The organism is Paraburkholderia sp. BR10954 (assembly GCF_040965775.1).
In the GTDB taxonomy this organism is placed as follows: Bacteria; Pseudomonadota; Gammaproteobacteria; order Burkholderiales; family Burkholderiaceae; genus Paraburkholderia; species Paraburkholderia youngii.
Genome location: NZ_JBFRCK010000008.1, coordinates 56,782 through 113,060, shown reverse-complemented (window position 1 = coordinate 113,060; position 56,279 = coordinate 56,782). Strand labels below are relative to the sequence as shown.

At 63.8% G+C, this 56,279-nt stretch carries 53 protein-coding genes and 1 pseudogene (1 of these 54 running past the window's edge); 18 read left to right on the top strand and 36 right to left on the bottom strand.

Annotated elements, in window-relative coordinates; genetic code table 11:
• Positions 1-134 precede the first annotated feature (134 nt).
• Entirely contained in the window at positions 135-536 is a 402-nt protein-coding gene (locus AB4Y34_RS14530) for a hypothetical protein (RefSeq protein ID WP_368716402.1), read from the bottom strand.
• A gap of 288 nt (positions 537-824) precedes the next feature.
• Between AB4Y34_RS14530 and AB4Y34_RS14525 the strand changes: the two genes are divergently transcribed.
• The 3 genes from AB4Y34_RS14525 (at position 825) to AB4Y34_RS14515 (ending at position 3,027) form a co-directional block, all read left to right on the top strand.
• On the top strand, positions 825-1,166 hold the full coding sequence (locus AB4Y34_RS14525; RefSeq protein ID WP_176381911.1) for a DUF4148 domain-containing protein: 342 nt from the start codon (positions 825-827) through the stop codon (positions 1,164-1,166).
• A 151-nt stretch (positions 1,167-1,317) separates the two neighbouring features.
• On the top strand, positions 1,318-1,716 hold the full coding sequence (locus AB4Y34_RS14520; RefSeq protein ID WP_176110790.1) for an RcnB family protein: 399 nt from the start codon (positions 1,318-1,320) through the stop codon (positions 1,714-1,716).
• A 63-nt stretch (positions 1,717-1,779) separates the two neighbouring features.
• Complete coding sequence (locus AB4Y34_RS14515) at positions 1,780-3,027, top strand: GNAT family N-acetyltransferase (RefSeq protein WP_368716401.1); 1,248 nt, start codon at positions 1,780-1,782, stop codon at positions 3,025-3,027.
• A 301-nt stretch (positions 3,028-3,328) separates the two neighbouring features.
• Here the strand turns inward: AB4Y34_RS14515 and AB4Y34_RS14510 are convergent, their stop codons facing one another.
• From AB4Y34_RS14510 to AB4Y34_RS14475, 8 genes are all read right to left on the bottom strand, one after another.
• Complete coding sequence (locus AB4Y34_RS14510; RefSeq protein ID WP_368716400.1) at positions 3,329-3,604, bottom strand: proprotein convertase P-domain-containing protein; 276 nt, start codon at positions 3,602-3,604, stop codon at positions 3,329-3,331.
• Between the two features lie 348 nt (positions 3,605-3,952).
• A complete protein-coding gene (gene hutC / locus AB4Y34_RS14505) occupies positions 3,953-4,690 on the bottom strand; it encodes a histidine utilization repressor (RefSeq protein ID WP_255208921.1) in 738 nt (245 codons plus the stop codon).
• 74 nt (positions 4,691-4,764) lie between these two features.
• On the bottom strand, positions 4,765-6,375 hold the full coding sequence (gene hutH / locus AB4Y34_RS14500) for a histidine ammonia-lyase (protein WP_368716399.1): 1,611 nt from the start codon (positions 6,373-6,375) through the stop codon (positions 4,765-4,767).
• A gap of 19 nt (positions 6,376-6,394) precedes the next feature.
• Positions 6,395-7,186, bottom strand: a complete 792-nt coding sequence (locus tag AB4Y34_RS14495; RefSeq protein WP_018437499.1) for an ABC transporter ATP-binding protein — start codon at positions 7,184-7,186, stop codon at positions 6,395-6,397.
• Between the two features lie 25 nt (positions 7,187-7,211).
• Complete coding sequence (locus AB4Y34_RS14490) at positions 7,212-7,958, bottom strand: ABC transporter permease (protein ID WP_368716398.1); 747 nt, start codon at positions 7,956-7,958, stop codon at positions 7,212-7,214.
• A gap of 17 nt (positions 7,959-7,975) precedes the next feature.
• Positions 7,976-8,698, bottom strand: a complete 723-nt coding sequence (locus AB4Y34_RS14485) for an ABC transporter permease (protein ID WP_176381898.1) — start codon at positions 8,696-8,698, stop codon at positions 7,976-7,978.
• 85 nt (positions 8,699-8,783) lie between these two features.
• Complete coding sequence (locus AB4Y34_RS14480) at positions 8,784-9,644, bottom strand: transporter substrate-binding domain-containing protein (RefSeq protein WP_368716397.1); 861 nt, start codon at positions 9,642-9,644, stop codon at positions 8,784-8,786.
• Positions 9,645-10,619: 975 nt separating this feature from the next.
• A complete protein-coding gene (locus tag AB4Y34_RS14475; RefSeq protein ID WP_368716396.1) occupies positions 10,620-10,943 on the bottom strand; it encodes a hypothetical protein in 324 nt (107 codons plus the stop codon).
• Positions 10,944-11,037: 94 nt separating this feature from the next.
• Between AB4Y34_RS14475 and AB4Y34_RS14470 the strand changes: the two genes are divergently transcribed.
• Positions 11,038-11,730, top strand: coding sequence for a Crp/Fnr family transcriptional regulator (locus AB4Y34_RS14470; RefSeq protein ID WP_368716395.1), 693 nt, complete (start codon positions 11,038-11,040; stop codon positions 11,728-11,730).
• A 143-nt stretch (positions 11,731-11,873) separates the two neighbouring features.
• A pseudogene (locus AB4Y34_RS14465) lies at positions 11,874-12,026 on the top strand (OsmC family peroxiredoxin); the annotation flags it as partial.
• Between the two features lie 107 nt (positions 12,027-12,133).
• Here the strand turns inward: AB4Y34_RS14465 and AB4Y34_RS14460 are convergent.
• The 7 genes from AB4Y34_RS14460 to hcaE all read right to left on the bottom strand — a co-directional run bounded on the left by AB4Y34_RS14460 (position 12,134) and on the right by hcaE (position 18,365).
• Positions 12,134-13,201, bottom strand: coding sequence for a purine nucleoside permease (locus AB4Y34_RS14460; protein WP_368716394.1), 1,068 nt, complete (start codon positions 13,199-13,201; stop codon positions 12,134-12,136).
• A gap of 165 nt (positions 13,202-13,366) precedes the next feature.
• Positions 13,367-13,642: a transposase gene (locus tag AB4Y34_RS14455; RefSeq protein WP_176381888.1), complete on the bottom strand. Its 276-nt coding sequence runs from the start codon at positions 13,640-13,642 to the stop codon at positions 13,367-13,369.
• Positions 13,643-14,057: 415 nt separating this feature from the next.
• Complete coding sequence (hcaD, locus tag AB4Y34_RS14450) at positions 14,058-15,284, bottom strand: 3-phenylpropionate/cinnamic acid dioxygenase ferredoxin--NAD(+) reductase subunit (RefSeq protein WP_368716393.1); 1,227 nt, start codon at positions 15,282-15,284, stop codon at positions 14,058-14,060.
• A 17-nt stretch (positions 15,285-15,301) separates the two neighbouring features.
• A complete protein-coding gene (gene hcaB, locus AB4Y34_RS14445; protein WP_368716392.1) occupies positions 15,302-16,138 on the bottom strand; it encodes a 3-phenylpropionate-dihydrodiol/cinnamic acid-dihydrodiol dehydrogenase in 837 nt (278 codons plus the stop codon).
• Entirely contained in the window at positions 16,135-16,455 is a 321-nt protein-coding gene (hcaC, locus tag AB4Y34_RS14440) for a 3-phenylpropionate/cinnamic acid dioxygenase ferredoxin subunit (protein WP_176110767.1), read from the bottom strand. The genes hcaB and hcaC overlap by 4 nt, the downstream gene beginning before the upstream one ends.
• Before the next feature lie 10 nt (positions 16,456-16,465).
• The gene (gene hcaF / locus AB4Y34_RS14435) at positions 16,466-17,008 is read right to left on the bottom strand and encodes a 3-phenylpropionate/cinnamic acid dioxygenase subunit beta (protein ID WP_368716391.1); all 543 of its coding nucleotides are present in this window, start codon (positions 17,006-17,008) and stop codon (positions 16,466-16,468) included.
• Positions 17,001-18,365, bottom strand: a complete 1,365-nt coding sequence (hcaE, locus tag AB4Y34_RS14430) for a 3-phenylpropionate/cinnamic acid dioxygenase subunit alpha (protein ID WP_368716390.1) — start codon at positions 18,363-18,365, stop codon at positions 17,001-17,003. The genes hcaF and hcaE overlap by 8 nt, the downstream gene beginning before the upstream one ends.
• Positions 18,366-18,489: 124 nt before the next feature.
• On the opposite strand from hcaE, the gene hcaR reads away from it, so the two are divergent.
• Positions 18,490-19,401: a DNA-binding transcriptional regulator HcaR gene (hcaR, locus tag AB4Y34_RS14425; RefSeq protein WP_368716389.1), complete on the top strand. Its 912-nt coding sequence runs from the start codon at positions 18,490-18,492 to the stop codon at positions 19,399-19,401.
• Between the two features lie 123 nt (positions 19,402-19,524).
• Here hcaR and AB4Y34_RS14420 read toward each other — a convergent pair whose 3' ends face one another.
• The 6 genes from AB4Y34_RS14420 to AB4Y34_RS14395 form a co-directional block, all read right to left on the bottom strand.
• On the bottom strand, positions 19,525-20,145 hold the full coding sequence (locus tag AB4Y34_RS14420; RefSeq protein WP_176381873.1) for a glycine zipper 2TM domain-containing protein: 621 nt from the start codon (positions 20,143-20,145) through the stop codon (positions 19,525-19,527).
• A 495-nt stretch (positions 20,146-20,640) separates the two neighbouring features.
• Complete coding sequence (locus tag AB4Y34_RS14415; protein ID WP_368716388.1) at positions 20,641-21,021, bottom strand: helix-turn-helix transcriptional regulator; 381 nt, start codon at positions 21,019-21,021, stop codon at positions 20,641-20,643.
• A gap of 94 nt (positions 21,022-21,115) precedes the next feature.
• Positions 21,116-23,074: an ABC transporter ATP-binding protein gene (locus AB4Y34_RS14410; protein WP_368716387.1), complete on the bottom strand. Its 1,959-nt coding sequence runs from the start codon at positions 23,072-23,074 to the stop codon at positions 21,116-21,118.
• Complete coding sequence (locus tag AB4Y34_RS14405; RefSeq protein ID WP_368716386.1) at positions 23,074-24,066, bottom strand: ABC transporter permease; 993 nt, start codon at positions 24,064-24,066, stop codon at positions 23,074-23,076. The genes AB4Y34_RS14410 and AB4Y34_RS14405 overlap by 1 nt, the downstream gene beginning before the upstream one ends.
• Positions 24,063-25,016: an ABC transporter permease gene (locus tag AB4Y34_RS14400; protein WP_176110762.1), complete on the bottom strand. Its 954-nt coding sequence runs from the start codon at positions 25,014-25,016 to the stop codon at positions 24,063-24,065. The genes AB4Y34_RS14405 and AB4Y34_RS14400 overlap by 4 nt, the downstream gene beginning before the upstream one ends.
• A 74-nt stretch (positions 25,017-25,090) precedes the next feature.
• Complete coding sequence (locus AB4Y34_RS14395) at positions 25,091-26,671, bottom strand: ABC transporter substrate-binding protein (RefSeq protein ID WP_176381862.1); 1,581 nt, start codon at positions 26,669-26,671, stop codon at positions 25,091-25,093.
• A 492-nt stretch (positions 26,672-27,163) separates the two neighbouring features.
• On the opposite strand from AB4Y34_RS14395, the gene AB4Y34_RS14390 reads away from it, so the two are divergent.
• The 3 genes from AB4Y34_RS14390 to AB4Y34_RS14380 all read left to right on the top strand — a co-directional run bounded on the left by AB4Y34_RS14390 (position 27,164) and on the right by AB4Y34_RS14380 (position 30,243).
• Positions 27,164-28,054 carry a GNAT family N-acetyltransferase gene (locus AB4Y34_RS14390; RefSeq protein ID WP_368716385.1) on the top strand — a complete coding sequence of 297 codons (891 nt, stop codon included), beginning with the start codon at positions 27,164-27,166 and terminating at the stop codon, positions 28,052-28,054.
• A 196-nt stretch (positions 28,055-28,250) separates the two neighbouring features.
• A complete protein-coding gene (locus AB4Y34_RS14385) occupies positions 28,251-29,651 on the top strand; it encodes an aspartate aminotransferase family protein (RefSeq protein ID WP_368716384.1) in 1,401 nt (466 codons plus the stop codon).
• An 88-nt stretch (positions 29,652-29,739) separates the two neighbouring features.
• Entirely contained in the window at positions 29,740-30,243 is a 504-nt protein-coding gene (locus tag AB4Y34_RS14380; protein ID WP_176110758.1) for an Lrp/AsnC family transcriptional regulator, read from the top strand.
• Between the two features lie 34 nt (positions 30,244-30,277).
• Here the strand turns inward: AB4Y34_RS14380 and AB4Y34_RS14375 are convergent, their stop codons facing one another.
• The 11 genes from AB4Y34_RS14375 to AB4Y34_RS14325 all read right to left on the bottom strand — a co-directional run bounded on the left by AB4Y34_RS14375 (position 30,278) and on the right by AB4Y34_RS14325 (position 40,673).
• Positions 30,278-30,682 (bottom strand): helix-turn-helix domain-containing protein, encoded by a 405-nt coding sequence (locus tag AB4Y34_RS14375; protein WP_368716383.1) that lies wholly within the window; start codon positions 30,680-30,682, stop codon positions 30,278-30,280.
• Between the two features lie 11 nt (positions 30,683-30,693).
• Positions 30,694-31,866, bottom strand: coding sequence for an NAD(P)/FAD-dependent oxidoreductase (locus tag AB4Y34_RS14370; RefSeq protein WP_368716382.1), 1,173 nt, complete (start codon positions 31,864-31,866; stop codon positions 30,694-30,696).
• On the bottom strand, positions 31,863-33,239 hold the full coding sequence (locus AB4Y34_RS14365; protein ID WP_368716381.1) for an FAD-dependent oxidoreductase: 1,377 nt from the start codon (positions 33,237-33,239) through the stop codon (positions 31,863-31,865). The genes AB4Y34_RS14370 and AB4Y34_RS14365 overlap by 4 nt, the downstream gene beginning before the upstream one ends.
• The gene (locus AB4Y34_RS14360) at positions 33,218-33,529 is read right to left on the bottom strand and encodes a (2Fe-2S)-binding protein (RefSeq protein WP_176381850.1); all 312 of its coding nucleotides are present in this window, start codon (positions 33,527-33,529) and stop codon (positions 33,218-33,220) included. The genes AB4Y34_RS14365 and AB4Y34_RS14360 overlap by 22 nt, the downstream gene beginning before the upstream one ends.
• Positions 33,526-34,302, bottom strand: a complete 777-nt coding sequence (locus AB4Y34_RS14355; RefSeq protein ID WP_018435684.1) for an amino acid ABC transporter ATP-binding protein — start codon at positions 34,300-34,302, stop codon at positions 33,526-33,528. The genes AB4Y34_RS14360 and AB4Y34_RS14355 overlap by 4 nt, the downstream gene beginning before the upstream one ends.
• 18 nt (positions 34,303-34,320) lie before the next feature.
• A complete protein-coding gene (locus AB4Y34_RS14350; RefSeq protein ID WP_129958560.1) occupies positions 34,321-34,977 on the bottom strand; it encodes an amino acid ABC transporter permease in 657 nt (218 codons plus the stop codon).
• A gap of 114 nt (positions 34,978-35,091) precedes the next feature.
• Positions 35,092-35,895, bottom strand: a complete 804-nt coding sequence (locus tag AB4Y34_RS14345; RefSeq protein ID WP_176381848.1) for an ABC transporter substrate-binding protein — start codon at positions 35,893-35,895, stop codon at positions 35,092-35,094.
• 77 nt (positions 35,896-35,972) lie between these two features.
• A complete protein-coding gene (locus tag AB4Y34_RS14340) occupies positions 35,973-37,250 on the bottom strand; it encodes an NAD(P)/FAD-dependent oxidoreductase (RefSeq protein ID WP_368716380.1) in 1,278 nt (425 codons plus the stop codon).
• 79 nt (positions 37,251-37,329) lie between these two features.
• A complete protein-coding gene (locus AB4Y34_RS14335) occupies positions 37,330-37,998 on the bottom strand; it encodes a haloacid dehalogenase type II (protein WP_176381843.1) in 669 nt (222 codons plus the stop codon).
• A 106-nt stretch (positions 37,999-38,104) separates the two neighbouring features.
• Positions 38,105-39,598, bottom strand: coding sequence for an aldehyde dehydrogenase (locus AB4Y34_RS14330; RefSeq protein WP_368716379.1), 1,494 nt, complete (start codon positions 39,596-39,598; stop codon positions 38,105-38,107).
• Between the two features lie 460 nt (positions 39,599-40,058).
• Positions 40,059-40,673 carry a cupin domain-containing protein gene (locus AB4Y34_RS14325; protein WP_176381839.1) on the bottom strand — a complete coding sequence of 205 codons (615 nt, stop codon included), beginning with the start codon at positions 40,671-40,673 and terminating at the stop codon, positions 40,059-40,061.
• A gap of 290 nt (positions 40,674-40,963) precedes the next feature.
• Here AB4Y34_RS14325 and AB4Y34_RS14320 point away from each other — a divergent pair, with 290 nt between their 5' ends.
• From AB4Y34_RS14320 to AB4Y34_RS14280, 9 genes are all read left to right on the top strand, one after another.
• Positions 40,964-41,845, top strand: a complete 882-nt coding sequence (locus AB4Y34_RS14320) for a GNAT family N-acetyltransferase (RefSeq protein WP_368367287.1) — start codon at positions 40,964-40,966, stop codon at positions 41,843-41,845.
• 6 nt (positions 41,846-41,851) lie between these two features.
• Positions 41,852-42,775 carry a 2-hydroxyacid dehydrogenase gene (locus AB4Y34_RS14315; RefSeq protein ID WP_368716378.1) on the top strand — a complete coding sequence of 308 codons (924 nt, stop codon included), beginning with the start codon at positions 41,852-41,854 and terminating at the stop codon, positions 42,773-42,775.
• 94 nt (positions 42,776-42,869) lie between these two features.
• The gene (locus tag AB4Y34_RS14310) at positions 42,870-43,964 is read left to right on the top strand and encodes a tartrate dehydrogenase (protein WP_368716377.1); all 1,095 of its coding nucleotides are present in this window, start codon (positions 42,870-42,872) and stop codon (positions 43,962-43,964) included.
• Between the two features lie 89 nt (positions 43,965-44,053).
• Positions 44,054-45,532 (top strand): NAD-dependent succinate-semialdehyde dehydrogenase, encoded by a 1,479-nt coding sequence (locus AB4Y34_RS14305; RefSeq protein ID WP_368716376.1) that lies wholly within the window; start codon positions 44,054-44,056, stop codon positions 45,530-45,532.
• Between the two features lie 2 nt (positions 45,533-45,534).
• Complete coding sequence (locus AB4Y34_RS14300) at positions 45,535-46,527, top strand: M14 family metallopeptidase (RefSeq protein WP_368716375.1); 993 nt, start codon at positions 45,535-45,537, stop codon at positions 46,525-46,527.
• Positions 46,524-46,868: a cupin domain-containing protein gene (locus AB4Y34_RS14295; RefSeq protein WP_018435672.1), complete on the top strand. Its 345-nt coding sequence runs from the start codon at positions 46,524-46,526 to the stop codon at positions 46,866-46,868. Before AB4Y34_RS14300 ends, AB4Y34_RS14295 begins: the two co-directional genes overlap by 4 nt.
• Before the next feature lie 55 nt (positions 46,869-46,923).
• Positions 46,924-48,252 (top strand): NAD(P)/FAD-dependent oxidoreductase, encoded by a 1,329-nt coding sequence (locus AB4Y34_RS14290; RefSeq protein ID WP_368716374.1) that lies wholly within the window; start codon positions 46,924-46,926, stop codon positions 48,250-48,252.
• A gap of 68 nt (positions 48,253-48,320) precedes the next feature.
• Positions 48,321-50,360 (top strand): hydantoinase/oxoprolinase family protein, encoded by a 2,040-nt coding sequence (locus tag AB4Y34_RS14285; protein ID WP_368716373.1) that lies wholly within the window; start codon positions 48,321-48,323, stop codon positions 50,358-50,360.
• Positions 50,361-50,389: 29 nt separating this feature from the next.
• Positions 50,390-52,399, top strand: coding sequence for a hydantoinase B/oxoprolinase family protein (locus AB4Y34_RS14280; protein WP_176381825.1), 2,010 nt, complete (start codon positions 50,390-50,392; stop codon positions 52,397-52,399).
• Between the two features lie 58 nt (positions 52,400-52,457).
• Here AB4Y34_RS14280 and AB4Y34_RS14275 read toward each other — a convergent pair whose 3' ends face one another.
• From AB4Y34_RS14275 to AB4Y34_RS14265, 3 genes are all read right to left on the bottom strand, one after another.
• Positions 52,458-53,075 carry a LysE family translocator gene (locus AB4Y34_RS14275; protein WP_368716372.1) on the bottom strand — a complete coding sequence of 206 codons (618 nt, stop codon included), beginning with the start codon at positions 53,073-53,075 and terminating at the stop codon, positions 52,458-52,460.
• 440 nt (positions 53,076-53,515) lie between these two features.
• Complete coding sequence (locus tag AB4Y34_RS14270) at positions 53,516-55,141, bottom strand: methyl-accepting chemotaxis protein (protein WP_368716371.1); 1,626 nt, start codon at positions 55,139-55,141, stop codon at positions 53,516-53,518.
• Positions 55,142-55,246: 105 nt separating this feature from the next.
• On the bottom strand, positions 55,247-56,279 hold the 3' portion of the coding sequence (locus AB4Y34_RS14265) for a porin (RefSeq protein ID WP_368716370.1). The gene runs 95 nt beyond the window's last position; only the last 1,033 of its 1,128 coding nucleotides appear in the window; its start codon lies beyond the right edge, outside the window — the gene reads right to left on this strand; its stop codon occupies positions 55,247-55,249.

Genomic DNA, 56,279 nt, shown 5'->3' with positions numbered 1-56,279 from the left:
AGACGGGTGCCAATCGTAACGACGTCAGCCAACTCGCTCCACCATACGTTGACCTTGCCGACGAAGCCTCGATGAATGCTATAGGTCGCGCTCGAGAGGATCGTCTCGTCATGTCCGCTGGCTAGTACAACGGCTCAGTGTGACTCAGCCGGACATCCAGCAAGTCGAGTCGCGCCTGTACTGCGTGTTCGGCAACGGCGCAAGGAGATATCGGAGCCCTTATCCGCCCAGGACCGCCAGATCATGATCCCTCCTGTCGCGAGACCATAGATGCCAATGGCCGCACCGATCACGACAACGACGAAAATGATCCAGTCCGACGTGATGAATACTGGCTTGCCCTGATCGCGGTCAGCCCAGACGTAGAGCGCGGTCGCAAGCGCATACGGGACGGCTGAAAGCAAGATGAATTTCAGACCGCCGGCAAAGAGCAAGAACACTGAATGGATCACGGCAACGCCTGCGATGACGAGATCGCGCCCACGCTCCTGCGGGGACACCTCATAGTCTCTCAGTTTGGAAGACTGTGAATCCATAAGCCGCCACGAACTGATCCGCAGTTCCAAGGTCGTGCGAAGGCTAGTGGCTTCGCGAGCGCGCACTACGACAGCCCCTCCTCGTCCCTGCCCGCATGTGGATTGCCATCTAATTTATCCTATATATCTGCTGTTGTGCCGTAATAGCCTATGTTTATTACGCTGAATGCAATAGTTTCTTGCAAAGTAGGTGTTTACCCTCGTTTACTATTTCCTTACACTTCTCTTGACGGTTGAAAACAGGCAGAAGCTTGTAACGTCCAACCAACAACCAAGGAGGTAGTAACCATGAAGCCCCTCGTTAAACTCGCCGCCTTTGTCGCTGCCATCGCCTTCGCTGCTCCGATTACGGTTTTCGCCGCAGCGAACGCGGCAGCAAACCATCCACTAACCCGCGCTGAAGTCCGTGAGCAACTGGTCGAAATAGAAGCAGCGGGCTACAACCCAGCCCGTGCGAACCCGCGCGAATATCCAGCGGACATCCAGGCTGCTGAAGCCAAGCTTGCTGCGCAACACGGGGACACGTCCGGAGTGGGTGGCGTCATAAGCGGTTCGTCCGCAGCGGGCGGCCATGCCTACACGAGCGAAGCAGCCCGCACCGGCCCGGGTTCCGTCTACTTCGGTCACTAACCGGCTGACTGTCGGACGGCTCTTCGTCCGACCGTCCATGGAAGTGCGCAGAGAGCCTGCGCACTGACCATCTCCGCTGAACGGCGAGGGAAACATCATCGCCGTCAAACGCCACTGTTTCATATCGATCAATTCTCCTCTCGAGGCAGCCATGAAATCAAAATTGCTCGCGCAACTCATGATTGCAGCCCTACTCGGTGCGTCGATCCCCGCTTTCGCCCAGCCTCACGACAATCAGCATCACAGTGACTGGTCGGCGCACGGTCCCAAACAACACGACATGCGTCCGCCGCCCGTTCACGGTCATGGCCCCATGCCGCAGGAGGCCTATCGCGGGCGGCCGGGCGGCCCGATGCCGCACGCCGACTGGCGTCAGGGCGATCGACTTCCGTCCGAATACCGCAATCACAACTACGTCGTCGACGACTGGCGCGGCCACGGCCTCCGACCGCCGCCGCACGGTTATCACTGGGTCGGGGTGAACGGGGATTACGTGCTCGCCGCTATCGCGACTGGCATCATTGCGGACGTCCTGTTCTCCAGCCACTAACACCGGCGGCAACAATGTCGACGAGGCTTCGCCTAAGATAAGAAAGCAGGATGTGCAGTCGTTTTGAGTTTGCCGCTGGTCCTCGGCCCGTTCGCGATGAAACTACTTCCACCACGACTGAACACCCGCCTGCAACTACGCAAGAAACTGCGTCGCGCTAGCGGGTTTCAAATCGCCATTGCTCATCGCCTCCGCCAGCTCAATGTGGAGGATTGGCGCTCGGTAACTGCTGGGCAGAGCTTTTATTTTTCCCCGGAATACCTGCAAATGATTGAAGCGGCAGGTCCAGCCAATCTACAGCCGCGCTACGCCTTGATCTCGGATGACGACGGACCGCGCGCCACTGTCTGCATGCAAATCGTCCAGGTGAGCCTCGACCACCTAGGCGAACAACGCAACCACAAACTCAAGGTTCCATTCAAAGAGCGCGTGCTTATCTGTGGCAACCTGCTCAGCTACGGGCAGCACGGTGTTTGTTTCGCGCCCGGCAGCACCCCTGCGGACCTATGGCCCGCCGTGGCGGAGGCACTGTATCGTACCCGTCGAAGCGAAAAGCTGGATGGCCAGACCAACGTGATTTTGGTCAAGGACATTCTGGAGGCCGACAAGATGCCCAGTGCCTGCCTCGGGGAACTCAGCTATTCCGCCGTCGAAACCGAGCCGAACATGGTGCTGACGCTACCTGAAGGTGTTCATACCCACGATGACTATCTTGCGAGTCTCGCTTCCAAGTATCGCAATGCCGTCAAGTCCCAGATCTACAAGCCATTCGAGGCGGCTGGATTCCGGATCGAGCGTCTTGACCAGGTGACGCCGTTTTCTGCACGTTTGCAAGATCTCTATCTGCAGACTCACACTAATGCCAAATTGCGCCCGTTTATGTTGGAACAGGAATACTGGTCGGCGTTAGCGCTAGCTGCCGCTGCATCCATCGCGTTCCACGTCGCAGTCAAGGGAAGCCAAATTTACGGCTTCGTTGTTACGCTCAAGGATGCTGAGACGGCGGTCGTCTGGCACATCGGCTTCGATCGCGAAACAGCCGCGAATGGTGTGCCGCTATATCTGCGCCTGCTGCATGCGTCACTGACGCAGGCAATTGATTTCCGTTGCCGACGTGTCTCTTTCGGCAGGACAGCGCTCGCACCTAAAGCGCGCATTGGCTGCCGGCCGGAGCCGATGCAGATTTGGGTACGCCACCGCCAGCCTCTGCTAAACCAGGCCATCGGCCCTTTGCTGCGATTGATCCAACACGAAGATGCGCCGGAATGTTCTCCTTTCAAAAAAACAACGAACCACTCTGAAGGGTTTTAATAGTCGTATTCCAGACATCGACTCCCGCCTCTTAGCGAGATCGGTGCGCATTTCGAGGGTCTCGGTTTCGTGAGGGTTTGGTCGAGTCCTGGTCAAGCGGCGCCGCATTTGGCACAGGCCACACGCTGGTACTGCCGATCACGGGCGCGTTGCGACTCCGCAGCTGCGCCTGCGCTGCGGAGGCCCCGACACCCTGTCTGAGTGCTGTACCTTGCGCATGCGCGAGCATTGCGCATAGCAGGATCGCAACCGCCAACATCCCGAATCGAAACGCGCTCACACTCTGCGAAGCTCCAGTCCGTCAATGACCGAGCACATTGAGAGCCACCGCTGCCACTCCCATTGGTGCACCACCGCGAGTATCGACATCGACGAAGCGCAAGATCCATGTGCCCGATGCACTCCCGCCATTGAAAGCATTTGACGCGAGAAGCCAGTTGGTAACAGCTGCGCCGGTGTTCTCGAAGCCGTTGTAGGCGTTCTGCAGCACGCTACGGGTGCCACTTGGCGAGATCACTTCGACCGCGAGATCGCTGAGGTTCGCCGACACCAGCCTGCAACGGGCAGAAAGAGGCAATGGCGCTCATGTTTGCAGAGCAACGAGTTTTGCACCAGGATGAGTCCGTTCTATGAACGACTTATTCATGGCGACTGTGTGGGAAACTGGAAGACGTGGCCGCGCATCAGCTACTGCTTGAACCGGGTCTCTCACCGGCAGGGCTCACCTTTTCGAGGGTACATTCGCCGCGATGTGAGACCGCGACGCCATTGTCTCTGGCAAGTCGTCACTGGTCTTGCCCACGACGATTGACCAGTCGCGCTCGCCGACCAGCTACGCTAGCCAGTGGTCCCTCAACGCGAATGGCGCTCGTGTACTTCCCCTTCCGGATCAACAAGCACTTGGGGGTCCACGAGCCCACTCGCTTCATACATGTCCAGCCAAATGAAAGCGTGACGCGGGATGCCATAGCCTGACCGCTGTCGCGACCGCCTCACCGACCCATGTGCGCCGCCACACCATGAGGCAGGGCTCACCAATGTCCATCTCTAGTTGCCGGCGGATCTGCGCGTCGGGCTTGTGCGCATAGATGCGGAATTCCGCGCGCTGGATCGGTGCCAGCCGCACCATGTAACGATTGGGCGTTTCCAACGAGAAATCCCGCTCCAGATAGTGCGGGAACACCTTTGGATTGACGTAGCGGTCTTCATACTGGATCGGCTCCCCCTCCTCCAGATGCACGATGGTGGAGTGGAACACCGGACCGCTGGCGAGATCGAGTTCGCTGATCGCCGTCTGCAGGTTGCTCGTCTCGAGCCTGATCACGCGCGCGGCGTGTCGATGGCCTCGCGAGGCAATCTCATCGGCGATATTGCGGATTTCGAGCACTGTGGACTCATACTCGCGCGGCGCCACAAAGGTGCCCAAGCCCTGCACGCGCGTCAGGACGCGCTCGGTGGTCAATTCGCGCAAGGCGCGGGAGACCGTCATGCGAGCCACCCCGAATTCCTTGACGAGCATGGTCTCCGAAGGAATCGCGTCCCCCGGCTTCCACATGCCGTTCGCGATGCGCTCTATCACGTAGCGCTTGATCTGCTCATATGCGGGCGCAAGCTTGCGCTGCGTCCGTCCTGTTTCTTCCACTGCCTGCACGGTAGAGTTCATGCGCGTCATTTTCCCAACACGATCTATTTCTTGCTGGCGCTGTGCAACACCTCGCTCGCGTCCACTCGAGTGCCTCAACTGCCCACTGCGCCAGGCATGGCGTCGTTGGCGGGCTGCGCGGTATTGCGCGCCGCGGGCTCCATCGCCGCGGCCGTCCACAGGACAGGCGCCGACCTCGCGGGCAACGGGTCGGGCACCGGCGGCGGATCGCGATCGGCGATCATGCGGAAGGCCAGCGTCATATCGTCGGCAAGCGGGCGGTCATCGCGATAGGTCGGCACAATGGCGCGAATTTGTGCGTGCAGCCCCTCGGTGTATGGCGCGCGCTCGGCCTTGACCGGCTGCAGGTCGTACGCCTGCACCGCCGCGAGCAGCTCGATGCCGAGGATGCGGCTGCTGTTTTCGAGCACCGCGAGCGCCTTGAGCGCAGCCGGCGTCGCGTGGCAGAGATGATCCTCCTGCAGCCCCGAGGTCACGCCACCATCGAGGCTTGCCGGCGCGGCCTCGCGCCGGTTCTGGGCAACCAGCGAGGCTGCCGTGTACTGCGCAATCATGAAGCCCGAGCGCGTGCCGCTTGCTTGCGCCAGGAAGGCGGGCAAGCCGCTCACCAGTGGATTCACGAGCCGGTCGAGACGGCGTTCGGCCATCGCGGCGACCTGAGCCAGCGCGGCGGCGAGACTGTCCATGGCGAGCGCGATCGAAGCGCCCACTGCATGCGCCTGCGAATACACCTGAGGCTCTTGCGGTGTACCCGCGACGATCGGATTGTCGGTCGTCGAGGCCAGCTCGCGATTCACCACTTCCGCCGTGGCGGCCAGTACGTCGCGCGCCGCGCCGTGAACGTGCGGAATCGTGCGCATGCTGAGCGGATCCTGCGTGCGACGTCCGATCGACGCCCCCAACAAGCCGCTACCGGCAAGCGCCGCCCGCATGCGCGCGCCCACCTGGGCAAGCCCGGGCGATACGCGAAACGCCAGCGATCCCGCGTCGAAGGCAGCCATCTGTCCGCCAAGATTTTCGAAGCTCATCGCGGACACCACATCGGCCCAGTCTAGCAGCCGCTGCGCGCGCCGGAGTGCAAGTGCCGCGAGGCCGGTCACGCAGGGCGTGCCGTTCACGAGGCTCAAACCCTCTTTCGCTGCGAGCGACAGTGGTTCGAGCCCGAGCCGCCGCAGCGCCTCGGCGCCGCTCATGCGTTCGCCGCGCCACTTCACGTGCCCCGCACCCACGCAGACCAGCGCGATGTGCGCCATGTGGCTCAGGTAGCCGACGGAGCCAAAGGCGGGCACCTCGGGCAGGCAGTCCGCTTCGAGCAGCGCGAGCAGACGCTCGACGACTTCAATACGCACACCCGAGTGTCCATGCGCGTAGTTGTTGATGGCGGCCGCCATGATCGCGCGCGTCTCCTCGGCGCCGAGCGGCGCACCAACGCCCACCGCGTGGCTCATCAGGATGTTGTGCGACAGATCGTGCTGCTCGGCTGGCGACACCACCACATCGCACAGCGCGCCCACGCCCGTATTCACGCCATAAGCGCGAATACCGCGCGCAACGATCTGATCGATGAGTTCGCGAGCGGCACGGATCCGTGCACGCGCGTACGCGGAAAGCTCGAGCGTGGCGCCCGCTGCGACTGCGCAAACGCCGCGCCAGTCGAGAGGTTGCTCGGAACGGGTAACTGACATAACGCGGCCTGCCGGTGGATTATTGGGTGTTGCGGTCTTCATGGCTCGACACGAACTGGCGGAAACGCTGCGATTTCAGATCGCCGAAGACCTCCTCGGGCGTGCCGTCCGAGTCCACCTGGCCCTGATGCAGAAACATCACGCGATTGGAGACGTGCCTGGCGAATCCCATTTCGTGTGTCACCACGAGCATCGTGCGACCTTCGTCGGCCAGCGCGCGCATCACGCGCAGCACTTCGCCGACCAGTTCCGGGTCGAGCGCCGAGGTGGGCTCGTCGAACAGCATTACCTTCGGATGCATGGCGAGCGCCCGTGCGATCGCCACGCGCTGCTGCTGGCCGCCCGAGAGGTGGGCCGGGTAGTGGCCGCGCTTGTCCGCGAGCCCCACCTTGGCGAGCAGCGCCTCGGCCTCCTCGACGGCCTCCGCGCGGCTGCGCTTTTGCACCCGCATCGGACCTTCGATCAGGTTCTCGATCACGGTCATGTGAGACCACAGGTTGAAGTTCTGGAACACCATACCGAGCTGCGAACGCACGCGGTCCACCTGGCGGCGGTCGTCCGGGTGCAGCTTGCCGTCGCGGCGGCGCTTCATTTTGAGCTCCTCGCCGCCGAGCGCAACCGAGCCATCGTCCGGAATCTCGAGCAGGTTCAGGCAGCGCAGGAAGGTGCTCTTGCCCGAGCCGCTCGCGCCGAGAATGGAAATCACGTCGCCTTCGTGGGCGTCGAGCGAAATGCCCTTGAGGACATGATGGTCACCGAAGGACTTGTGGATGTTTCTCACGGAAAGGGCGACCGGTGCAGCTGCATTCATAAGTTTCTCCGGATGGGGCGGCCGCTCACGAGGCTGCGCGATGGGTTTCGAGTTTCGCTGCGGGGCGGCGGACGACCGACGGCGCGGGGCGCAGATGGTGCGAGAGGCGGCGTTCGAGGAGTCCGAGGATCCGCACAACGACGAAATTCAGGAGCAGGTAAATCAGCGCGGCGCAGGTGAAGACCTCGGTCGTGCGGTAAGTCTGCTGGATGATCTGCTGCGCGACGCCGGTCACTTCCCACACGGTGACGAGGCTCGCCAGCGCCGTCGACTTCACGAGCAATACGGCCTCGGTCGAATAGGCGGGCAGGCACTGGCGCAGCGCGATCGGCCCGATCACCCGGCGCAGCAGCGCGAAGCCCGACAGACCGATCGCATAGCCCGCCTCGATCTGCCCCCCCGGCACGGCCATCAGCCCGCCGCGGATGATTTCGGCGGTGTAGCCCGCCGTGCACAGTGCCAGTGACAGCACGGCGCAGATGTATGGCTCGCGCAGCACCGGCCACAGGAAACTCTCGCGGATCACACCGAACTGGCCGAGTCCGTAGTACACGAGAAACATCTGGATCAGCAGCGGCGAGCCGCGAAACACCAGAATGTAGGCACGCGCGAAACGGTTGGGCAACCAGTGCGGCGACACGCGCATCGTCACGATCACGAGCGAGAGAAGGCCGCCCAGCACCAGCGACGCGAAGAACAGGCCCAGCGTGATCGGGACAGCCGCGATCAACTGGCGCATCGTGTCGAGAAGGAAGCCGAAATCGATATGCATGATGGGGCGCCGTCGTGTCAGTTACGTGCGAAATTGCGCTTGAAGGACCGTGCGACGATCGCTTCCGCGCGGCCGAAAACGCGGTTCGACATGCCCGTCATCACGAGATAGAGAGCCCCGCCCACCACGAAGAAGAGGAAGTACTGGTGTGTGGAACCGGCGGCCACCTGGCTTGCGCGCAGCAGTTCGGCCAGTCCGGTGACGGAAATCAGTGCGGAATCCTTGAGGCTCAGTTGCCAGACGTTTCCGATGCCAGGGAGTGCGAATCGCAGTACCTGGGGAATCAGGATGCGGCGCGCCATGGTGAGCGTAGGCATGCCCATCGCCCGCGCCGCTTCCAGTTCGCCGCGCGAGACGGCCAATACCGCGGCGCGATACACCTCGGCCTGGTAAGCGCCGGAAATCATGCCTACCGCGAACGCACCGATTGCAAAAGGCGGCACGCCGATGAAGCCGTCCGCGCCGAACCACTGGCCGATCGACGAAACCAGCGTCGAGCCGCCGAAGTAGAACAGATAGATGACGAGCAACTCAGGCACGCCGCGAAAGACGGTGGTGTAGCAGTCACCGATCACGCGCGCCGTGCGATAGCGCGAGAGCTTCGCGGCGGCGATGAGCGCGCCGAATACGGCACCGATCGCCAGCGCAGCGAGCGTCAGGACAACAGTCATGAGCGCACCGAGCAACAGCACGCCGGCCCAGCCATCGGGACCAAATCCAAGCATTTCGAACAGAGACATTTTCCTACCCCACGCAAGCATGCGAACGGGGCCGCGCGCCCTCAACCAGGTGCTGCGCGGCGCGCGGCCAGTCTGTAGGCCCCGCTCAGGGCGTCACGTCGGTCTTGAACCACTTCTGCGAGAGCTTTTTTACCGTGCCGTCGGCGAGCGCGGCAGCAATCGCCGTGTCGAACTTCGCCTTGAGGTCGGCGTCCTGCTTGCGGAAAGCGAGCCCTTCGCCCGGCCCCCAGATCGGGCCGCCGATCTTCGGGCCGACCGTCACCGTGGAGGACGCTTCCTTCTTGTCGGCATTGGCGGCGTAGTAGGTCACGTCGTCAAACGAGGCGTCGATGCGGCCGTTGGCCAGATCGAGATCGCGCTCCGGCGAAGTCTTGTACACGCGGATCGACGCGACATCCTTGAAGTTCTCGTTGATGAAGCGTGTATAGACCGTGCCTGACTGGATGCCGATCGTCTTGCCCTTGAACGCGGTGCGCAGCGCGTCCACAGCGGGGACTTGGGAGCGCGCGTCATTATCGAGCTTCAGCGGGGGGGCGCTGGCGGCCGTCTTCGGCACGATCTTCGTGTCGGTCACAGCGAAGGTCGCGGGCGTCGCCGCATAGGGCTTCGAGAATGCAATGATCTTCTCGCGTTCGGGCGTGATCGAGATCGCGTCCATCAGCACATCGAACTTGCCGGCCTGAAGGCCCGGAATCATGCCGTCCCAGTCCTGCGCCACGAGATTGCACTGCAGCTGCGCGCGAGCGCACAGGTTCGCGACCAGCTCAGGCTCGAAACCGCCCAGCTTGCCGCCCGGTAGCGTCAGGTTCCAGGGCGCGTAGCCCCCTTCGAGCGCGATCGTCACCGTCTTCCATTCCTTTGCTTGCGCGGCACCGCCGCAGAGCACGGCGGCACCGACTGCAGCGCCGATCAATCCCTTCGCCAACCTGCTGTACTTCGCGTGCATCTCGACTCTCCTGTGATTGCGGAAACTCTGGAATGAGCGTGCGACTCCCTTCGCATCGCATCTTGTCTAGACAGGATGCTGAAAAAAAATGTCGATGCAAGCTGAATTCCAAAAAAGCCAGTCTTACCTGGGGTATGCCCCCAGTCGGCGATCAGGCGCACCGATCGCGCTGACAGATGGATCCGCAGAGCCATTGATGACCTCAGTGCGCCATGGCACGGGTCGTGGGTTAGAAATGGTGGCGCATCGGTGAACCCTGAAGTTGGCGCTTCCGGAACATCTTTGCTTCCGCGACACCTCTGCTTCCTGGAATGCGGGACGCGCCAAGTTTGGTAATGGACGAGGAATGGTTCGCCGTCACGTTGCATAGACAACATCGTTTGTTCAGTGGCCGCCACTTCGACCGCGAGGACACCGTCCTATGCGTTCGCTCGTGCGTGCACCAGCGGCTTCACACTGACACGTGGACCAACAGTTCTTTCCAAGGACCCAAACCGCGCTAAGGCGCCGGTTCGGTATGGGCGAAACAAGCGGGCAAGCAGACCATTCTTCGGTTAATCCTCGCCATTTCAAGTGACCGTGAAAAATTTGGCTCGCTTCATGTCGTATTAACCATCCCACGCCATGCATATACCTCCTGTCCGCCGCTTCTGCGGCTACCGCACCGCCATGGTCGCGCTCTCCTTTTCGCTTCGCGCAGGGCTTGCGCACGCTGACATTGAGGCCGCCGACCACGCGCTCTCTGAAAACCGAACCGCTGATGCAGCCGCGGAATCGCGGAGTCTCGCCATTGCGGGAAGTCCACGCGCACAAGTGGATCTCGGCACCATGATGATGTATGGACATGGCATGCCGGCGGGTCAGAATTCAGTCGGCGTTGACACGAAGGTCCAGCCCTGTGCGCGATGACGGCTATGCGACTTCGCTTACACGTTCCTACTGAGCCGCCGGCGCGTCGCTGGCGTCAGGCCTGATCTACCAGCGCGTGTCAATTGCCGCTATCGCCGCGTCGTGCTGACTACTCACCGCCAGCCCGTTGATTTCCAGGGCTACGGAGCGGTAAAGCGCCTCGATTCCCGGAAGTTCAGCCGCGAGTCTGCGTGCCTTGTCGCTCATGTCGGAAGCGCCCGCTACCGTGGCATTGAACTTTTCCAGGCTAACCTCGACTCCGCGATCGTCGTCGACGACGGCGGAGCGCCCGTGGAAGCAAAGTTTGTTGCACAAAAACGACGGGATTTTTTTCTGAGAATTCGAGTACAACGTTTGCGCACCAGTTTTTCCCCGAAACTTTTCATTCAATTTCGTCCAATCGAAAAAAGGATTTAACAATGCTTAAACGTCGCACCTAAAATGCCTCTTTCTGCAAGAGATTTACTGGTACTGCAAGGCAGCGATGGAAAGACTCAGGGAACAAACGCTATTCAAAACATCTGATGAGCAAGTACTCAGCCTTGCAAGGCAGGTGGCGCGCATTAGCGAATTCAAAGCGGGTGATTATGTATGTTTTCAGGGCGATACTGATTCGCCTTTAGTTATGCTGTTAGCCGGCCACCTGCGAGTGACTGCATTATCGGAAGACGGACATGAGATCCCCATTGGTACGGCCAGTGCCGGCGAAATGGTCGGCGCTGTGTCGGCCATCAATGACATGCCGTTGCCTGGCAATATTGTCGCCACCCGTGACAGCAGCGTCGCTCTGATCAGTCGTTCCGACGCGCGTCGGATTTTTCGCGAGCCAGGGGTTGCGAGCGCATTGAATGGATGTCTGGCTCAATTGGTTCGGGACCTGGCGAAGCGCCAAACGGACCAAGGTGTTCTGGGCGCTACCGCGAGGGTGTCCGCCTGGATTGTTTCGACACTCATCGGCGCAGCTAGCAGTGAGCAGCAGACAATTGAACTTCCGAGTCACGCATCGCTTGGAGCAATGGCAAATGTGAGCCGCGAGACAGTCTCCCGAGTTCTTGCGTCACTTACGCGACGCGGCGTGCTCGCAAAACGGGGCCGTCATCAGATATCAATTCTGGACTACGCTGCCTTGCGCGCAATTGCCAAAGGATCAGCAATCGCTTCTCGCTCTGTTATCTGAACGGACACAGTGGCGTGTAGAGACAAACGTACACCCGACGTTTTCAGATGACATGGTTTTATTAGCGGCAATTAAGCGCCACGTGATTAAAGCTCGGAATCCGTCTGTCCACCTTGATATGCGAGTTCCGGGATGGCCGACGCAATGCGGACCACGACGGCACCCAGAACATCCGCCACGACGTTGCCGTCGACGGACCGCTTGAAGAGGCGCAACGCGCCCGCCTTGCCGATATCTGCGAAAAGACGCCGGTCACGCTGTTCATCAGGCGCGGCACGCGCATCGACACGACGCTGCGGTTGCGTTGTCGTGGCCACCGTCTCTACTCGGCCGCCCACGACAACCACAGACAGAACCGCTGTGCTGACCGACACGCGCTGTGCTTCACCAAGCCGCCAACCCGCTACCGCCGCGGTACGCCGTCGCGCCACTCGCTCCAATGCGAGACGATGTCCTGCACGAGCGAATTGCCCGTCAGGAACAGATTGTTGATCGCGATCGTGAAGCCGCCCTGTGACGCGTAGTTGAGCAGATTGTCCGCGCTCGACTGGCCCGCGTAAGGCCGGTCGAAGTCCGAGCCGGCGCGCAGCACCGCTACACGGTCCAGGTCAACACGATGCGCGGTCGCCGCGCGCGTCAACGCCTCGAAAGTGGCGTTGTCTTCCTGCTGCGTCGTGCAATAGGTGCCCTTGCCGTCGGTCAGGATTTTCGTCCATTGCCGCGCGCGCTCGCCGAGATCGGTGCCCGACCACCAGGTGTCGCCCGCCAGCGTGTCGCATTGGATCACTGTTGGCGGACGGTTCGCGGGCGCATAGGTGTATTTGGCGCGGGCAGCCTGCGCCTGTGCGTCATCGGTGAGCGTCACGTTGCGCGACAGCGCGAATGCCGCGTTCGAAAGCGCCGGATTGAGCTGGAACACTTCGCTGCGATAGTCGAGCGGCGGCTTCTGCGTCGGGCCCGTCGTGTTGATGCCGAGATAGCCGGTGTTCCAGCCCGGCGGAATTTCGCGCCCGTCGATCTCCCATTGAATCCCAAAGTCGACGAGCCAGTTGGCCCATGCAGCGGAACCGACGGTGCCCTGCAGCGGATCGATACCCGCGATGCCTGCCACCATGAAGTACGTATGACGCAAGTCGAAACGAGGCGAGAACGTCAGCGCCATGATCGACGCGGCGGCATTCGCGTGCCCCATGCCCGTCGTCATCACGCACACCTCCCGGCGATTGCAGTGCACTGCGGGATAGTCAGGAGGCAGGCCCGCGACGGGGATGTCCTGCCACGGTCCCAGATGATCGAGCCACACCTGGCCTTCCGGACCGAACATCGAAATGATCATCACCTTGACCGGACGGCCATGCGATGCGCCGTCGTCCTGCGCGAAGCCGTCGTCGGCATGCGCGATGGCCGGTGAAGCTGCTGCGCCTGCCAGCAGCAACGATGAAATTGCAGCACCAAAAGCACGATTTCGCATAAGAGGTCCCACCCGATATGTAAGAACTGCGGTTCCAGAACGTGGATCGCGTGCCGTATTGTCGACCGATGTCGTGGTTTCTTGTAGGCGTGCAGCGTGGGACCTCGGCGTGAGCCGTTCAGGCGACTATGAGTATAAGCAGAGAAAGATATGAATTGGCAAGCGTTAGCGGAAATCGATGTGCAGTCCGAGGAGGGCTTCCACCTGTCTCAAGGTCCCATCGCGTCGCCATTGCAGGCACTTTATGTAGCAGGTCCGTGCAGGTGGCATGTCCGGCGGCAAATAGGTCCATGCCTTTTGGTGTGTCGAGACCCATAGTATCGCGTTCAATATATCGCGCGGATGCCTGGGTGTCTTTCCATACCGCCTTGCTTCGTCGAACCGGAAAAGATTGGCGATACGGGCCCAGTCCGCGTCGCTCAGTGGTATGGATGCGGACATATCATTCAATCGTCTTCTTTGCTGCGGGCTCCCACTCCGGCCCGTCAAATATTGATCGCATCATCGCATCCTTTTTCCGAATCGGGTGCGACGCACCAGTCCCTCTGCCACGGCGTGGTCATGCCAACGGCCGATGCAACCACGGAGTTTCCGCCATTGCCTCCGCAACTCGGTCGAAAACATCGTAGGCGACCGTAAATCCGACTTCCATCGGTGCTGGCCGATTATGCCGTCGGAAATGGCTGGCCTGCTTGTCAGGATTTCCTTCGGAGTTAAACGACGTGCTTGCGCCTGTTGGCCGCTTTTTCGTCGAGCAATTCCCATCGGACCTTCATCATCACCGATCGCTGCCTTTTCGATCACACTGTTCGTCTTGAGCCTTTGCGCGTAGCAGACCTACTTCGACAGATCCCCTTCAAACAACTTCTTTGGCGATCTCGCGCATCGTCCGCCCTGGATCGAGGAGTACCTCGCGCGCCAGCTTCGCGCGACGCTCCACCAACTGCCGCACGCTGCGCATTTCACGGCCGAAGTTCACGGTGATCGCGCCAACCAGCGCGCCCGCTTCGTCAAGCCCGAACAACATGCAAGGTGGCTCGTTGAGTTGCCCGCGCACGATCCAGTCCGGCGCGGACATGTCGCCGACGAACTGCACGTTCAGGCCGCACTGGTCGGTCCAGAACCACGGCGCGGTTTGCGCGTCGGGCGCGAGGCCGAGCATGGCGCGCGCTGCCGCAATGCCCTGCTTTTGCGCGTTGTCCCAGGTTTCGTGGCGTCGATAAGTCCCGCTGCTCGCGTCGTGCCGGCTCGCGACATCGCCCGCGGCGTAGATATGCACGTCAGAAGTACGGCACGCCGCATCGATCACGATGCCGTTATCGATCGCGAGCCCAGCGGACCGCGCCAGTGCAATGTCGGGTTGCGCGCCGACACCGTAGATCACTGCGTCGCCGGCAATTCGCGTGCCGTCCTGAAGGTTCAGAACGATCTCGCCGTTTGCGCGCGTGGCGTTCGCGAGCGTCGCGCCAAAGTGGAACGTCACCCCTCGCCGGCGATGAACCTCGCACAGGAACTGACTGAGCGGCACAGGCGCGCATCTCCCCATGGCCAATGGCGCAGCTTCGATCACCGTGACTTGCGCGCGGAGATCGACCGCACTCGACGCGAGTTCGAGCCCGATCACGCCCGCGCCGACCAGCAGAACGCGCCTGCCGGGGCGCAATTCGCTCGCGAGCTTGCGCGCGTCGTCGAGTGTGCGCAGCGTATGCACGTTCTCGCCTAAAGCATCGAGTAGCGGCAACCGGCGCGCCTGCGCACCGGTCGCGAGCAGCAGCTTGTCATATGCGATCGATGTGCCGTTCGCCAGTGTCAGCTTGCGCGTTTGCCGATCGAGCGCGCTGACAGCCACGCCGATCTGCAATTCGATATCGTGCTGGGCGTAGAAATCATCCGCATGCACGGCACAGCGCGTTTGCTCGGGACGCAACAGCACATCTTTCGAAAGCGGCGGACGCTCGTAAGGCGGATGCGCTTCGTCACCCACCAGCAAGACACGCCCCTCGAAACCTTGCCGGCGTAGTTCGGCGGCTGCATTTGCGCCAGCCTGCCCTGCGCCGACGATCACATAAACGGGACGATTCATGAATCCCTTCTCGCGAATCAAAGATGAAGACCACCCGCGACGTGACGAATGCCGCGAATGCCGAGACCGGCATCAGCATTAATCATCACGCCGCTCAGTACGCGGTTGTTCGCGCGCGAAGCCAGCATCACGTAAGGGCCGGTGAAATCGGCGGGCTCGGGGAAGAACTGCAGCGGCAGGATGCTAGCGATCGCCTCGGGAGAGCGCGAATCCATGATGCGTTTGTCCTCCTGGCCGAGTGCGGTCGGACCGCGCAAATCGCTCGCCATCCCGCACGGGCCGACGCCGTTGACGCGCACCTTCGGTGCGAGTTCGTAAGCAAGCTCGCGGATCAGGCCGACGGCCGCATGCTTGCTGGCGGTGTAGAGCGGGCCGCCGCCGCCCGGATAGAACGACGAATTCGACAGCGTGAAGATCATGCTGCCTTCGCTTGCGATCAACGCGGGCGCCGAGGCCTTCGCGCCTAGCAGGTAACCCTTCACGTTGATCGCGAACAGTTCGTCGAATCCGTGGTCCAGTTGTTCGGGGCTCAGATCGAGCAGGCCCGACGCATGATCCCAGATCGCCGCGTTGCCGATGAACGTGTCGAGTGAGCCGAACCGCTCCAGCGTGGCCGCGACGGCGCGCGCATTGTCCTGGTGCGAGCGGACGTCGCCCTGCACGGCCACGACCTGCTCGCCGAAGCGCTCGTGAAGCGCGGCCACTTTTTCCGCCGACCGCTCCAGCACGCCAACCCGGCAACCTTCACCCAGAAACCGTTCGACAAGCGCCAGCCCAAGTCCCGAGCCGCCGCCTGTAATCAGCGCGACCTGGTCGCGCAGCCAACCGCTACCCTCGATCTTCGCCGCGCTCATGCAACCTCCGGCATGTCGACGTAGATCTTCCCCTCGACCACAGCGATCGGAAACGTTCTGAGCGGTTCGGTCGCGGGCTGGCACAGCGCCGCGCCCGTCTTCAGGCAAAAGCGCGCCGCATGTAGTGGACATTCGACAGTGCCGTCGTCTTCCACGTATCCGTCAGACATCGAAGCATTGCCGTGACTGCAACGGTCGGCGAGCGCATAGACCTCGCCATTCGAACGGAACACCGCGACGGCCTCGCCGGGGGCGTCCACCTTGATAGCCTCGCCGTCGGATAAGGCGGTGTCTTCACAAACAAGAATGCGTGCCATGATATTCGCTTCAGAAAAGTACGCTGAGGTTATGAGAGTTCAGGGTCGCCTGATCGAGCGTGATCTCGCGGCGGCAAATCTGCCAGGCCGCGGACGTATCCGCGCGGCGCACGCGGTCGAAGCGTTTGCCGGCGTAGATCGATTCGTCGCGCTCCTTCTGCGAGCGATACAACAGGTAGTTGAGCCGCACATCGAATTCGCCGGGAGCCTGGGTGGCCGTCACCACGACGTTGCTCACCAGGTGGCGCGTTCGCGAAGGCGGCTCTTCCGCCCAGGCCATGCCCGTTTCGAGGCGCGCGATGCGGCGTTCCAGCTGGGCATAGTTATCGTTGAAGATCCAGGTGGTCGGCGGCTGGACGCTACGGCGGCGATCGCGCGTCTGTGCATTGACGGTCGTGCGCATCGAGTAATGCACGTCCCGCGACATCAGCGCGAGCCAGTCGCGAAAGCGCCAGTCATCGAGCAGTTCGGCCTCGTGATAGAGAAACTGTTCGATCTCGTGATGCAAAGCCAGCGGCACGGTTGCCGGACGGTTCAGCGTGGTTTCAGTCATGTTCGAGCACCTCCTGTTCGTAGGCGCGCGTGCGCTCCAGTACTTCGTCCCAGCTATCGCAGGCGAGCAGATCGGCCCAACGGCGATACATGCCGCGCGCGGCCGTCTCCGAGAAGATGTAGTTGGTCATGCCCGGAATGCCGTCCTCGCGGACTTTCTCGTTGCCGAGTCCCATTTCGACGACGAGCTTCGTCTGCCGCGCGCGCTTGCCGCGCAGCACTTTCTGGATCTCCACCCAGTTCTCCGAGTCGTCCTGCTCCAGAAAGCCCGCCGGTCCGAATGCGCGTGTCGCGCTGCGTTCGAATGCCTGTTTGACTTCGTCGGAGGCATTCTTGTCCGCAATGCAGAAGGCCCACACCTCGACCTGGTTCGGGCCGCGTGGGTGCCATACGCGCAACGTGGCGGTGCCGTTCAACCACGACATCGTCGGGAACATATTGTTGTGGCCGGCGAGCCGCAGTGCACGCACCTTGCCGAGACGCGCCTCGACTTCGGAATACGTATCGCGAAAGTATTGCGACACGACGCCGTCCACCCACACGTTCGCGTCCGGATTCTCTGTGAAGAAAAAGCCGCTGCCGTGGCCGGCCTGGCCGTATTGCAGCGCATCTTTCGCGGTCTCCCACACCGGCCGCGCGGTCTGTCCCGCGCCGAGCGCCTTGTCGTCCACGCCTGCCTTCGCGCCCAGTACCTGCACGGCCGACGCATGCGAATAGAGCGCGTGATACTGATCGCTCGCGAACTGTTCTGCCGGAAACTTCCAGTTGCAGTCGATCACCCACTTATGTACGCCGCCGATGATTTCGGTGCCGCCGGGACGGCGGTCTAGCACGCCGTCCAGATACCACGCGATATCGCCCATGTACTCCTCAAGGTCGGGCGCGCTCGCGTCCCAGTTACCGAATATGAGGCCCTTGTATTCGGCGACGCGCGTCACTTCCTGCAAGCCGAGCTTCTCCTTGCACAGGCCATGCGGGTAAGCGCGCTGCTCCAGCGGCACGTCGACGAGCGCGCCGTCGGTCCCATAGGACCAGCCGTGATATGGACACGTAAACGAGCGGGTATTACCGCAATCGGCGTAACTCACGCGCATCGAGCGATGCCGGCACTGGTTCAGGAATGCCTTGACGGAGCCGTCTTTCTGGCGGACCACGATGATCGGGTCCTCGCCCATGTAGGTGTTGAAGTAATCGCCGGCTTTCGGAATCTGGCTGACGTGCGCGAGGAACAGCCAGCAGCGGCCGAAGATGCGTTCGAGTTCAAGCTCGTACAGGTCGGGGTCCGAGTAAATCGAGGATGCAACGCGGCCATTGCGGGCATCGACCAGCGCGTCGAAGTCGATCTCTTTCTGAGACATTTGGCGTCTCCTCCAATGGAGGTTTTTGGGGATGGGGCAAATGATCGACGGCGCCAGTCACGCTGTAAAATATTTTGTTTGTTTGGTTTAAGACATTTTAACGATAACTGGGAGCCCCCTCGCCATGGAACTTCGACACTTGCGCTACTTCATCGCCGTGGCGGAGGAGCTGAGCTTCACACGTGCGGCCGAGCGGCTTCGCACGGCTCAGCCCTCGCTGAGCCAGCAGATTCGCGATCTCGAAGAGCAGGTCGGCACGCCGCTGTTCGAGCGCACGCGCCGCAAGGTGGAGTTGACCGAAGCCGGCAAAGTCTTTCTGATCGAAGCGCGTCTGACGCTGGCGCAGGCCGAACGCGCAGTGACGCGGGCGCGTCACATAGGGCGCAAAAGCAGCTCGACTATCACCATCGGCTTCGTGCCGGCCGCCGAAGTGCGGATTTTCCCGGGCATACTGCCGCGGCTGCGGCTACGCTTTCCCGAACTGAACGTCGATCTGCGCAGCATTCCGACGTCCGAGCAGGAGCAGATGCTGCTCGACAACGAAATCGACGTCGCCTTCATGCGCAAGCCGATTCGCTCGCCCGACATCCTCTCTGAAGTCGTGCTCCGAGAACCTATTCTGGTCGTACTGCCGGTCGCTCATCCGCTTGCGCGATACAAGCGGATCAAGCCGGCGCAGCTGGACGGCGAAGCGTTCATCAGCACGCATCCGCTTTATTCGGGCGATGTGTATGACGTCGTGGACGGCTACTTCAAACAACATGGGCTGCAACCCAAGGTCATTCAGGTGGCGACCAATATCCTGCTCAACCTGAACCTGATCGGCATGGGACTCGGTTACGGACTGCTGCCCGCCTATACCGCATCGCTGACGAATCCAGCGATCTGCACGAGGCCGCTCGTGGGACCGGTGCCTGAGATCGAACTGTTGATGGCATGGCGTGCCGGCAACCACTCGCCTCAGCTTGATGCGCTGCTGGAGCTGGTGACGCACCACTCGGACAGTAATCCGGGGGAATCCCGCAACGCCAGCTAAGCGGCGCAACAGCAAAGCGGGTTTTGTCGCAACAAGATGGCCAGTTATGGCGTAGAGCGCCCGCGTTGGCGTGGTCTCTCGCCTGGCTCCGCGGGTCGTAACGCCAAGCGACAGTCCCCGTAATCAGTAGCGGGAAAGCTGGCTGCCGTTGACCTGCACGCGCTCGCCCGGACGCAGGTCGCCGGGCGTCGGCACGTCGAACGCGCGCGTTGAGCCGTCGCTCAGCTGCACGTCGATCTGGTAGCCGGCGGGCCGACCCATCTGCTGGCCGATCTGGTTGCCCGCGTAGGCTCCGCCGAGCGCGCCGATGACGGTCGCTGCGTCGCGACCGTGCCCGCCCCCGATCTGATTACCGAGAACGCCGCCAACCAGCGCGCCGACGACGGTTCCCGCGATACCCGAAGTACCCGTGGCGCTACTCAAGGGCCGGATGCTCGAGATCGTGCCGTACTGCGTGCCATATTGGTTGCCGTATTGCGAGTTGTACTGCGACCCGTACTGGCCGCCGTTTTGTGTGTCATACGGCTGTTGCGGCGCAGGCTGCGGCGCGTAGGCGGGTTGCTGCACGGTGCCCGGTTGCGCGTAGACGGGCTGGCTATACACGGGCGCTGCATACTGGGCCTGGTAGCCTTGCTGCGAGCCGTACGGCGCGTAGCCCGGGGCAACGCACGCCGACAACGAAAGACTTGCTGCAACGACAAGCGCAGCGGTCAGGGCGAACTTGTTAGAGAGCATGGGCATCAAGGTATGGTTGGCATTTCTGCCGCGCCGGCACGGCGAGCATAAAGAGGAAGGCGGTTGCGCGGCAGTATAAGGAAAGGCCGCCCAAACGTCCGCTGCGCGACGGTAACAACGTGTAAAGTCCGTTGCTGGGTGAATGGCGACGGGGCGCCGGCATATCCGCAACCGCATTGCGAACACTCTGGCGGTTGTTGGAATGCGCTTGTGATGTGATCGACGACTCCCGCTATCCCCCAGCCTGACAGGACGTCTGCTGGTGCCGCACTAGGCACCAGGAGTGCGCTGCACGTTAGCATTCGCTACAGAGCGCCTTGCTGAGCGCGCATCGAGCCTTCCGTTATCACAATGCCCTGACGCCGGCAGATTTCTCGCGCCCCTGAGACGCCGATGCTCAACCGGTCTATCTGCGTCGGCTCTGCCTTGAGACGTCGTAGGTTGCGCGCGTTCGAGACCGCCCGCGATTCCATTGATCGACAGCATTGCCGTTGCGCGATCGCTTTATCGGAATGCGCTGACCGCCTCCGGCGAAGCGACGAAATGCCCGGGCGTCACGCCGACCGCGCGCCGGAAATGTCGGCCAAGGTGACTCTGATCGAAAAACCCGACCTCGGTCGCCACCTCAGACGGCGGGACGCCGTCGCGCAATAGCCGCTTGGCGTGTTGGATCCGCACCAAACACACATAACGATGCGGCGAGATTCCAACTTCTTTGCGGAACAGCGTCGCAAAACGCGACACACTCAAGCCCGCCGTCGCCGCGAGCGTCGCAAGACTGACCTGCTGCGCGAACGAGCTGTCGATAAAGGCCACGGCCCGCCTGATCGCACGCGACATCACCACGGTCGTGCCGCTGGCGGTGTAGTCGAAGACTCCAGTCATGTCGTATTCCTTCGGGCCACAAAATCATGCGCGCCGCTCGGACGACACCAATTCGGCAAGGCCGATGCCGTCATCGCGTAGCGCGAGTTCGCCATCAGACGCGCAGCGTGACAGACTGCGCGAGCCCACCAGCCGCAGTAGCGCCGTCCGGCGGTCCGTTCTGGTATTGCTCCAGTTCCGCTTCGCTGCGATGGCACAGCACCTGAGCGCCGCTCGCGAGCGTGCGCGCGGCCGGCGGCGTGCGGTTGCAGACCCCATCGATGCGCAGCGGGCAGCGCGCGAGAAACGTGCATAGCTGCGGCTCATCGGCCGGCTCGCCGATCGGCGGCAGCGTCTGATGACAGCGCTCGCCCGCTTCTTCGAGCCAGCCGGCGCGAAGCTCCGGCGCGGACGACACCAGCAGATGCGAATACGGGTGGTACGGCGGCGCCGACAACGCGTCGCGGTTACCCGCCTCGACGCGGTGCCCCGCGTACAGCACGACGATGTCGTCGCTGATCGCGCGCACCTTGGCGATGTCGTGCGTGATGAACAGATACGACACGCCGAGCTTTTTCTGCAGATCGCGCAGCAGTTCGAGAATGGCTGCGCCGACCACCGTATCGAGCGCGGAGGTGACTTCGTCGCAAAGGATCAGCTTGGGTTCGGCGGCCAGCGCCCGCGCGAGATTCACGCGCTGTTTTTGCCCGCCCGACAACTCCCCGGTGCGACGCTGCGCCAGTTCGGCTGGCAGGCGAACCAGGCCAAGCAGTTCGGCGACGCGGCGCCGCGCCGCCTCGCCCCTCATACCGTGATAGAACTGCAACGGGCGCGCCAGCGTGCGCTCGACGGTATGCGTCGGGTTGAGCGCGGTGTCGGCGTTCTGGAACACGATCTGGATACAGCGAAACTGTTCGCGGCTGCGACGGTTCAGGTTGGCGGCAAGCGGCTCACCATCGAGCAGCAGCTTGCCGCGCGCCATCGGCACGAGCCCCGCGATCACCTTCGCGAGCGTCGTCTTGCCCGAACCCGACTCGCCGATCACGCCCACCGTCTGGCCACGGCCGATCGCGAGGTCGACGTCGCGCAGAATGAGCTTGTGCGGCCAGCCGTGCGCGTCGGTGCCGCCGTAGCCGGCCGTCAGCCCGCGCAGTTCGAGCAGCGGCGCCGCGTTGCATTGCGACGCGTCCAGCGCGGCCGCGGTCGATGCAGCGGGAGCGACTGGCGTCACCGCGGCAATCAGGCTCTGCGTATATGGATGGGCCGGCGCATGCAGAATCTGCTCGGTGCGGCCCGTTTCGCGAATCTCACCGTTGCTGAGCACGACGATCCGATCGGCCATCTGCGCGACCACCGCCAGATCGTGCGACACATAGACGGCGGTCATTCCGCATTGCCGGATCACGCCGCGAAACGCTTGCAGCACGTCGATCTGCGTCGTGACGTCGAGCGCCGTGGTCGGCTCGTCGAGGATCACGAGGGCGGGGTCGGTGGTCAGCGCCATCGCCGCCATCAGCCGCTGCAACTGGCCGCCCGACACCTGGTGCGGGTAACGCTGGCCGATCTTCCGCGGGTCCGGCAGCGCGAGCGCGCGGAACAGTTCGACCGCTTTGGCCTGCGCGGCGCGCTTGCTGAGCGTGCCGTGAATCAGCGCGCTTTCGATCACCTGGTCCATGATCGAGCGCGCCGGGTTGAACGCAGCCGCCGCGCTTTGCGCGATATACGCAACTTTGCGGCCACGCAATCCTTCGAGCTGTTTCGGCGAGAGTCCGAGCACGTCGGTGTCGCCGACCCGGATCGAGCCGCCCGCGATGCGGCAGCCGCTGCGAGCATGGCCCATTAGCGACAGCGCGATCGTGGTCTTGCCCGAACCCGATTCGCCGATCAAGGCGAGCACCTCGCCGCGCGCAATCTCGAAGTCGATGTCGTGCACGATCGTAGTATCAGGCTCGCCGGGGCGGCTTCCCACCACGCGCAGGCCCCGCACTTCGACCAGATTGGACGAAGGTAACGACGCGGTCTGCGAGGCGGCCGTAAAGTCCGCGTGAGCACGTCTGAACAGGTGTCCCTTCATCAATGGCCTCCATCGGCATCGGGCATGTTCTTGCGGCGCCCACGATGCGGCAGTCCGTCGATCAGCAGGTTCACGCCGACCGTCAGCACCGCGATTGCGATCGCGGGCAAGATCACCACGGGCACGCCTTCACCGAGACCGGCGATGTTCTCGCGCACCAGCGAACCGAGATCGGCATACGGCGGCTGCACGCCCAGGCCGAGAAAGCTCAGGCTGCTCAGCAGCAGCACGACGAACGTGAAACGCAGCCCGGTGTCGGCGAGCATCGGGTGGATCATGTTCGGCAGCATCTCGAAGCATGCGATGTAAAGCGCGCTTTCTCCGCGCGCCCGGGCGACCTGCACATATTCGAGCGTGCCGATATTGACCGCGAGCGAGCGGGCGATCCGGTACGAGCCCGGCATGTAGCTGATGGCCGCTGTCGCGATCAGCAACGGCAGCGACGAGCCGAACGCGGCGACGATCATCAGCGCGAACATCTTCGACGGAATCGAGGTGACCGCATCGAGCAGCCGGCTCATGGTTTCGTCGATATGGCGGCCGGCGACGGCCGCGAGCAAGCCCAGCATCGTCCCGGTGAGCGCCGCGAGCAGCGCCGCGGCGAGCGCCAGCACGACCGTCAGCCGCATGCCGTAGATGATGCGGGTCAGCATGTCGCGGCCCAGGTAGTCGGAGCCAAGCGGCAGCTTCGCGCTGAAGCCAGCGAAGACGTCGGGCGTGACGATCGCGCCCACCGCGTGAGGCGCGATCCACGGCGCGAACGCCGCGACGAACAGAGCGCAACTCACCATCGCGAGACCGATCCAGCCGCCGGTCGACAGATTCATGCGTTGCGCGACGCTGCGACGGCGCACCGGCCGCGGCGCGGGAGCGCCGCCGCCACGCCATGACCCTGGTGGCTCCGCGCCCTGCGGCAGCATGCTGCTGCGCTGCACCGGCTCGAGCGCGCCGAGTTGGTGAGACGAATCGGAAGAAGGTCGAAGAGTCGTCATGTCCGCAGCCTCGGGTTCGAGATGATGGCGCACAGGTCGGCTAGCAGCACGAGCATCAGATAGCCGAGGCAGAACAGCAGCGTGCAGGCCTGCACGAGCGGGAAGTCGCGGTTGCTCACCGCGTCGACCATCAGGCTCGCGAGGCCCGGATAGTTGAAGATGGTCTCGACGACGATCACGCCGCCAAGCAGATAAGACAGGCTCAGCGCGATCGCGTTGGCAATCGGGCCGATCGCATTCGGCAGTGCGTGGCGCAGTACCACGCGCGCGGGGCTCGCGCCCTTCAGCATCGCCATTTCCACGTACGACGAACTGAGCTGCTCGATCACCGCGGCGCGGGTCATGCGGGCCATCTGCGCAATCACGACTGCGCAGAGGGTTACGACCGGCATTGCATACGCGCGCAGAAAGTCGTGCAGGCTCTCAATGTCGCCGCTGTACGACAGCGCGGATAGCCAGTGCAGCTTGACGGCCAGCACCAGCACCGCGAGCGTCGCGATCAGGAACTCGGGCGTGGCGACCAGCGACAGCGTACCGAGGCTCACGATGCGGTCGATCAGCGAGTCGCGCTTGACCGCCGCCAGAATGCCCGCCGACACCGCGATCGGCACCGACACCGCGGTGGTGATCGCCGCGAGGGTCAGCGACTTCGGCAAGCGCCCTTCGATCAGTTCGGAGACCGGCAGATTATTCGATAGCGACACGCCGAAGTTCGCGTGCAGCAGACCGACGAGCCAATGAAAGTACCGCAGGTAAGCCGGCTGGTCGAGACCGAACTGCTGGCGCAGCGCCGCGACCGTTTCGGCCGTCGCCGACTGGCCGAGTGCGGCCTGCGCGGCATCGCCGGGCAACAGATTGGTGATCACGAAGATGATGATCGAGACGATCACCAGCGTCAGCGCGGTGACGGCGATGCGCCGGCCGATCAACTGGGCGATATTCCCGTTCATAGGCATGACCTCCTCGGTTGAGGCTTTGGGGCACGCGCCGGGCGACGCCCGGCGCGTGCGCGCGCTTGCGCGTATTACGCGTTCCACCACACGTACTCGGCGAAGTTGAAGCCCATCATCGCGCCGGTGGGTATGGGTTGAAGCCCTTGCAGGCGCTTGTCGTTCGCATCGAGCAGGCTCAGGAAGGCCGGAATGCCGATGCTGCCCTGCTCCGCTACCAGCACCTGCATGTCGCCGTACATCTGCTTGCGCTTCGCATCGTCGGTTTCCGAGCGCGCGGCGACCAGCAGCTGGTCGAACTTCGGGTTGTTCCAGCCCGACTCGTTCCACGGCGCGTCCGACTTGAAGAACTGCGTGAACAGCACGTCGGCGCTCGAGCGGGGATTGACGCTACCGAACCCGAGCGGATGCTTCATCCAGTGGTTCGACCAGTAACCGTCGGCCGGCACGCGGTTGATGTTCAGGTTCACGCCGATCTTCGCGGCGGACTGCTGCAGCAGCACGCCCATTTCGATCGAGCCGTTCGCGTCGGTCGTCGCATAGATCGGCGGCAACGCCGTCCCGATCGCTCCGGCTTTCTGGAAGTAGAACTTCGCCTTGTCCGGATCGTGCGGCCGCTGCGGCAGCGACGCATTGAAGTAACGGTGGCTGGGCGGAATCGGCTGATCGTTGCCGACCACCGCATAGCCGCGGAACACCGCCGTGCGGACCTGGTCACGATCGAATAGATACTTCATGCCCTGTACGAAATCGGGGTTGCCGGTCAGCGGATTGTCGCGTCGCATGATCAGATCGGTATAGAGACCCGACTTGGTCTCGCGCACCTCATAGCCCGGCGTCGCGGCAATGCGCTGCGTCGAGCGCGGATCGACGGCGCTGATCAGATGGACATCGCCGGACAGCAGCGCATTGATGCGCGCCGCGTCGTCGCCGATACCGATCAGCTCGATCTGGTCGAGGTAGGGGCCGCCGCCCGTCTTCCAGAAATTGTCATTGCGCACGCCGACTGTCGAGACGCCGGGCTTGAACGTCTTCACCTTGTACGGGCCGGTACCGACGGCCGTCGTGAAGTCCGTCGTGCCGTCCTTGATGATCACGAATTGCGGCGTGGCGAGAATCACCGGCAAGTCCGCGTTGGGCGACGCGAGCGTCAGTGTGACTTCGTTGGGGCCGGTCTGCTTCGCTTCCACGAACTGATCGGCCAGCGTCTTCACCTTCGAAGCAGTGGCCGGATTCTTATGACGCATCAGCGAGTAGACGACATCGGCGGGCGCGAGCGGCTTGCCATCGTGGAAGGTCGCGCCCTTGCGCAGCTTGATCACCCACACCTTCGCATCGCTCGTGTCCACCGCTTCGGCGAGATTCATCCGCGGCGTCAGCGAACTGTCGAGTTGCGTCAGGCCGCTGTAAAACATGAAGAAGCGGATGTAGTCGGCGCCTGCCGATCCCTTGGCCGGGTCGAGCGTATCCGCGGTCGACGATGAGTCGTAGGCGACCCGGATCTTGCCGCCTTTCTTCGGCGCGGTCGCCGCAAGCGCGGGGCGAGCACCCGCCAGCAAGCCTCCCGCACCGGTGGCGAGCATGCCGCCGGCAGCCAGCAAACGCATCATGTCGCGGCGGCTGAAACCGCCCGTTTTGATTTCGTCGTCGTACATGCGAACTGCTCCTCACTGGTGAATGAACGCGGGATATCCAGCATTGGTGTTCGACGGCGCTCCGCGTGCTGGTCGCGGCGCGGCGGCACTGCATGAATCGATTTAAGCACTGCCAAAAATGGCTTTGATCGCGTATCGCTGGATTCGACCATTCGAAAACATGGTTTTGAGTGGTCCAAACAGCATGATTTGCCGCCCCTGGCATTGACCCTGACGCGCGAGCCCGGCGCCATGTGCGATCTTCGAAGCGAGGCGTCGGTGCATGCACATCATCGTAGCGGCGAGCGCACCGCGGATTGCACCGACAAAATTGGCCGTTTCAGCACGCCGCACGCAATCTCCACGACCGAACCACACATTTCGCATGGCATGCCCGGCACGGGCGCAGCGGCACCTCGGGTGCGGCACGCACGACGATGAGAAGTTCGTACTAGTCAACGCGCGAGCAACGTGCAACAGTCGCGGCACGGCCGACAAATCACGGAGCACCCCGTGCCCGATTCAACCACGCACGCACTTTTCACCTACCGACGCCTGACCGCCAACGACCTGCCCGCCGCACAACGCCTGTCCGCCGCGATCGGCTGGCCGCATCGCCGTGAAGACTGGGGATTCTCCGCGCACACGGGAATCGGTTTCGTTGCCGAGACGGCAGGCGCATTGGTCGGCACTGTGGTGTGCTGGAAGTTCGGCGCGGATCAGGCGACGCTCGGGATGCTGCTCGTCGCGCCGCAGCATCGCGGCCTGGGTATTGGCCGCACGCTGCTCGCTTACGCGCTCGACGAGATCGGCAAGCGCGACATCACGCTCTATGCGACCGACGCTGCCCAGCCCATGTGCGACGCGCTCGGCTTCGAGCCCTGCGGCGCACTCGACCAGATGCAGGGCGCGGCGTTCCGCCCGCCGCTCGTCGCGCTGGCCGCCAACGAGCGGCTGCGCCCGCTCGGCGCGAGCGACGCCGTGCAACTCGTCGAGCTCGCATCGCGCGCGAGCGGTCTCGACCGCAGCCACGTGCTGCCACCGCTGCTCGATCTGGCCGACGGTATCGCGCTCGATCGCGACGGCGAACTCCTCGGCTTCTCGTTGTTCCGCCGCTTCGGACGCGGTTTCCTGATCGGCCCCGTGGTCGCCGGCGCGAGCCCGGACGCCGTGCATGCCAAAGCGCTGATCCGTCATTGGCTCGCCCTGAACGAAGGCGCGCTGGTGCGCATCGACGTGCCGCACGGGCAAGGCCTGCGAACGTGGCTAACCGGCCTCGGCCTCGCACCCACGGAGACGGTCGTCAGGATGCGGCGGATCGCATCCGCGCAAAGCCGTTCCGAGCCGAGGCGCGCCGACGGCTCGCTGCATCAGTACGCGGTGATCGCGCAGTCGTTGACCTGACGCGGCCACGAACGCTCGGGCTGAACTCCCGTTCGCGCCGCTATTAAGCACACGCGGCAGAAAATGCTGTCTGTGGGGTAGAAAACGCTGCGCCTGCGCTCTTTGAGCCTTTTTTTGGCGGAACGGCTCGCATGCGGCTCTCGCTACTATCAAGGGGTGACGCTCACCTGATCGCAACCCGCGGGGAAATACCACCATGTCAAGAACATCGCTCATCGACGCCGACCGCAAGCATCTGATTCACCCGGTCATCAACTACCGCGCGCACGAAGCGCGGGGCACCACCGTACTCGAATCCGGACACGGCGCGTATCTGCGCGACATCGACGGCAACGAACTGCTCGACGCGTTCGCGGGCCTGTGGTGCGTGAACGTCGGCTACGGCCAGCAGAGCATCGTCGAAGCGGCGACGCGGCAGATGACGAAGCTCCCCTACGCGACCACCTACTTCCACTTCTCGTCGGAACCTGCCATCGAACTGGCCGAAAAGCTGGTTGCGCTCTCCCCCGCTTCGCTGCAGCACGTCTACTTCACGCTCGGCGGCTCCGATGCGATCGACTCGGCGGTACGCTTCATCACGCATTACTTCAACGCGACGGGGCGTCCGGCGAAAAAGCAGATGATCGCGCTCGAGCGCGGCTATCACGGATCGTCGAGCGTCGGCGCGGGGCTCACCGCGCTGCCCGCGTTTCACCGCAACTTCGATCTGCCGCTGCCGCACCAGCACCACCTGCCGTCGCCCTATGCATACCGTCAGCCGCAAGGCGACAACGCGCAGGCGCTGATCGCCGCGTCGGTCGCCGCGCTCGAAGCGAAGGTGACCTCACTCGGCGCGGAGAACGTCGCCGCGTTCTTCTGCGAGCCGATCCAGGGATCGGGCGGCGTGATCGTGCCGCCGGTGGGCTGGTTGAAGGCGATGCGCGACGCGTGCCGCCGTCTCGACATCCTGTTCATCGCCGACGAGGTCATCACGGGCTTCGGTCGTACCGGTCCGCTGTTCGCATGCGAGGCGGAACAGGTCGAGCCGGATCTGATGACGGTGGCGAAGGGGTTGACCTCGGGCTATGCGCCGATGGGCGCGGTGCTGATGTCCGACGAAATCTACCAGGGCATCGCGGGCGATGCGCGCGATACCGCGGTGGTCGGTCACGGCCAGACCTACTCCGCGCATCCGGTCAGCGCCGCGATCGGCCTCGAAGTGCTGCGTCTCTATCAGGAGGGTGGTCTGCTCGCCAACGGTATTGCGCAGGCGCCGAGTTTTGCCGCCGGACTCGACGCGCTGCTCGATCATCCGTTGGTCGGCGACTCACGTCATCGGGGCCTACTCGGCGCGCTCGAACTCGTCGCCGACAAGGGTTCGCGCGCACGCTTCGATGCGTCGCTGAAGCTGCCGGAACGGATCGCCGAAGCGGCCTACCGCAACCGGCTCGTGTTCCGCGCGTTCGGCGACAGCATCCTCGGTTTCGCGCCCGCGCTTTGCTTCGGCGAGGCGGAATTCGACCAGCTGTTCGGCCGTTTGCGGCGCACGCTCGACGAAGTGCTCGACCATGCGGAGGTGCGTGCCGCGTTGCGCGGCGCAAGCCGCGCAGCCGCCTGAGCGCGTGATAACATCGGCCTGCGCGTCGCTTGACTCTGGCGTTGCGCCATGCAGCGAAAAGCAGAACCTTCGACGGGCAGACCGATACATGACGACAAGCGGCGACACGAAGCTGGACCGGATCGACCTGCGTATTCTTTCGCAACTGCAGAAAAAAGGCCGCATCACGAACGTCGAGCTTGCTGACGCCGTGGGGCTCTCGCCGAGCCCCTGTCTGATCCGCGTGAAACGGCTCGAAAAGGCCGGCTATATCGTCGGCTACGGCGCACACATCCAACTGCAGAAACTCGGCGACGTGCAGATCGTGTTCACCGAGGTCACACTTGCCGACCATCGCCGCGAGGACTTCGCCAAGTTCGAGGCGGCGATCCGCCCCGTGGAGGAGATCATCGAATGCCATCTGGCGAGCGGCGGATACGATTATCTGCTGAAGTTCGTCACGCGCAGCGTCAATCACTATCAGAGTGTGATCGAAGGACTGTTGGAGCGCGACATCGGCATCGAGAAGTATTTCAGCTACGTGATCATCAAGACGCCATTCGTGAAATCCGAATACCCGCTGGAAACACTGTTCTCGCAACGGCATCAATGAAGCGGTCGCGGCCCGATGAGCCTTCGGGTCGCAATCAGCCGTTGGTGCTCAGCCACTCACCCGGCGTTATGCCAAGCACGCGCTTGAAATGCCGGCATAGATGGCTTTGATCGAAGAAGCCCACCTCGGCCGCGACGATCGACGGCGGCATGCCTCGCCGCAGCAGGCGTTGCGCATGCCGTACGCGCACCAGCCTCACGTATTGCTGCGGCGACACGCCAATCTCCGCGCTGAAGCGCACTGCAAACCTCGAAATGCTCAGCTCCGCGACGGCGGCCAGTTCGGATAGGCTGATCGGCTCGGCGAAACATGCATCGATGAAGTTGACCGCGCGCTCGACGGCGCGGCTCACTCGATCCGGCACGCGTGCCGCATGACGGTTCGCGCCCGCGAGATCGGGCGCGGATGATGACGACGAGGTTCGGCTCGGGCTCAGCATCGACGCTCCGCTCACGCAACGCGCGACGTGACAGGAGCCACCGGCGAAGCACCCCGGCTGGCCGCGAAGCGGCGGATGTCGAACGGCTCGAGCGGCGTGCTGGTCGCGCCCGTGTCGATCAGTTCGGCCATCGTGTCGCCGACGCCCGGCCCCAGCTGGAACCCCGCGCCGCAAAAACCGAACGCATAGAACAGGCCGCTCGTCGTGCCGCTCGCGCCCATGATCGGCCGGTCGTCGGGCATATAGCCTTCGACGCCGCTCCATACCCGGATGATGTTCAGCCTGCGCAGCATCGGCGCGACGCGCTGCAATTGCCTGAACTGCAGCAACGTGCTTTGCGGCAGGACCTTCGCACGGCGTTCGTCGAGATACGCCGGCGCACGCGCGCAACCGCCGATCACGATATTGCCGCGCGCGACCTGGCGGAAGTACACGACCTCCTCGATCTGCGGCGACGACACGCCGACCACCGGCTGGATCACATACGGCACGGGTTCGGTCACAGCCATTTGCGGGCCGTTGACGGCGATCGGCACCGCTTCGCCAAACTGCTCCGAGAGCAGATTGCCCCACGCGCCCGCGGTGATCAGCAGCACCGGGGCATGGAAGGTACGGCCGTCGGCGCTCGTCGCGCGAAACTCGGCGCCCTCTTTTTCCACTGTCACGACATCGCAGTTTTCGACGATCTGCGCGCCGAGCCGCGCCGCCGCGCGAGCAAACGCGGGCGCCGCGAGCCGCGGATTCGCGTGCCCGTCCATTTGCGAGTACGAGCCCGCCAGCACCTCGGCACCGAGAAACGGAAACCGTGCGCGCAGCGCGTCGCCGCGCAGCAGATCGAGCTTGAGACCGTAGTGCGCGGCCTCCTTCGCATAGGTTTCGAACTGGTCGGCCTGCTCTTCGCGATAACAGACGCGCACATGGCCGGACATCAAAAACTCGGCGTCGTGCTGGATCAGTTCGGGCAGACGCCCCCAGATTTCGCGCGAACGGTTCGCAAGCGGCAGTTGCGGCAGAAAGCGCCCTTGCCGGCGCACGTTGCCGAAGTTGGTACCGCTCGCCTGCTGACCAACGAGCTGGCGCTCGAGCAGGATCACCGAGCGGCCCCGTTGCCTCAGAAAAAATGCGGCGGAAGCACCCATGAACCCGCCGCCCACGATCAGCACATCGGCCTGTGCGCGGTTCATTCGGTATCCTCCACGGTTGCGATGGCCAGCGGCTTCACGGGTGCCTGCCCGCGAAGCCTGCCAACCTGCTCGAGCGGCACGTGCGCGGCCGCCGCGATCACCTCGGCGCCCGCATGGCCGCAGTAGCGTCCCTGGCAGCGCCCCATGCCGACGCGGCTGAACGCTTTGGCGCGGTTCGCTTCCTGCGCGCCTTCGTCGCGCACCACGCGGCGCAGTTCGCCCGCGGTGATGCCTTCGCACCGGCAAACGATCGTATCGTCCGACAGACGGGCCGCCTGCCCGGCAGGCCACGCAAACGCTTCAGCGAGACCGAGCCGGAAGCGCTCCATTTTGCGCTGTTCGCGCGTCAACGTGGCGAGCGTCGCGGCCGGCACCGCACGCCCGAGATCGCTCAACGCAGCGTAGGCCGCGAGCCGTCCGGCGATCTCCGCGCCATCCGCGCCGAGCACGCGCGCACCGTCACCGGCGATATAGACGCCCTTTTCGGTCGCGCGGCCGAGTTCATCGATTTGCGGCACCCATTGCCGCGTCGGTGCATCGAAACGGAACGCGCAGCGCGCGAGGTCGGCCAGCTGAGTTTCCGGGCGCAGGTGATAGCCGAGACCCACCGCGTCGCAATCGATCTGCGCGACCTTGCCGCGCGCGTCGCGAAAGCGTACGCCAAGCACGCCGTCGTCCGGCGTGCCGAGAATTTCGAGCGGCTCGATGCCGTTTTCGACCCGCACGCCCGAGCGCTTCAGCGCCGCCACGAGCGCGCGGCCCTTGCGCAATGCATCGACGCGCGCCAGCAATTTGGGCAGCGCACGCAGCCGCGCACCGGTCGTCGACGTGTCGAGTACTGCCGCTACCTTGGCGCCCGCCTGCACATACTGGTTCGCGACCAGATACAGCAGTGGGCCGGTCCCGATGAATACGACCTGGCGGCCAATCGCGCAGGCCTGCGACTTCAGCGCGATCTGCGCGGCGCCGAGGCTGTAGGTCCCGGCGAAGTGCCAGCCTTTGACCGGCATCAGCCGGTCGGTCGCGCCGGGGCACAGGATCAGCGCGTCGTAGCCCAGCGCGCTCGCGTGTCCTTCATGCACGATATGCAGCTTGCCTTGCGCGACGTTCCACGCGAGCGTCTGAGGACGGTAATCGATCTGCGGGCGCAGTCGCTCGAAGCTGCGATGCAGGTCCTCCGCGCGCGCGGCTTCGGTGCCGTACAGCTTCGCGTACGGCCGCGTGAAGCCGTCGGGCTGGCGCCGGTAGATCTGCCCGCCATCGCGCCGTCCTTCATCGACGACGATCGGGCGGATGCCGGCCGCCAGCAATGTTTCCGCGCAGCGCACCCCTGCGGGTCCTGCGCCGACGATTACGATGCGAGGTTCGCCCATTGGCCCTCCGGTTGCGTCGTGACGACGCGCATGCCTGCTTCGACCACGGTGGTGCAGGCGCGCAGCCTCTCGCCGTCGGCGGTCCATACCCAGCAATCCTGGCACGCGCCCATCAGGCAAAAGCCGGCGCGCTTTTCAGCACCGAATTCGGACTGCCGCACGTGCCGCACCGAGCACAGCATCGCGGTGAGCAACGTGTCGCCGGCCAGCGCTTCGACGGTGTCACCGTCGATCGTCAGCTCGACTTTGGCGCGAGCCGTCTCGCCCAAGCGTACGAATCTGCCGTTCATGCCGCGGCTCCCGCCATGCCGTCCGGCGACACGTGAGCGTCGCTGCGATTGCTCAGCACGTGCCGCAGGAATTCGCGGGTACGCGCCTCGCGCGGCGAACCCAGCACCTGCTGCGCAGTGCCCTCCTCGATGATGAGTCCGGCGTGCAGAAAGCACACCCGGTCTGCCACTTCACGCGCAAAGCCCATTTCATGCGTGACGACCAGCATCGTCATGCCTTCGCGCGCAAGGGTGCGCATCACGCCAAGTACTTCGCCGACCAGTTCCGGATCGAGCGCCGAGGTCGGCTCGTCGAACAGGATCGCCTTGGGCTTCATCGCGAGCGAACGGGCAATCGCCACTCGTTGCTGCTGCCCTCCCGAAAGCTGATGAGGATAGGCGTGCAGCTTGTGGCCGAGCCCGACCTTGTCGAGCAGTTCGGACGCTTCGCGTTGCGCTTGCGCACGCGCAAGGCGTTTGACGTGCACGGGCCCTTCCATCACGTTCTCGAGCGCGGTGCGGTGCGGAAACAGATTGAAGCGCTGAAACACCATGCCGACCTGGGTGCGCAACTGGTTGATGTTGCGCGCGCGCTGCTCGACGCGCTCGCCGAGCAGGCGAATTTCGCCTTCGTCGTAGGACTCCAGCGCGTTAATGCAGCGCAGCAGGGTTGATTTTCCCGAGCCCGACGCACCGATCAGGCAGACCACTTCGCCCTGGTTCACGTTGAGCGAAATGCCCTTGAGAACCGGTACGGAGCCAAAACTCTTGTGCACATTCGTGATTTCGATCATCGCATCCTCACTTCGCACTTACCTGGCCCTGTGCCGACCGAATCGTCGTTCCAGATTGCGGGTCATGCTCATCAGCGGCAGGCTCATCGCCAGGTAGCCGAGCGCGACGAGTGTGTACACCGTCAGATTCTGAAACGTCGACGACGCGATCAACTGGCCTTCGCGAGTCATTTCGGCGACCGTGATCGTCGATGCAAGCGATGAGTCCTTCAGCATCATCACGAGCGTGTTGCTGTACGGTGGCAGCGCGACTTTGATCGCCTGCGGCAGGATCACCCGTACCATCGTCTTCACGCGACCCATGCCGATCGACTGCGCGGCTTCGTACTGGCCCGGATCGACCGCCTCGATACCCGCGCGGAAGATTTCCGCGACGTAAGTCGAGTAGCCGAAACCCAGCCCGATGATGCTGGCCTGCAACGCCGACACCTGGATGTGGATATCCGGCAGCACGAAGTAGATGTAGAACAGCAGCACGATCATCGGCAGACCGCGCACGACGTTGATCATCGCGCTCACACCGCGTACCACGTGCGGATAGCGCGACATCTTCAACAGCGCCCAGGTCAGGCCGAGCACGGTGCTCAACAGCAGGCAACCCAGCGTGATGATGATGCTCATCATCGCGCCTTGCAGCAGAATCGGTACAAAGTCGGCTATGTCTTGCCAGCGCATGTCGTGCCTTCCATTGCTGTTTGCATTCGTTCAGTCCGCCGCTCCGCTGGGCGGCGAACATCGCAGGGCGGGTCCCGCATCGTGGCGGGCCCGCCTCTTGTCACGAGAAGCGAATCAGCCGGTGAGGTGCCACTTCTTCAGGATCGTGTCGAGCGTGCCGTCGGCCTTCATCTTCGTCAGCGCGTCGTTGATCTTCGTCATCAGCGCGCTGTTGCCCTTCTTCACAGCGATCGCGATGTCGAACTTTTCCATCGGCACATAGGCATCTTCGACCCGCGTTCCCGCCATCGCGCCCGCCGCCTCCTGGGCCTTCAGGATCGGATAGTCGTTGAAGCCTGCGACGATGCGGCCAAGCGCGACGTCACGCGTCATGTCGGCCGGGCTGTCGTACATCTTCACTTCGGTGAAAATCCCGAGCTTCTTCAACTGATCGCCATAGTCGGTGCCGGTCGGCGCACCGACCGTCATGCCCTTCATGTCCTGCACCGAGCGATAGACGGCTTTGTTGCTCTCCTTCACGATGATGCCTTCGCCGAACGCCGTAACCGGCTGCGAGAAATCGACCACTTCGGCGCGCTTCGGCGTCGGCGTCATGCCGGCCACGATGATGTCGATCTTGCCCGATACCACCGACTGGATCAGCGCCGAGAACGGCACCGCGTCGTACGACACATTGAAGCCCTCGCGCTTGCCGATCTCTTTCACGACGTCCGGCATCAGACCTTCGATCTTCTGGGTCTTCACGTTCATGAACGTAGTCGGTGCGCTCGACGGCGGCGAGCCTGCCGTGAGCGTCGCCGTCTCGGCGGCGTGGGCGGCGCCGAACATCATCGTCATCGCGAGGCCCGCGCCAGCGGCAAAGCGCTGCACGGTGTTGAAACGGACGGCGGAAGCAGGCTGGAACATGAAACGCAACATGGGGATTTCCTTTGGGAATAGTGTTTTTCAATCTGCGCGCTGCCCTGGCATCTGACAGTAGCGATCAGTCGATCCGTTCAATGCAGTACATCCTGCAACCTGTAATACGCGCCGACCAGCGGCAGAAACCACGCGCGTCCGAAGTGTCCTGGAATCGCGGGCCATTCGAGCGTTCGCCACGGATTGCGCGCGGCGGCGCCGAACATCACGTCGGCCATCAGTCGACCCATGTGCACGGACATCTGCACACCGTGACCGCTATAGCCCATTGAATAAAACAGTCCTTCATGCTGCCCCGCGCGCGGCAGGCGGTCGGCCGTCATGTCGACGAGGCCGCCCCAGCAGTAATCGATGCGCACATCGGCCAGTTGCGGGAAATAGCGGGCGAGCCCGTCACGCAGAATCCGCCCGCTCTTTTCGTCCGAACGCGGGTTCGACATCGCAAAGCGCGCGCGGCCGCCGAACAGCAAACGCTCGTCGGGCGTGGCCCGAAAATAGTTGCCGATGTTCAACGTCGTCACATACGACCGGCGCGTCGGCAACAACGCATCGAGGCGGTCCTTGCCGAGCGGCTCGGTCGCGACGATGAAGCTGCCGACCGGTGCGATGCGGCGCCGGAACCATTGCAGCGGACCGACCTGCGACGCGCCCGTGGCGATCAGCACGCGCCCGGCGCGGACCGTGCCGAGCGGACACTGCACGTCGAACGTGTTGCCGCCGAGCGGCTTCAGGTCCGTCACCGGCGCGTTCTCGTAGATCTGCGCGCCGCGGCGTGCCGCCGCCGTGCCAAGACCCACGCCGAATTTGCCCATGTGCATCTGCATGCCGTTGCGCTGCACGAGACCGCCGAAAAAGCTGTCCGACGCGATCTCCTTGTGAATCTGCTCGGGCGGCACCAGTTCGACATCGGGATCGACCTCGCGCCGCAACACCTCGTAGGACTTCGCGAGCGACGCGAAATGCTGCGGCTTAGCCGCGAGCTTGATCTTCCCGGAGTGGCGCAAATCGCAATCGATTCTCTCTTCCGCGATGATCGATTTCACCGTTTCGACGGCGCCCGCATACGCGCGATAGAACTCCGCCGCGCGCTCGCTGCCGATGCGCGCGGACAACGCGGCGTAGTCCTGCGCGACGCCCGTATTGCAATGGCCGCCGTTACGGCCCGATGCCTGCGCTGCGAGCCGGCCCGCCTCGAACACGATCACCGACTTGCCGCGTTTGGCGAGTTCCAACGCAGCCGACAGTCCGGTGAAGCCGCCGCCGACCACGGCCACGTCCACCCGCTGCGGCAGTGGACCCTGGGCGCCTCCGGTAAACCGTGGCGCGGTGTCGAGCCAGTAGGAGTCGAGCTTCATCGTGATGCATTCCTGTCGGTTGGGTGCGCCGCTCACTGGCGCACGGAAAGCGATGTCACCAAAGGGCCGAAGCAGTGGATCAGAGACCGAGCAGCGATGCCAGTTGCGGAATCCCCGACACTTCGTTGACGCCGTAGTACGGATTCAGCGGCTCGTGATTACGGTTGACGAACGCCTTGTGCTTGATGCCCATGTCGTACGCGGTCATCAGGTCATAGCGGAAGCTCGACGACACGTGCAGCACGTCCTCGGGATTGCAGTCCAGTTGCGAGAACATGTACTCGAAGGCTTTCTGCAGCGGCTTATACGCCTGCGCCTGCTGCGCGGTGTAGACCTTGTGGAACGGCGCGCCGAGCTTGTCGACGTTGCTGTGGATCTGGTCGTTCGACGCGTTCGAAAGGATCACCAGCTTGTACTTTTTGGCCAGTCGCGACAGCCCTTCTGGTACGTCCGCGTGCGGGCCCCAAGTCGGCACGGCTTCGTAGATTTTCTGCGCGGTCGCTTCGTCGAAGGGCACGCCGGTGCGTTCGCAGGTGCGGCGCACCGAGTTCACGACCACGTCGCGGTAGGGCTTCCATGCGCCCAATACTTCGTCGAGGCGGTAGCCACGGAAGAATTCGACGAACTCGTCCATCTTCGCCTTGTCCAGCTTGTCGCCGTAAAGCTGCCGCGCGGTCTGGCCCATCTGGAAGTTGGTCAGCGTGCCATAGCAGTCGAAAGTGATGTACTTCGGTTCGAAATCGATCATGGTCAACATCCTGTCGTCGTGGCGAACCTGTTCGCAGGCTCGGGGTTCAGTTGCGGGTTGAATCGATGCGGTTGCTGCTTGCGTAAAGCCGGTGTAGCGCGATTGTTCACAACGTTTCGAAATCGATCAGCACACTCTTGTGCCGCATGCTGGCCACCATTGCCTCGCGGCCGAGATCCTTGCCGATACCGGATTGGCCGAAGCCGCCGGTCGGAATGATCATGTCGCCGCTGCGGCCGTAGCGGTTGATCCAGATCGTGCCCGCCGCGATGCGGCGCATCGCCCGCAGCGCCTGGCCGATGTCGCTGCTATGGACACCCGCCGCGAGACCGTAGATCGGATGCGCGGCGAGCGCAATGCCCTCTTCCTCGTCTTTGAATGTCTGTACCGTCAACACCGGGCCGAACAGCTCCTCGCGCACGGCGGGTGTCTCCGCAGTAACATTGGCGATCAGTGTGGGGCGGTGGAAATAGCCTTCTGCGGTGCCTTCGTAAAAGCCGCCGCCGAAGATCACTTGCGCGCCGCCCTCGCGGCTCTGCTCGACCAGCGCTTCGATGCGCCGCGCCTGGGCGGCGCTGATGATCGGCGAATAAGCGGTGCGGCTGTCCCACAGCGGACCTGGCTTGATCGGCCGCAGTTGCCGTTCAATCGCGGCGATCAGCGGCTCGGCGATGCGCTCGTGCACGATCAGCCGCGTACCGGCCACGCAGGCCTGGCCGCCGTTGGCCGTAAAGCCGCGGGCGACGCAGCGCGCCGTATGTTCGAGATCCCGCACGTGCTCGAACACCAGTTGCGGACTCTTGCCGCCGAGTTCCAGCGTGACGGGCTTGGTGCCGTGCATCGCGGCGTCGCTCATGATCGCGGCGCCCGTGCGGGTCGAACCCGTGAAGCTCATCTTCGAGATGCCCGGGTGACGCGTCAGCGCGGCGCCCGCCGTCGCGCCACGGCCGTTCACTACGTTGAAGATGCCGGGCGGCATGCCGGCTTCGATCGCGAGTTCCGCAATTCGCAGCGTCGAATAAGGCGTCATTTCCGACGGTTTCATCACGACCGCGTTGCCCGCCGCGAGCGCGGGGCCGCACTTCCATGAACACATCGACAGCGGGAAATTCCAAGGCGTGATCGCACCGATCACGCCATACGGCTCCGATGCAATGAAGCCGAGACTGTCGCGGCGCGTCGCCGCGATATCGCCACCGAGCTTGTCGGCAAGCTCCGCGAAAAAGCGGATCGCCTCGGCGGTGAACGGCACGTCGGACGCGTAGCTTTCCGCCACCGGGCGCGTCGAGCTGACCGTCTCGAGTTGGGCAAGGCTCACCGCATCGCGATCGATCAGCTCGGCCCAGCGGCTCAGCACCTTCGCGCGTTCACGCGGAGAACGCGTGCCCCAGCCGCTCGTCTTCCATGCAGCAAGCGCATTGCTCACTGCGTAATCGACGGTCGCGTCCGACGCATCCGGCACATGGCCGAGCAGAGCGCCATCCGAGGGCCGGTGAACGGCGATCTGCGCCTCGTCCGCCGAATAGTACGCACCGCCAATGAAATGCCCCTGCGGCAACGGAACGGCTGAAGGATCGAAATCGAGTGACGGAGTGGACATGCCTGGCCTGATCAGTAGGTTCAAGTGTGTGGTGCGGCTTGCGTCAACGCACTGATGATTCCCGGCACCACCCGGCACTGCTGTTCGCCATCGCGACCACCGAATGAACGAACATCGGATGAAGTTCATTTTAATGAACATCAAATGAAATACTAGTGGTCAAAAATAAACTTTGTGAAAAGTTCGTTGTGCGCTGCGATAGGTTGCCTGCCGCGCAGAAGGCGCTGCGGCACCGGCGCACACGAGCGACAGACCGGCGCGAGCGCGGCGGGCGAGGAAGGCCATGCGTCACGTCCACCCGTTCGTGCAACGCAAAAGCGAAAAGGACAACAGGGAAGGAAAGGCGTCGACGTCAGCCGAGGTCCAGATGAAGCGGACGCGACGCATCGGAACGATCGGAGGAAACAGAGGAAGGACAGAGCCGCGCGCCACACGGCACGCGGCTCGAACTACGGACGGATCAAAGATGAATCACGGGCGGCTGCGTATTCATGATCCAAAGCAAACGCGCGGTCTTCTTGCTTTCGTTGCGCACACTGTGCGGCACCGTGCTCTTGAACTGGAAGCTGTCGCCCGCGCGCAGTTCGGAGCGCCGGTCGCCGACGTTCAGCACGACAGTGCCTTCCAGCACCAGCCCCGCCTTCTCGCCGATGCCGACCAGCACTTCCTCCGAACCGGAACCGGCCGGCAGCATGATGATCATCATCTGCAAATCGTGATCGCCGTGCGGCGACAACAATTCTTTCTGCATGCCGTTCGTGCCGACTTCGAACAGCGGCCGCTCGGCCGCCTTGCGCACGAAATCGCCGGTGACCGGGTCCGAGACCGCGTCGTCTTCTTCGAGCAGCGCGGTGAGCGGAACCTCCAACGCCTGGCGCAGGCGTTCGAGAATCCGCACCGACGGATTGGCCTTGTTGCGCTCGACCTGGCTGACCGTGCCTACCGATACGCCCGCGCGCATCGCCAGCTCGTTGATCGACAGCCCCTGCGCGACGCGCAGCGCGCGCAGACGAGTGCCGACGTCGCCGTGACCCGCGTCGGCCTCGCGCTTCCTGCTGATCTGTGTTCGCTGCATGGGTTTCCTGTCGATGACGTTGCGATTGTTGTGCCGGACACGCGCCGTGGCATGCGAAGAAGCTTCAGCCGCTTCACCACACCGAACGGTCGTGCAATTTCCATCATTATATTGAATATAGCACCATTGGAGTGAACGACAAAATACCTGCGCGGTTGCGTTACGGCTGACTGGCCGACGCGAATCGAGCCCGACCACGCGCGCGTCCCAATAACAAAAAGATCGTCCTATGAAGCGGGCGCTGGGAATGCGAAAGTCTAGGCTGACCACGCCGCCAGCAGGAGTTTGCAGTGTCCAAAATAGTGAAGAAATCGCCAGGCTACCGCCGTTTCACCTCCGATGACATCGCGGCCGCGCATCGCCTCTCCGTTGCGGTGCGTTGGCCGCACCGCGCCGAGGACTGGCGCTTCATGTACGACGCCGGATGCGGCTTCGTCGCCGAAGACAACGGCACCGTGATCGGCACCGCGCTGTGCTGGAAATTCGGCGCCGACCGGGGCACGCTGGGCCTCGTGATCGTGTCGCCGGACGAACAGGGACGCGGCATCGGCCGCAAGCTGATGGAACTGGTGCTCGAAGAACTCGGCAACCGCGTGACCTTCCTGCATGCAACGGTCGCCGGCAAGCCGCTTTACGAAAAGCTGGGCTTCGTCGCCTGCGGCGGACTCGCCCAGCATCAGGGAACGCCTGGCAGCGTGGCCGCCGTCGCGCCGCCGCCCGGCGAGCATCTGCGCGCGGCGACGCCCGCTGACACGCCCCGCCTGATCGAAATCGCGTCGCGTGCGAGCGGCCTCGAGCGCAGCGCGACGATCCCGTCGCTGCTCGAATTCTCGCAAGCCGTGGTGCTCGAACGCGACGGCGAAGTACTCGGCTTCTCGCTGTTCCGCCCGTTCGGACGCGGCTACTCGATCGGGCCGGTCGTCGCGCAATGCTCCGCCGACGATCTGCGCGCCCGCGCACTGATCTCGTACTGGCTCGCGCAGCATGCCGGCGATTTCGTGCGGATCGACGTGCCGGGCGACGCCGGCATCAACGACTGGCTGACGAGCCTCGGCCTGACGCGCGTCGATTCGGTCGAAAAGATGGTGCGCAACGCTTCTGCCGACGCGCGCGAGGCGGCCCCCGACGCGACATGGCGCGCGTACGGCATCATCAATCAGGCGATGGCATAAACGGCGATGACGGTCCTCTACAAGGCCGATCCGGTGCGTGGAGCGCTATGGGCCGAGCGCTTCGCGCAGCTCGCGCCCGAGATCCAGTTCCGCGTCTGGCCGGACGTCGGTGATCGCGCGGCCGTGCGCTATCTGGTCGCGTGGCAGCCGGGCGACCTCGCGCTCACGCTGCCGAATCTCGAAGTCGTGTTCTCGGTCGGCGCGGGCGTCGATCAGTTGGACCTGTCGCAGATTCCAGCCCATCTGCCGGTGGTGCGCATGCTCGAACCGGGCATCGTCGAAGGCATGGTCGAGTATGTGACCGGGGCGGTGCTGGCGATTCACCGCGATCTGTTCGACTACGCGTTGCAACAGCAGGCGCGCGCCTGGCAGCCGTTGCCGCTCTGCGCCGCCGCGTCGCGCCGCATCGGTGTGCTCGGCCTCGGCATGCTCGGCACCGCGGTACTCGAGCGTTTGCGGCTGTTCGGCTTTGCCTGCGCGGGCTGGAGCCGCTCGCAGCACGACATCGAAGGTGTCGCCTGCTACGCGGGCGAGGCCGGGCTCGATGCGATGCTGGCCCGCACCGACGTGCTGATCTGCCTGCTGCCGCTGACGGACGCGACGCGCGGGCTGCTGTGCCGCCGGGTATTCGACAGGCTGCCACGAGGCGCGTCGCTGGTGCACGTTGGGCGCGGAGCGCAACTCGTCAGCGGCGACCTGCTCGACGCGCTGCAAAGCGGACAGATTCATAGCGCGGTGCTCGACGTCACCGACCCCGAGCCGCTGCCCGCGGACCATCCGCTGTGGACCCAGCCGCGCGTGCGCATCACGCCGCATATCGCGAGCGCGACGCGGCCCGAATCGGCTGTCGATGCGGTGCTGGAAAACCTGCGTCTGCATCGCGCCGGTGAGCGCATGAACGGCCTGATCGACCGGACTCGCGGCTACTGATACCGATGCACGGCCCGACACGAGAACGCACCCCCAATTGGCGATCCGCGCGGTGCCGGCAGACGGCGCGCGATCAACGCAAGGAGAGACACGTATGACCCGCAAATACCGCATTGCCGTCATTCCCGGCGACGGCATCGGCACCGAAGTGATGCCCGAAGGCCTGCGCGTGCTGGACGCCACCTGCCAGCGCTTCGACATCGGCATCGACTACCGACATATCGAATGGGCGTCGTGCGACTACTACGCGCAACACGGCCAGATGATGCCCGACGACTGGAAGCAGCAGTTGCAGGACTGCGATGCGATTCTGTTCGGCGCGATCGGCTGGCCCGACAAGGTGCCCGACCATATTTCGCTGTGGGGATCGCTGCTGAAGTTCCGCCGCGAATTCGACCAGTACGTGAACCTGCGCCCCGCTCGCCTGTTCGACGGCGTGCCCAGCCCGCTCGCCAACCGCAAGCCCGGCGATATCGACTTCATGATCGTGCGCGAGAACACCGAAGGCGAGTATTCGTCGGTGGGCGGCACGATGTTCGAGGGCACCGAGCGCGAAGTCGTGATGCAGCAGTCGATCTTCACGCGCCACGGCACCGAGCGCGTGATGAAGTTCGCGTTCGAGCTGGCGCGGCGCCGCGCGAAGAGGATCACGGTTGCGACGAAGAGCAACGGTATCGCGATCAGCATGCCGTGGTGGGATGCGCGCGCCGATGAAATGGCCGCACGCTACCCCGACGTGAAAATGGACCGTCAGCATATCGACATTCTGTGCGCGCGCTTCGTGCTGAACCCCGACCGTTTCGACGTGGTGGTCGCGTCGAATTTGTTCGGCGACATCCTCTCCGACCTCGGTCCGGCATGCACCGGAACGATCGGCATTGCGCCGTCAGGCAACCTGAACCCCGACCGGCGCTTTCCGTCGCTGTTCGAGCCGGTCCACGGTTCGGCGCCCGACATCGCCGGCAAGGGCATCGCCAATCCGGTCGCGATGATCTGGTCGGCCGCGATGATGCTCGACTTTCTCGGCAACGGCGCGGGCGTCGAGCGCGATGCGCATGACTCGATCGTCGCCGCGATCACGCAGGTGCTGAAGGACGGCCCGCGCACGGGCGACCTGGGCGGCAGCGCATCGACCACGGAAGTCGGCGCGGCGATCGCGGCGCACGTCGCCAGCGCGAGCCGTCGATAGGCACCGATCACTGACAGCGCAGACGGCCTGACTGCCCGGCGCGTGTCGGGCGCTGCGCCGTCGCACGCCAACCGCACTGGAGACCCCAGATGAGCACGAATCTCGAACAACAGGCCCGCGCGCTGATCCGCACGGACAACTTCATCAACGGCGAGTGGGTCGCGGCCGCGAGCGGCCGCCGCTTCGCGGTCACCGATCCGGCAACCGGCAAGCTGATCGCCGAGGTGGCCGACAGCGGTCCCAGCGACGCGCGCGCCGCCACCGACGCCGCCGCCAAGGCGCTGCCCGCATGGCGTGCAAGGCTCGCGAGCGAGCGCGCGGCCGTGCTGCACCGCTGGCACGCGCTGATCGTCGCGAATCGCGACGCGCTCGGCGCGCTGATTTCGCTCGAACAGGGCAAGCCGCTCGCCGAAGGGCGCGGCGAGGTCAGCTATGGCGCGTCGTACGTCGCGTGGTTCGCCGACGAAGCCACCCGCATCTACGGCGATCTGATTCCACAGCAGCAGCGTGGCAAACGCATGAGTGCGATCAAGGAACCGATCGGCATCGTCGCCGCGATCACGCCGTGGAATTTTCCGCTCGCGATGATCGCGCGCAAGATCGCGCCGGCGCTCGCGGCAGGCTGCACGGTCGTCGCGAAGCCCGCTGAAGACACGCCGCTCACCGCCATCGCGCTGGTGATGCTGGCGCACGAGGCGGGCGTGCCAGCCGGCGTGCTCAACCTCATCTCGGCCTCGCGCGCCGGCGCGGCGGAGACGGTCGGCGAATGGCTCGCCGACAGCCGCGTGCGCAAGATCACGTTCACCGGATCGACGCCGGTCGGCAAGCACCTCGCGCGTGAATCGGCTGGCACGCTGAAGAAGCTTTCTCTGGAACTCGGCGGCAATGCGCCCTTCATCGTATTCGACGACGCCGACCTCGATGCCGCGGCCAGTGGCCTGCTCGCCGCGAAGTTCCGCAATGGCGGGCAGACCTGCGTGTGTCCGAACCGCGTGTACGTGCAGCGCGGCGTCTACGAGCATTTCTCCGCGCTGCTGGGCGCGAAGGTGGCCGAGCTGCGGGTCGGCCCCGCGAGCGATCCCGCTTCGCAGATCGGCCCGATGATCAACGAGCGGGCCGTGGACAAGATCGCGCGTCATGTCGATGACGCGCTCGCGAATGGCGCGGTCGTGCTGACCGGCGGACGGCGGCTCACCGAACTGGGACCGCACTACTACGCGCCCACGGTGCTGGGCAACGCCACGGCGTCGATGGCGTTGTGCGGCGAGGAAACCTTCGGCCCGGTCGTGCCGCTGTTCCCGTTCGACAGCGAGCAGGAAGCGGTGCAGGCCGCCAACGACACGCCGTTCGGGCTCGCGTCGTATTTCTATAGCGAGAGCATGCGCCGTATCGAGCGCGTGTCGCGCGCGCTGGAAGCGGGTATCGTCGGCATCAACGAAGGCGCGCTCGCTTCGGAGGCGGCGCCGTTCGGCGGCGTGAAGGAATCCGGCTATGGTCGCGAAGGATCGAAGTACGGACTGGATGACTATCTGTCGATCAAGTATCTGTGTCAGGGAGGACTGGAGTAAACATGCAAGCCTATCCGATCGAAGTCGAATTCCCGGACATCTCGGCGCACGCCGACGGCAATACCGGCATCGCATACGTGCACACGTTCGACTGCGGCCAACCCGGGCCGCACGTGATGATCAACGCGCTCACGCACGGCAACGAAGTGTGCGGCGCGATCACTGTCGACGCGTTGTTGCGCGGCGGGCTGCGGCCGCGCCGCGGCAAGCTCACGCTGTCGTTCGCGAACGTCGCCGCCTACGCGAGCTTCGATCCGGCAACGCCCGACAAGGCCCGCTTCGTCGATCAGGACTTCAATCGCGTATGGACCGCCGCGAAACTCGACGACGTTGCAGCGCGCTCGTCCGAACTCGATCGTGCGCGCGCGATGCGGCCGGTGATCGACACGGTCGACCTGCTGCTCGATCTGCATTCGATGCATGAAAAAAGCGCGCCGCTGATCGTCGCGGGCCCGCTGCGCAAAGGCGCGGAACTGGCCGAGCGGCTCGGCGCGCCCGCCACCGTGATCCAGGACGAAGGCCACCCCGAAGGCCGCCGGATGCGCGACTACGAAGGCTTCGGCGACGACGCGAGCGCGAAGAACGCGCTGCTGATCGAATGCGGCCAGCATTGGGAAGCCAGCGCGGTGACGGTCGCGCGCGACAGCACCGCGCGTTTTCTGTTGCTCTCGGGCATCGTCGACGCGGCGGATCTGCCGTCCGGCTGGATCAGGCCGCTGCCCGACGAAATGCGCATCGTCCGCGTGACCGAACCGGTCGTTGCAAAGAGCATGGACTTCCGCTTCGCGGGACCCTACACCGGGCTCGAAACGTTCGAGCACGCCGGCACCGTGATCGCCTGGTCCGATGGCCAGCCGGTCGCGACGCCGTACGACGACTGCATGCTCGTGATGCCGTCGCTGCGCCAGTTGCGCGCCGGCGTCACCGTGGTCCGGCTAGGCCGGATCGAACGCCGTATCGACCTGCGCTCACGCCAACAGGAACAAACCACATGAAAGTCCAGCAGATCAGGCAAGCGGCGGAAGTCACCGCCCTCGAGGATTGGGGAACCGCCGGCCTGCCCGGCACCGAGCCGTCACGCGTAGCGGGACGCCAGTACGTGATTCCGGGTCATGACGCGGTCGACACCGGGCTGTTCGAGTGCTCGCCCGGCACCTACAGGCGCTCGGTCAAGCAGGCGGAGGTCATGCATTTCATCAAGGGCAGCGGCACCTTCACACCCGACGGAGAAGACACGATCCGCTTCGCCGCCGGCGACACGCTGTTCTTCGAAGCCAACACCGAAGGGCTTTGGAACATCGACGAAACGCTGCGCAAGATCTACGTGATCTTTTGACTGCGGCCACACGCACCCGGTAATCGCCGCTCACATCCATCATGGTGGCTCGAACATGCTAAGAATCGACGAAGTTTCGAATAGCGACGGATTCCCCGCTCGCTGTGACGTCGCGGTGATCGGCGGCGGCATTATCGGCGTCAGCACCGCTTACGAGCTTGCGCGGCGCGGCGTATCGGTCGTGCTGCTCGAGAAAGGCATCATTGGCGCCGAACAATCGGGACGCAACTGGGGTTGGGTGCGTCAGCAGAACCGCGATCTGCACGAGTTGCCGCTCGCGATGCAAAGCCTCGCGCGCTGGAGCGAGTTGAGCGACGAACTCGGCGAAGACATCGGCTTCAGGCGAGCCGGCATCCTGTACGGAAGCGAGCAGTCCGCGGACGTCGCGCAATGGGAAGCATGGCTCGGCAAGGCCCGTGCGCTCGGCTTCGATAGTCAGTTGCTGTCGGCTCGCGAACTGGCGGCGCGCGTTCCCAATGGTCAGGCGAAGTGGGCAGGCGGCGTGTGGTCGCATTCCGATGGACGCGCGGAGCCGTCGAAAGCGGCGCCCGCCATTGCAAGAGGCGCGCAACGGCTCGGCGCGCGCGTGCATCAGACCTGCGCGGTTCGCGGGCTCGATGTCAGCGCGGGCCGTGTCTCCGGTGTATGGACCGAGCGCGGCCTGATCGGCGCGAGCAGCGTCGTGCTGGCCGGCGGCGCGTGGAGTGCCCTCTTCTGCCGGCGTCATGGCATCGATCTGCCGGCGGTCAACGTGATCGGCACCGCGCTGCGCACGGCCGAAGCGCCGGCCGTGATAGACGGGTGCTTCTCCGGCCCGAACTTCGCGATGAGGCGGCGGCTCGACGGCGGCTATACGATCGCGGTCCCCGGCTACGGACGCATGGAAATCGCGCCGCAGAACCTGCGGCACGCGGTCAAGTTTCGCAAGATGTTCCGCAGCAAACTCAACAAGAAGCTCAAGTTCCGGATCGCGCAACCGTTCTTCGGCGGCTCCGAAGGGAGTGCCGACTGGCGTAACGACGACATCTCGCCGTTCGAGCTAACGCGGGTTCTGAATCCTGTGCCCGATGCCGAGTGGCCGACCCGTGCGCTGGAAAACGTCGCGACGGTATTTCCCGAGCTGTCGGGATTGCGTGTCGCGCATGCTTGGGCCGGCGCGATCGACACGACGCCCGATCTGGTGCCGGTGATGTCGCGTGTGGACAGCACGCCCGGCCTCGTGATCGCGTCCGGGTTCAGCGGTCATGGCTTCGGGTTGGGACCGGGAGCCGGCATGCTGGTTAGCCGCATCGTGACCAATGACGCAACCGGGATCGATATTCAGCCCTACCGGTTGACGCGCTTTAGCGATGGAACCCGGCTGGCGAGTCCCGAGATGATGTGACGACCCGCGCTGCGCGTCGGGTGAACGCAGACGCGAATGGTCTGCGAGGCTTACCTAAAGGGACGGCAATGGGCTTGAGAATTGGAGTGGATATCGGCGGATCGTTTACGGACTTCGCCGTGCTGGACGACGAGACGCGCACCACGCGCACGCTGAAAGTGTTCTCGCGGCCAGATTCGCCGGGCAGCGAAGTGATCGACGGCATGCAAGGCCTGAAAGCGCGCTTCGGCATCGATCCGCACGACGTCGTGTACTTCACGCACGGCACGACGGTCGGCGTGAACTCGGTCGTGCAACGCAAGGGCTTGCGCCTCGCGCTGATCACGACGCGCCATTTCGAGGACGTGCTGGATATCGCGCGCCTGAAGATCCCCGACATGTACAACCTGATGTCGCGGCGCCCCGAACCGCTCGTCACGCGCGATCGCGTATTTGGCGTCGATGGCCGCATGCGCCCCGACGGCACCGAGGAAGCGCCCATCGACGCAGCGAGCGTGCTCGCCGCGCTCGAAGCGCTGCAGGCGGCGCATTGCGAAGGCGTCGTGATTTCGCTGCTGCATTCTTATCGCAATCCCGCGCATGAGCAGCAGGTCAAAGCCATCATCGAGAAAGCGGCGCCCGGGTTTTTCGTATCGTGTTCGCACGAAGTGTGGCCGATCATCCGCGAATACGAACGCACGGTCACCGCGACGATCGGCGGCTACGTGCAGCCGCGCGTGTCGCAATACCTGACGCGCTTGCAGGCCGCACTTGCCGAAAGCGGCGTCGGCGCGGACCTGAAAGTGACGAAGTCGAATGGCGGCGTGATGAGCGCCGAGCACGGCAAGAGCAATTGCGTGCAGATGATCCTGTCGGGCACCGCCGCGGGCGTGATCGGCGCGTCGTATCTGGCCGGCATCTGCAAGATCAAGGACTGCATGAGCCTCGACATCGGCGGCACGACGGCCGACGTCGCGCTGATCGTCGATGGCAAACCGCAGTACGCGACCGGCGAGTACATCGGCGACTTCCAGATTCATATCCCGTCGGTGTCGGTTTCGTCGATCGGCGATGGCGGCGGCTCGATCGCATGGGTCGACGATTTCGGCGTATTGAAGGTCGGTCCGGAAAGCGCCGGCTCGAACCCGGGTCCGGTCTGCTATGGCCGCGGCGGCACACGCCCGACCATCACCGACGCGTTCGCGGTGATCGGCGTGCTGGGCCGTGCGTCGCTCGGCTATAACGCGGTGCAGGTCGACGTCGAAGCGAGCCGCCGCGCGATCGAACCGCTCGCGCAACGGCTCGGCATCGACGTGCATCGAACGGCGGCCGCGATCATCGACGTCGCGGTGTCCGGCATGTACGGCGGCGTGAGCCGTATCGTGTCGCGCTTCGGCATCGATCCGCGCGCATTCTCGCTGATGCCGTTCGGCGGCGCGGGCCCGATGCTCGGCGGCTTCCTTGCGCGCGCGCTGAACATGCGCCATCTGATCGTGCCGACCACGCCGGGCGTGCTTAGCGCGCTGGGCGGCCTGATCGCCGATACGAAGAACGACTTCGTGCGCACCACCTACTACCCGCTCGACGCCGCTTCGCTCGACAAACTCGCCGGCGACCTCGCGACGCTCGAAGCGCAGGCGCGCGAGTGGATCATCAACGAAACCGGCTCCGATGCAGGCGCGGAAATGCTCGTCTCGGCCGAGATGCGCTACCGCGGCCAGTCGTTCGAAGTCGACACACCGCTCGATCCGCAAGCCATTCGCAACGGCGACATCGCGACGATCGGCTCCGCGTTCCACCGCGAGCATCATCGGCTGTATGGCCACAGCGACGCGAGTTCGCCCGTGCAGGTCGTGGCGCTGCGCCTCGTGATCAGCCTGCCGACACCGAAGCCCGAGATGCCGAAGATCGCGCTCGGCGAAGGCGCGCCGCGCGTCGAGGCGCTGATCGACGTGTATCTGGACGGCGCATGGCGCAAGGTGCCGCTGTACCACCGTTCGGTGCTGCTCGCCGGTCATCGCTTTCACGGCCCCGCGATCATCGCGCAGGACGACACGACGACCTGCGTGCTGCCGGGCTTCGAAGCCGTCGTCGACGAATACGGCAACCTGCTGCTGTCGGCTCAGTGAAGCGCCAGTGATATCCGAAGGACTAGACCATGACATTCAATCGATCCGTTCTACAGATCTTCGCCAATTACTGCGTCGCGGCCGCGGAAAGCATGGCCCACACACTGATGCGCACCGCGCACTCGGCTTTCGTCAAGGAAACCGAAGATTTCTCCTGCACGATCATGACGCCCGCGGGGCTCACGTTCGCGTCGCCTAAAACGCTCGGCGCGACCTGGTATCCGGGCCTCGACTTCGGCTCGGTGATCGAGGCGATCGATCACTACGAGCCGGGCGACATCGGCATGACCAACGACGCGTACAGCGGTTACGTCGCCACGCACACCCCCGACGTGATGATGTGGAAGCCGGTGTTCTACAACGGCGAGATCGTCTGCTACGTCGGCGGGCACATCCACAACACCGACATGGGTGGCGCGGTGCCCGCGTCGCTGTCGCGCACGCTGACCGAGATCTATCAGGAAGGCATTCGCTGGGCGCCGACCAGGATCGTGCGCGCGGGCGTGCTCGACGAGACGCTGCTCGACCATATGGCGATCAACGTCCGCGCCGCCGAGCAGAATCGCGGCGACCTGAAGGCGCAAATCGCGATGCTGATGACCGGCGAGCGGCGTGTGCTCGAAATCATCGAACGCTTCGGCATCGACGATTTCAAGGCCGGCATGCACGCGATGATCGACTACTCGGAAGAGCAGGCGCGGGCGATCGTCGCCGGCATGCCGGATGGCGAATACTTCTTCGCCGAGTACGCCGACGAGGATGCGGTCAACGGCAAACCGCTGCGCGTCGCGCTGAATCTGAAAGTGCAAGGCGAATCGCTGGTGCTCGATTTCACCGGCAGCGACCCGCAGCTCAATTCGTCGCTGAACATGCCGACCGGTGGCAAGGAGCGGCACGTGCTCGCGCTCGTCGGGCTCAATTACGTGCTGTATTCGCTGCACCCGGATCTGCTGCTCAATGCGGGCATGCTGAAGGTCGCGCGCTGTGTGCTGCCGGAAGGCACGATCATGAACTGCCTGCCGCCCGCCGCGGTCGGCATGCGCAGTCTGACCTGCAAGGTCGCGCAGAACGTGACGTTCGGCGCGTTCTCGATGGTCTGTCCGGACCGGCTGCCCGCGTGCCCGGCCGGCGGCATGTCGATTCTGAACGTGCGCACCGTCGATAGCGACGGACGCACCGTGATCGCGGCAATCGGTCCGGTCGGCGGCGGCGCGGGCGGCATGATCAACGGCGATGGCTCGGACGCGTCAGGCGCCAACGTCGCGTTCCTGCGCAACACGCCGGTCGAGATCAACGAAGCCGAGGTGCCGATCCGCATCCTGAAGTACGGCATGGTGCCGGGCAGCGCGGGCGCGGGACGCTATCGCGGCGGACTCGGCACCGTGATGGAGTTCCGCGTGTTCTCGCCGGGCACGCTGGTGACCGCGCGCAATCGCGACCGCTCACGCTTCGCGTCGTGGGGCGTGCTCGGCGGCAAGGCGGGATCGACGTCGCGCTTCACGCGCAACCCGGGCACCGTGCAGGAAGAGAACCTTGGCGTGACCGATCTGGTCGTGTGCGACCCAGGCGACGTGATCCGCCTCGAAGGCTGCGGCGGCGGCGGTTATGGCAACCCGTACGAGCGCGATCCGCGGATGGTCGCGACCGACGTGACGCGCGGCTATCTGAGCGAAGCGGATGCGCTGGCGCTGTACGGCGTCGTACTGCGCGCGGGCGAAGCAGATGTGGAAGCGACCGCTGCGCGGCGCACCGAACTCCAGGCGAATGCGCCGCGCACGCCGGCCGCGCACTTCGATTACGGCGCGGCGCGCACCGCCTATGAAGCGCGCTGGACGCGCGAGCGCTACGCGGTGTTGACGGAAATCCTGGCCGGTGTGCCGGTCGTGTGGCGGCACTTCCTGAAGCACAAGATCTTCGACGCGTTCGATGCATGGGAAGCCGACGGCCGTCTTGATCCAGGCGGGCAGTCGATCAGCGACATCTTCCGCGAGGTCGCGGGCAAATATCCGCAATTGCTCGAAGCGCAGCGAGCCGCATAGCAGGGACGGTCGCTCACACGCAAAGCGGCCGTTCAGATGGGCTGCGCCGGGCACTTTGTTAACGCAATGCCTGCCGGATTCCCAGCGCAATCATGAGCCCTCCACAGGTGAGGTCGATCCATGCCTTCGCGCGACGATACGCCGTCGCGATCACCGTGTGCGATAGAACGAGCGCGACCGCTCCGTACCAGCACGTCGCTGATGCACCGACAGTAGCAAGCATCGCGAAGAACGTCGGCATGGAAACGTGGGTGGGCACCGCTGAGGAAAAGACCGCCGCATAAAAGGCGATGGACTTCGGGTTCGCGATATTTGTCGCGATACCTTGCAGGAAGGCGGCACGAAACAGAGGCGCCTTCGTTGGGTGACGTGCTCCCGAGGGGGTTGCCCGTGCCGACACAAAGAGCCGCAGCCCGAACCAGATCAGATAGGCCGCGCCAGCAAGCCTAACGCCGACAGCGAGCCACGGGAAAATAGCGAACACCATTCCGATACCAAGGATGGCACAAGTCGCCCAGAACAGATTCACCGTCACGATCCCGGCGACAAGCGCGAGCGCATCGGAGCGTCTGCCGGCGACCGCCTTGTGAGTGACTGCGACGAAGTTCGGCCCGGGTATGACGACAGCCGCCGCATACACGGAAAAGACGATCGCGATAGCAGACCAATCAACCATTGGTAGCCTCAGTGAAATGTGGTTGTATAAAACGTAGAGTTGCTTCGTCGGCTTGTATTCTGGAGCAATTCACGAATGGCCGCTGTGGGCCGAAAGCGGGCTCGTCGCACATCGACACACTGCCGCAGTACTGGATTGCGTATCCCGGCCTCGGGCATTGACAGGCAAGCGCCGAGGTTGGCAGTGCTCGATCACTGCGTTCGATGCGGCACATCGCCGGGGAACGGATACGGTGCGTGAGGACCCGGCCATTCTGGCGCGGGCGGCCCGCTCAACGCATTGCAACCACTTAAGCCAAAGAGAACCATGCCAGCAAGCAAACCGGTCACAATGCGGCACAGCATCGCTCGAGTGTCCATGTTGCACCTCCACGCACGTCACTGTAGTGCAGTTGAATCTTCAATTACCGCACAGGTTGCGCTGCGATGGCGTGCGCATCGTCATGCGCACGCGGGCGAAAGTGCGGCAACCCGCTCCGGCCGCTGCCCGCTCGGCTCGCCGGAAGACGCGAGCGGCTCGCTCAACCGGAACACCGCGACCGCGCCGTCGAGCGCGGCCGCCTGCTCCTCGAGCGATGCCGCAGCAGCCGCAGCCTGTTCGACGAGCGCGGCATTCTCCTGAGTCGCCTTGTCCATGTGCGTGACCGCGCGGCTGATCTGCTCGATGCCCCGTGACTGTTCTTCCGAAGCCACGCTGATTTCGCTCACGATACGGGTCACGTTGCGCGCAGCACCAACGATCTCCGACATGGTCGCGCCGGCGCGTATCGCCAGTTCGGACCCATTCTCGACCTTCGCCACCGAACTGACGATCAGTTCTCTGATCTCTTTCGCGGCGGCCGCCGAACGCTGCGCCAACGCACGCACTTCACCCGCCACCACGGCGAATCCTCGTCCTTCGTCGCCGGCTCGCGCGGCTTCCACGGCGGCATTTAGTGCAAGTATGTTGGTCTGAAAGGCGATACCTTCGATCGCGCCGATAATGTCGACGATCCGGTTCGAGCCCGACGACATGTCGGCGATCAGGTCGATCACCTGATTGACCACTTCGCCGCCACGTGCCGCGGTTCGCGACGCGTTTTCAGCGAGCGTATTGGCCTCGCGCGCGTTGTCGGCGTTCTGACTGACCGTCGCCGTCAATTCCTCCATGCTCGCGGCCGTCTCCTCCAGCGTCGCCGCCTGCTGTTCGGTGCGCGCCGACAGATCGGCATTGCCGCCCGCGATCTCTCGCACACCCTGCGCGATTGCCGCCGTGCCGAAACGAACCTGACTGACCGCGGCAACGAGACTCTGCTGCATGCGGGCCAGCGCGGCCATCAGGCGCGCCATTTCGTTGGCGTGCACGCCGCCGATCTGTCCCGTGAGGTCGCCGGCCGCGATTCGTTCGAAGTGCTCGATTACCGCGTCGATAGGTCGAAGAATCGCTGCTTTCACCATGAAGCGCGTGCAGAGGCCAAGCACCAGCGCGACCAGCCCGATTGCGGCAAACACCCAGCACAGTAGACGAAAGTGCTGCTGGGACGAGGTAAAGCGTGCTTCCTCGTGCCTCATCTGGAAGTTTTCGAGCGCAGATTCGGCATGCTTATAGTCGCTGAACACCGCATCGGGCGCCTGCCGTTCCGTGCTCCGGAAGGTGATGAAATCGTTCTGGTCGAGCGCCGTGACTTCAGGTAGAAGCACCTGTTTCAGCAACTGCTCGCGCTTTGCGCGCAGCGTGTCGGTCAGCGCCTTCTCGTCGTCGTCCGACGCAGGCTGCGCGAAATAGGCCGCCAGTTCGCGATCGCTGTCCGCAAGCCCGGCATGGACGCGAGCGAGCACCGCATCAGTGGGCTTTCCCTGTGCCACGAGCGTTTCGTAGGCGCCGAGATCGACGCGCACGTTCAGAAGCGCCTCGCCGCTCGCGGCGAGGTGGCGCATCGCAACGGTCTGTTCGGTGTACATCTTCTCGAGCGCCTCGTTCGTGGTCTTCAAACCGGCGACGGATATCGCGATCACGAACATCAACGCGGCTGTGTAGCCGGCGATGGTCACGGTGAGCGCGGTTCTGATAGACGTATTGCTGAACATGCCTCTCCCTCGCCTGCTGAAACGAAAAAACGGCCGCGGAAAAGTCCGCGACCGCACGCTGGAGAACATCGTTGAAACGGATGCCCTGCGAGGCTGTGTTCCCGATCAGAATCGGGTACGCACACCCGTGGTCAGTTCGAGCTGGTTGGTCGCGCCGAACGTGCTGCCGACCGTATAGCCGCCATGCAGCCTCATATAGTCGCCGGCCAGATAGACTTCAGTGCGCTTGGACAGGTGATAAAACGCGGACCAATACAGCGTTTCCTTCCAACCATTGTGCAAGCCCGAGGTTGGGTCGAATGCGCCGATGTTCGCATTCGGAATATCACCGTCGGTGTTATACGCGGCATTCTTCACGCGCATCTGCTGATAGCCGAGCTGGTAATCGAGCGGACCCTTCGGCGACAGCTTGAGCGACACGGTCCACGCGTTATCCTGACGCTGACCCAGCGCGCCCTGATTGCCGAGATAACGGAAGTAGCCGGCGTTGGCACGCAGAATTCCAAACACATAGTTGCCGCCGACCGAGAACGACTGGTTCGTGTTGCCTTCGCGGTTCACGTGGCTATAGAAGCCCGACGCGCTGAACGGGCCGCCGTTATAGCCCAGTGCAACCTGGTAATTCGCATTGGTGCCGAAACTCGTCTGGTTGCCGAACGCGTAACCTGCACTCGCAAAGATGCCATTGTCGAACAGCTTTTTCCACGCGACGCCGTTTTCATAACGCGTGCCGGTCGCGCTGGCCGCGTAGAAAATCATCTGTTTGAAGTTGTTGGCGTTCGTCCAGCCGCCCTCTTCCGTCGTCAGCCGCGCATTGCCATACGGATCGCCATAGATCGCCGAAGCATCGCGCGCAATGGTGTTCTGAAAGCCTGCCGTAATTTTGCCGAACGTGTCGTTCTCGATACCGACCCACGCATCGCGGTCAAAGATCTGACCCGGATCTTCCATCTGGCCATTGGCGACAACGAATTCGCTCTCCAGTCGGAAGATGATCTTCGAACCGCCGCCAATGTCTTCGGCGCCCCTCATGCCCCAGCGGCTGCCGCTAAACCACGGCTCTCCCCCAATGCCCATGCCGATGACGTGATTCCCGTTGGCATCCGCGTGGGACTGGTAAGTCGGCACGCTCAGATCC

What these genes read in the sequence shown, in the direction of transcription:
- AB4Y34_RS14530 (WP_368716402.1), bottom strand. Translation starts at nt 536, where the DNA reads ATGGATTCACAGTCTTCCAAACTGAGAGACTATGAGGTGTCCCCGCAG.
- AB4Y34_RS14525 (WP_176381911.1), top strand. Translation starts at nt 825, where the DNA reads ATGAAGCCCCTCGTTAAACTCGCCGCCTTTGTCGCTGCCATCGCCTTC.
- AB4Y34_RS14520 (WP_176110790.1), top strand. Translation starts at nt 1,318, where the DNA reads ATGAAATCAAAATTGCTCGCGCAACTCATGATTGCAGCCCTACTCGGT.
- hutC (WP_255208921.1), bottom strand. Translation starts at nt 4,690, where the DNA reads ATGAACTCTACCGTGCAGGCAGTGGAAGAAACAGGACGGACGCAGCGC.
- hutH (WP_368716399.1), bottom strand. Translation starts at nt 6,375, where the DNA reads ATGTCAGTTACCCGTTCCGAGCAACCTCTCGACTGGCGCGGCGTTTGC.
- AB4Y34_RS14495 (WP_018437499.1), bottom strand. Translation starts at nt 7,186, where the DNA reads ATGAATGCAGCTGCACCGGTCGCCCTTTCCGTGAGAAACATCCACAAG.
- AB4Y34_RS14490 (WP_368716398.1), bottom strand. Translation starts at nt 7,958, where the DNA reads ATGCATATCGATTTCGGCTTCCTTCTCGACACGATGCGCCAGTTGATC.
- AB4Y34_RS14485 (WP_176381898.1), bottom strand. Translation starts at nt 8,698, where the DNA reads ATGTCTCTGTTCGAAATGCTTGGATTTGGTCCCGATGGCTGGGCCGGC.
- AB4Y34_RS14480 (WP_368716397.1), bottom strand. Translation starts at nt 9,644, where the DNA reads ATGCACGCGAAGTACAGCAGGTTGGCGAAGGGATTGATCGGCGCTGCA.
- AB4Y34_RS14470 (WP_368716395.1), top strand. Translation starts at nt 11,038, where the DNA reads ATGGAAAGACTCAGGGAACAAACGCTATTCAAAACATCTGATGAGCAA.
- AB4Y34_RS14460 (WP_368716394.1), bottom strand. Translation starts at nt 13,201, where the DNA reads ATGCGAAATCGTGCTTTTGGTGCTGCAATTTCATCGTTGCTGCTGGCA.
- AB4Y34_RS14455 (WP_176381888.1), bottom strand. Translation starts at nt 13,642, where the DNA reads ATGTCCGCATCCATACCACTGAGCGACGCGGACTGGGCCCGTATCGCC.
- hcaD (WP_368716393.1), bottom strand. Translation starts at nt 15,284, where the DNA reads ATGAATCGTCCCGTTTATGTGATCGTCGGCGCAGGGCAGGCTGGCGCA.
- hcaB (WP_368716392.1), bottom strand. Translation starts at nt 16,138, where the DNA reads ATGAGCGCGGCGAAGATCGAGGGTAGCGGTTGGCTGCGCGACCAGGTC.
- hcaC (WP_176110767.1), bottom strand. Translation starts at nt 16,455, where the DNA reads ATGGCACGCATTCTTGTTTGTGAAGACACCGCCTTATCCGACGGCGAG.
- hcaF (WP_368716391.1), bottom strand. Translation starts at nt 17,008, where the DNA reads ATGACTGAAACCACGCTGAACCGTCCGGCAACCGTGCCGCTGGCTTTG.
- hcaE (WP_368716390.1), bottom strand. Translation starts at nt 18,365, where the DNA reads ATGTCTCAGAAAGAGATCGACTTCGACGCGCTGGTCGATGCCCGCAAT.
- hcaR (WP_368716389.1), top strand. Translation starts at nt 18,490, where the DNA reads ATGGAACTTCGACACTTGCGCTACTTCATCGCCGTGGCGGAGGAGCTG.
- AB4Y34_RS14415 (WP_368716388.1), bottom strand. Translation starts at nt 21,021, where the DNA reads ATGACTGGAGTCTTCGACTACACCGCCAGCGGCACGACCGTGGTGATG.
- AB4Y34_RS14410 (WP_368716387.1), bottom strand. Translation starts at nt 23,074, where the DNA reads ATGAAGGGACACCTGTTCAGACGTGCTCACGCGGACTTTACGGCCGCC.
- AB4Y34_RS14405 (WP_368716386.1), bottom strand. Translation starts at nt 24,066, where the DNA reads ATGACGACTCTTCGACCTTCTTCCGATTCGTCTCACCAACTCGGCGCG.
- AB4Y34_RS14400 (WP_176110762.1), bottom strand. Translation starts at nt 25,016, where the DNA reads ATGAACGGGAATATCGCCCAGTTGATCGGCCGGCGCATCGCCGTCACC.
- AB4Y34_RS14395 (WP_176381862.1), bottom strand. Translation starts at nt 26,671, where the DNA reads ATGTACGACGACGAAATCAAAACGGGCGGTTTCAGCCGCCGCGACATG.
- AB4Y34_RS14385 (WP_368716384.1), top strand. Translation starts at nt 28,251, where the DNA reads ATGTCAAGAACATCGCTCATCGACGCCGACCGCAAGCATCTGATTCAC.
- AB4Y34_RS14380 (WP_176110758.1), top strand. Translation starts at nt 29,740, where the DNA reads ATGACGACAAGCGGCGACACGAAGCTGGACCGGATCGACCTGCGTATT.
- AB4Y34_RS14375 (WP_368716383.1), bottom strand. Translation starts at nt 30,682, where the DNA reads ATGCTGAGCCCGAGCCGAACCTCGTCGTCATCATCCGCGCCCGATCTC.
- AB4Y34_RS14370 (WP_368716382.1), bottom strand. Translation starts at nt 31,866, where the DNA reads ATGAACCGCGCACAGGCCGATGTGCTGATCGTGGGCGGCGGGTTCATG.
- AB4Y34_RS14365 (WP_368716381.1), bottom strand. Translation starts at nt 33,239, where the DNA reads ATGGGCGAACCTCGCATCGTAATCGTCGGCGCAGGACCCGCAGGGGTG.
- AB4Y34_RS14360 (WP_176381850.1), bottom strand. Translation starts at nt 33,529, where the DNA reads ATGAACGGCAGATTCGTACGCTTGGGCGAGACGGCTCGCGCCAAAGTC.
- AB4Y34_RS14355 (WP_018435684.1), bottom strand. Translation starts at nt 34,302, where the DNA reads ATGATCGAAATCACGAATGTGCACAAGAGTTTTGGCTCCGTACCGGTT.
- AB4Y34_RS14350 (WP_129958560.1), bottom strand. Translation starts at nt 34,977, where the DNA reads ATGCGCTGGCAAGACATAGCCGACTTTGTACCGATTCTGCTGCAAGGC.
- AB4Y34_RS14345 (WP_176381848.1), bottom strand. Translation starts at nt 35,895, where the DNA reads ATGTTGCGTTTCATGTTCCAGCCTGCTTCCGCCGTCCGTTTCAACACC.
- AB4Y34_RS14340 (WP_368716380.1), bottom strand. Translation starts at nt 37,250, where the DNA reads ATGAAGCTCGACTCCTACTGGCTCGACACCGCGCCACGGTTTACCGGA.
- AB4Y34_RS14335 (WP_176381843.1), bottom strand. Translation starts at nt 37,998, where the DNA reads ATGATCGATTTCGAACCGAAGTACATCACTTTCGACTGCTATGGCACG.
- AB4Y34_RS14330 (WP_368716379.1), bottom strand. Translation starts at nt 39,598, where the DNA reads ATGTCCACTCCGTCACTCGATTTCGATCCTTCAGCCGTTCCGTTGCCG.
- AB4Y34_RS14325 (WP_176381839.1), bottom strand. Translation starts at nt 40,673, where the DNA reads ATGCAGCGAACACAGATCAGCAGGAAGCGCGAGGCCGACGCGGGTCAC.
- AB4Y34_RS14315 (WP_368716378.1), top strand. Translation starts at nt 41,852, where the DNA reads ATGACGGTCCTCTACAAGGCCGATCCGGTGCGTGGAGCGCTATGGGCC.
- AB4Y34_RS14310 (WP_368716377.1), top strand. Translation starts at nt 42,870, where the DNA reads ATGACCCGCAAATACCGCATTGCCGTCATTCCCGGCGACGGCATCGGC.
- AB4Y34_RS14305 (WP_368716376.1), top strand. Translation starts at nt 44,054, where the DNA reads ATGAGCACGAATCTCGAACAACAGGCCCGCGCGCTGATCCGCACGGAC.
- AB4Y34_RS14300 (WP_368716375.1), top strand. Translation starts at nt 45,535, where the DNA reads ATGCAAGCCTATCCGATCGAAGTCGAATTCCCGGACATCTCGGCGCAC.
- AB4Y34_RS14295 (WP_018435672.1), top strand. Translation starts at nt 46,524, where the DNA reads ATGAAAGTCCAGCAGATCAGGCAAGCGGCGGAAGTCACCGCCCTCGAG.
- AB4Y34_RS14290 (WP_368716374.1), top strand. Translation starts at nt 46,924, where the DNA reads ATGCTAAGAATCGACGAAGTTTCGAATAGCGACGGATTCCCCGCTCGC.
- AB4Y34_RS14285 (WP_368716373.1), top strand. Translation starts at nt 48,321, where the DNA reads ATGGGCTTGAGAATTGGAGTGGATATCGGCGGATCGTTTACGGACTTC.
- AB4Y34_RS14280 (WP_176381825.1), top strand. Translation starts at nt 50,390, where the DNA reads ATGACATTCAATCGATCCGTTCTACAGATCTTCGCCAATTACTGCGTC.
- AB4Y34_RS14275 (WP_368716372.1), bottom strand. Translation starts at nt 53,075, where the DNA reads ATGGTTGATTGGTCTGCTATCGCGATCGTCTTTTCCGTGTATGCGGCG.
- AB4Y34_RS14270 (WP_368716371.1), bottom strand. Translation starts at nt 55,141, where the DNA reads ATGTTCAGCAATACGTCTATCAGAACCGCGCTCACCGTGACCATCGCC.